This window comes from Mesorhizobium sp. M5C.F.Ca.ET.164.01.1.1, assembly GCF_004792125.1.
Lineage (GTDB): Bacteria > Pseudomonadota > Alphaproteobacteria > Rhizobiales > Rhizobiaceae > Mesorhizobium > Mesorhizobium wenxiniae.
Genome location: NZ_SRTG01000001.1, coordinates 1,128,645 through 1,184,515 on the forward strand (window position 1 = coordinate 1,128,645; position 55,871 = coordinate 1,184,515).

General features: G+C 63.4%; 57 protein-coding genes and 1 pseudogene (2 of these 58 cut by a window edge). 35 read left to right on the forward strand and 23 right to left on the reverse strand.

The window, feature by feature from the left end:
* On the reverse strand, window positions 1-1,358 hold the 5' portion of the coding sequence (locus EN807_RS05400) for a glycogen debranching N-terminal domain-containing protein (RefSeq protein WP_135934161.1). Its footprint begins 952 nt before the window's first position; only the first 1,358 of its 2,310 coding nucleotides appear in the window; its start codon is at window positions 1,356-1,358; its stop codon lies off the left edge, out of view.
* Window positions 1,359-1,464: 106 nt separating this feature from the next.
* Between EN807_RS05400 and EN807_RS05405 the strand changes: the two genes are divergently transcribed.
* The 4 genes and pseudogenes from EN807_RS05405 (at window position 1,465) to EN807_RS05420 (ending at window position 4,672) form a co-directional block, all read left to right on the forward strand.
* The gene (locus tag EN807_RS05405; protein ID WP_246684013.1) at window positions 1,465-2,043 is read left to right on the forward strand and encodes a hypothetical protein; all 579 of its coding nucleotides are present in this window, start codon (window positions 1,465-1,467) and stop codon (window positions 2,041-2,043) included.
* 2 nt (window positions 2,044-2,045) lie between these two features.
* Window positions 2,046-3,086 (forward strand): SDR family oxidoreductase, encoded by a 1,041-nt coding sequence (locus EN807_RS05410; RefSeq protein WP_246684014.1) that lies wholly within the window; start codon window positions 2,046-2,048, stop codon window positions 3,084-3,086.
* An 85-nt stretch (window positions 3,087-3,171) separates the two neighbouring features.
* Window positions 3,172-3,371: pseudogene (locus tag EN807_RS05415) on the forward strand (diguanylate cyclase); the annotation flags it as partial.
* A 77-nt stretch (window positions 3,372-3,448) separates the two neighbouring features.
* The gene (locus tag EN807_RS05420; RefSeq protein WP_135934162.1) at window positions 3,449-4,672 is read left to right on the forward strand and encodes a GGDEF domain-containing protein; all 1,224 of its coding nucleotides are present in this window, start codon (window positions 3,449-3,451) and stop codon (window positions 4,670-4,672) included.
* On the opposite strand, the gene EN807_RS05425 is transcribed toward EN807_RS05420, so the two are convergent.
* Entirely contained in the window at window positions 4,656-5,006 is a 351-nt protein-coding gene (locus tag EN807_RS05425) for a hypothetical protein (RefSeq protein ID WP_135934163.1), read from the reverse strand. The genes EN807_RS05420 and EN807_RS05425 overlap by 17 nt on opposite strands.
* Window positions 5,007-5,071: 65 nt before the next feature.
* Window positions 5,072-5,200: a hypothetical protein gene (locus EN807_RS37370; RefSeq protein WP_281405190.1), complete on the reverse strand. Its 129-nt coding sequence runs from the start codon at window positions 5,198-5,200 to the stop codon at window positions 5,072-5,074.
* A gap of 40 nt (window positions 5,201-5,240) precedes the next feature.
* Between EN807_RS37370 and EN807_RS05430 the strand changes: the two genes are divergently transcribed.
* The 6 genes from EN807_RS05430 to EN807_RS05455 all read left to right on the forward strand — a co-directional run bounded on the left by EN807_RS05430 (window position 5,241) and on the right by EN807_RS05455 (window position 10,153).
* The gene (locus tag EN807_RS05430) at window positions 5,241-5,576 is read left to right on the forward strand and encodes a hypothetical protein (RefSeq protein WP_135934164.1); all 336 of its coding nucleotides are present in this window, start codon (window positions 5,241-5,243) and stop codon (window positions 5,574-5,576) included.
* A 384-nt stretch (window positions 5,577-5,960) separates the two neighbouring features.
* Window positions 5,961-6,380, forward strand: coding sequence for a succinate dehydrogenase, cytochrome b556 subunit (gene sdhC / locus EN807_RS05435; protein ID WP_127319772.1), 420 nt, complete (start codon window positions 5,961-5,963; stop codon window positions 6,378-6,380).
* 2 nt (window positions 6,381-6,382) lie between these two features.
* A complete protein-coding gene (sdhD, locus tag EN807_RS05440) occupies window positions 6,383-6,778 on the forward strand; it encodes a succinate dehydrogenase, hydrophobic membrane anchor protein (protein WP_135934165.1) in 396 nt (131 codons plus the stop codon).
* A gap of 3 nt (window positions 6,779-6,781) precedes the next feature.
* Window positions 6,782-8,620, forward strand: a complete 1,839-nt coding sequence (gene sdhA / locus EN807_RS05445) for a succinate dehydrogenase flavoprotein subunit (protein ID WP_135934166.1) — start codon at window positions 6,782-6,784, stop codon at window positions 8,618-8,620.
* A 64-nt stretch (window positions 8,621-8,684) separates the two neighbouring features.
* Window positions 8,685-9,464, forward strand: coding sequence for a succinate dehydrogenase iron-sulfur subunit (locus EN807_RS05450; protein ID WP_135934167.1), 780 nt, complete (start codon window positions 8,685-8,687; stop codon window positions 9,462-9,464).
* Between the two features lie 47 nt (window positions 9,465-9,511).
* Window positions 9,512-10,153, forward strand: coding sequence for a DUF480 domain-containing protein (locus EN807_RS05455; RefSeq protein WP_135934168.1), 642 nt, complete (start codon window positions 9,512-9,514; stop codon window positions 10,151-10,153).
* 45 nt (window positions 10,154-10,198) lie between these two features.
* On the opposite strand, the gene EN807_RS05460 is transcribed toward EN807_RS05455, so the two are convergent.
* Window positions 10,199-10,624 carry an OsmC family protein gene (locus EN807_RS05460; RefSeq protein ID WP_135934169.1) on the reverse strand — a complete coding sequence of 142 codons (426 nt, stop codon included), beginning with the start codon at window positions 10,622-10,624 and terminating at the stop codon, window positions 10,199-10,201.
* Window positions 10,625-10,815: 191 nt separating this feature from the next.
* On the opposite strand from EN807_RS05460, the gene EN807_RS05465 reads away from it, so the two are divergent.
* The 3 genes from EN807_RS05465 (at window position 10,816) to EN807_RS05475 (ending at window position 12,026) form a co-directional block, all read left to right on the forward strand.
* The gene (locus EN807_RS05465; RefSeq protein ID WP_135934170.1) at window positions 10,816-11,025 is read left to right on the forward strand and encodes a hypothetical protein; all 210 of its coding nucleotides are present in this window, start codon (window positions 10,816-10,818) and stop codon (window positions 11,023-11,025) included.
* 3 nt (window positions 11,026-11,028) lie between these two features.
* Window positions 11,029-11,385, forward strand: coding sequence for a YciI family protein (locus EN807_RS05470; RefSeq protein ID WP_135934171.1), 357 nt, complete (start codon window positions 11,029-11,031; stop codon window positions 11,383-11,385).
* A 113-nt stretch (window positions 11,386-11,498) separates the two neighbouring features.
* Window positions 11,499-12,026, forward strand: coding sequence for a hypothetical protein (locus tag EN807_RS05475; RefSeq protein ID WP_135935792.1), 528 nt, complete (start codon window positions 11,499-11,501; stop codon window positions 12,024-12,026).
* Window positions 12,027-12,071: 45 nt separating this feature from the next.
* Here the strand turns inward: EN807_RS05475 and EN807_RS05480 are convergent, their stop codons facing one another.
* Window positions 12,072-13,334: a ubiquinone biosynthesis hydroxylase gene (locus EN807_RS05480; RefSeq protein WP_135934172.1), complete on the reverse strand. Its 1,263-nt coding sequence runs from the start codon at window positions 13,332-13,334 to the stop codon at window positions 12,072-12,074.
* A gap of 96 nt (window positions 13,335-13,430) precedes the next feature.
* On the opposite strand from EN807_RS05480, the gene tesB reads away from it, so the two are divergent.
* From tesB to EN807_RS05510, 6 genes are all read left to right on the forward strand, one after another.
* On the forward strand, window positions 13,431-14,306 hold the full coding sequence (gene tesB, locus EN807_RS05485) for an acyl-CoA thioesterase II (RefSeq protein ID WP_123148825.1): 876 nt from the start codon (window positions 13,431-13,433) through the stop codon (window positions 14,304-14,306).
* Between the two features lie 219 nt (window positions 14,307-14,525).
* Entirely contained in the window at window positions 14,526-14,864 is a 339-nt protein-coding gene (locus EN807_RS05490) for a P-II family nitrogen regulator (RefSeq protein WP_023800571.1), read from the forward strand.
* Between the two features lie 31 nt (window positions 14,865-14,895).
* Window positions 14,896-16,323: an ammonium transporter gene (locus EN807_RS05495; RefSeq protein ID WP_135934173.1), complete on the forward strand. Its 1,428-nt coding sequence runs from the start codon at window positions 14,896-14,898 to the stop codon at window positions 16,321-16,323.
* A 274-nt stretch (window positions 16,324-16,597) separates the two neighbouring features.
* Window positions 16,598-19,252 (forward strand): DNA translocase FtsK, encoded by a 2,655-nt coding sequence (locus EN807_RS05500; protein WP_135934174.1) that lies wholly within the window; start codon window positions 16,598-16,600, stop codon window positions 19,250-19,252.
* A 167-nt stretch (window positions 19,253-19,419) separates the two neighbouring features.
* Complete coding sequence (locus EN807_RS05505; protein WP_135934175.1) at window positions 19,420-20,103, forward strand: outer membrane lipoprotein carrier protein LolA; 684 nt, start codon at window positions 19,420-19,422, stop codon at window positions 20,101-20,103.
* A 376-nt stretch (window positions 20,104-20,479) separates the two neighbouring features.
* Window positions 20,480-21,286: an exodeoxyribonuclease III gene (locus tag EN807_RS05510; protein WP_135934176.1), complete on the forward strand. Its 807-nt coding sequence runs from the start codon at window positions 20,480-20,482 to the stop codon at window positions 21,284-21,286.
* A 311-nt stretch (window positions 21,287-21,597) separates the two neighbouring features.
* Here the strand turns inward: EN807_RS05510 and EN807_RS05515 are convergent, their stop codons facing one another.
* Window positions 21,598-22,053, reverse strand: a complete 456-nt coding sequence (locus tag EN807_RS05515; protein ID WP_135934177.1) for a cyclic nucleotide-binding domain-containing protein — start codon at window positions 22,051-22,053, stop codon at window positions 21,598-21,600.
* Between the two features lie 232 nt (window positions 22,054-22,285).
* Window positions 22,286-22,969 carry a response regulator transcription factor gene (locus EN807_RS05520; RefSeq protein WP_135934178.1) on the reverse strand — a complete coding sequence of 228 codons (684 nt, stop codon included), beginning with the start codon at window positions 22,967-22,969 and terminating at the stop codon, window positions 22,286-22,288.
* A gap of 84 nt (window positions 22,970-23,053) precedes the next feature.
* Between EN807_RS05520 and EN807_RS05525 the strand changes: the two genes are divergently transcribed.
* Entirely contained in the window at window positions 23,054-23,650 is a 597-nt protein-coding gene (locus tag EN807_RS05525; protein ID WP_135934179.1) for a L,D-transpeptidase, read from the forward strand.
* A 104-nt stretch (window positions 23,651-23,754) separates the two neighbouring features.
* Here EN807_RS05525 and EN807_RS05530 read toward each other — a convergent pair whose 3' ends face one another.
* The gene (locus EN807_RS05530; RefSeq protein WP_135934180.1) at window positions 23,755-23,991 is read right to left on the reverse strand and encodes a hypothetical protein; all 237 of its coding nucleotides are present in this window, start codon (window positions 23,989-23,991) and stop codon (window positions 23,755-23,757) included.
* Window positions 23,992-24,155: 164 nt separating this feature from the next.
* Between EN807_RS05530 and gcvA the strand changes: the two genes are divergently transcribed.
* Window positions 24,156-25,091 (forward strand): transcriptional regulator GcvA, encoded by a 936-nt coding sequence (gcvA, locus tag EN807_RS05535; protein ID WP_135934181.1) that lies wholly within the window; start codon window positions 24,156-24,158, stop codon window positions 25,089-25,091.
* A gap of 154 nt (window positions 25,092-25,245) precedes the next feature.
* On the opposite strand, the gene EN807_RS05540 is transcribed toward gcvA, so the two are convergent.
* The 6 genes from EN807_RS05540 to tsaD form a co-directional block, all read right to left on the reverse strand.
* The gene (locus tag EN807_RS05540) at window positions 25,246-25,665 is read right to left on the reverse strand and encodes a DUF1761 domain-containing protein (RefSeq protein WP_135934182.1); all 420 of its coding nucleotides are present in this window, start codon (window positions 25,663-25,665) and stop codon (window positions 25,246-25,248) included.
* Between the two features lie 106 nt (window positions 25,666-25,771).
* On the reverse strand, window positions 25,772-26,371 hold the full coding sequence (locus tag EN807_RS05545) for a methyltransferase (protein ID WP_240992822.1): 600 nt from the start codon (window positions 26,369-26,371) through the stop codon (window positions 25,772-25,774).
* A gap of 53 nt (window positions 26,372-26,424) precedes the next feature.
* A complete protein-coding gene (locus EN807_RS05550; RefSeq protein WP_135934184.1) occupies window positions 26,425-26,850 on the reverse strand; it encodes an EVE domain-containing protein in 426 nt (141 codons plus the stop codon).
* A 129-nt stretch (window positions 26,851-26,979) separates the two neighbouring features.
* Window positions 26,980-27,276, reverse strand: a complete 297-nt coding sequence (locus EN807_RS05555; protein WP_135934185.1) for a YciI-like protein — start codon at window positions 27,274-27,276, stop codon at window positions 26,980-26,982.
* Between the two features lie 23 nt (window positions 27,277-27,299).
* Window positions 27,300-28,310, reverse strand: coding sequence for an NAD(P)H-dependent glycerol-3-phosphate dehydrogenase (locus EN807_RS05560; protein WP_135934186.1), 1,011 nt, complete (start codon window positions 28,308-28,310; stop codon window positions 27,300-27,302).
* On the reverse strand, window positions 28,307-29,392 hold the full coding sequence (gene tsaD / locus EN807_RS05565) for a tRNA (adenosine(37)-N6)-threonylcarbamoyltransferase complex transferase subunit TsaD (protein WP_189522451.1): 1,086 nt from the start codon (window positions 29,390-29,392) through the stop codon (window positions 28,307-28,309). The genes EN807_RS05560 and tsaD overlap by 4 nt, the downstream gene beginning before the upstream one ends.
* A 103-nt stretch (window positions 29,393-29,495) precedes the next feature.
* Between tsaD and hemC the strand changes: the two genes are divergently transcribed.
* From hemC to EN807_RS05595, 6 genes are all read left to right on the forward strand, one after another.
* Window positions 29,496-30,422: a hydroxymethylbilane synthase gene (gene hemC, locus EN807_RS05570; RefSeq protein WP_127319487.1), complete on the forward strand. Its 927-nt coding sequence runs from the start codon at window positions 29,496-29,498 to the stop codon at window positions 30,420-30,422.
* 1 nt (window position 30,423) lies between these two features.
* On the forward strand, window positions 30,424-31,140 hold the full coding sequence (locus EN807_RS05575) for a uroporphyrinogen-III synthase (protein ID WP_135934188.1): 717 nt from the start codon (window positions 30,424-30,426) through the stop codon (window positions 31,138-31,140).
* Between the two features lie 315 nt (window positions 31,141-31,455).
* Entirely contained in the window at window positions 31,456-32,952 is a 1,497-nt protein-coding gene (locus EN807_RS05580; protein ID WP_135934189.1) for a COG4223 family protein, read from the forward strand.
* A gap of 10 nt (window positions 32,953-32,962) precedes the next feature.
* Window positions 32,963-34,564, forward strand: coding sequence for a heme biosynthesis protein HemY (locus EN807_RS05585; protein WP_135934190.1), 1,602 nt, complete (start codon window positions 32,963-32,965; stop codon window positions 34,562-34,564).
* 45 nt (window positions 34,565-34,609) lie between these two features.
* Window positions 34,610-35,089 (forward strand): TerB family tellurite resistance protein, encoded by a 480-nt coding sequence (locus EN807_RS05590; protein ID WP_135934191.1) that lies wholly within the window; start codon window positions 34,610-34,612, stop codon window positions 35,087-35,089.
* An 11-nt stretch (window positions 35,090-35,100) separates the two neighbouring features.
* Entirely contained in the window at window positions 35,101-35,817 is a 717-nt protein-coding gene (locus EN807_RS05595) for a glutamine amidotransferase (RefSeq protein ID WP_135934192.1), read from the forward strand.
* Between the two features lie 243 nt (window positions 35,818-36,060).
* Here EN807_RS05595 and EN807_RS05600 read toward each other — a convergent pair whose 3' ends face one another.
* Window positions 36,061-36,876, reverse strand: a complete 816-nt coding sequence (locus tag EN807_RS05600) for an oxidoreductase (RefSeq protein WP_135934193.1) — start codon at window positions 36,874-36,876, stop codon at window positions 36,061-36,063.
* Between the two features lie 92 nt (window positions 36,877-36,968).
* On the reverse strand, window positions 36,969-37,325 hold the full coding sequence (locus EN807_RS05605) for a hypothetical protein (protein WP_135934194.1): 357 nt from the start codon (window positions 37,323-37,325) through the stop codon (window positions 36,969-36,971).
* A 220-nt stretch (window positions 37,326-37,545) separates the two neighbouring features.
* On the opposite strand from EN807_RS05605, the gene EN807_RS05610 reads away from it, so the two are divergent.
* Window positions 37,546-38,148 (forward strand): TetR/AcrR family transcriptional regulator, encoded by a 603-nt coding sequence (locus EN807_RS05610; protein ID WP_127318381.1) that lies wholly within the window; start codon window positions 37,546-37,548, stop codon window positions 38,146-38,148.
* Window positions 38,149-38,190: 42 nt separating this feature from the next.
* Here EN807_RS05610 and EN807_RS05615 read toward each other — a convergent pair whose 3' ends face one another.
* From EN807_RS05615 to EN807_RS05640, 6 genes are all read right to left on the reverse strand, one after another.
* Window positions 38,191-39,429 (reverse strand): MFS transporter, encoded by a 1,239-nt coding sequence (locus EN807_RS05615; RefSeq protein WP_135934195.1) that lies wholly within the window; start codon window positions 39,427-39,429, stop codon window positions 38,191-38,193.
* Window positions 39,430-39,714: 285 nt separating this feature from the next.
* The gene (locus tag EN807_RS05620) at window positions 39,715-40,176 is read right to left on the reverse strand and encodes a MucR family transcriptional regulator (RefSeq protein WP_127318385.1); all 462 of its coding nucleotides are present in this window, start codon (window positions 40,174-40,176) and stop codon (window positions 39,715-39,717) included.
* A 146-nt stretch (window positions 40,177-40,322) separates the two neighbouring features.
* Window positions 40,323-41,027, reverse strand: a complete 705-nt coding sequence (locus tag EN807_RS05625; protein WP_135934196.1) for an ROK family protein — start codon at window positions 41,025-41,027, stop codon at window positions 40,323-40,325.
* A gap of 16 nt (window positions 41,028-41,043) precedes the next feature.
* A complete protein-coding gene (gene zwf / locus EN807_RS05630; RefSeq protein WP_135934197.1) occupies window positions 41,044-42,420 on the reverse strand; it encodes a glucose-6-phosphate dehydrogenase in 1,377 nt (458 codons plus the stop codon).
* Between the two features lie 16 nt (window positions 42,421-42,436).
* Window positions 42,437-43,453, reverse strand: a complete 1,017-nt coding sequence (gene gnd, locus EN807_RS05635; RefSeq protein ID WP_135934198.1) for a phosphogluconate dehydrogenase (NAD(+)-dependent, decarboxylating) — start codon at window positions 43,451-43,453, stop codon at window positions 42,437-42,439.
* A 41-nt stretch (window positions 43,454-43,494) separates the two neighbouring features.
* Complete coding sequence (locus EN807_RS05640; protein WP_135934199.1) at window positions 43,495-45,951, reverse strand: glucan 1,4-alpha-glucosidase; 2,457 nt, start codon at window positions 45,949-45,951, stop codon at window positions 43,495-43,497.
* Between the two features lie 200 nt (window positions 45,952-46,151).
* Here EN807_RS05640 and EN807_RS05645 point away from each other — a divergent pair, with 200 nt between their 5' ends.
* The 5 genes from EN807_RS05645 (at window position 46,152) to EN807_RS05665 (ending at window position 52,851) form a co-directional block, all read left to right on the forward strand.
* Entirely contained in the window at window positions 46,152-47,165 is a 1,014-nt protein-coding gene (locus EN807_RS05645) for a substrate-binding domain-containing protein (protein WP_135934200.1), read from the forward strand.
* 45 nt (window positions 47,166-47,210) lie between these two features.
* Window positions 47,211-48,731 (forward strand): sugar ABC transporter ATP-binding protein, encoded by a 1,521-nt coding sequence (locus EN807_RS05650; RefSeq protein WP_135934201.1) that lies wholly within the window; start codon window positions 47,211-47,213, stop codon window positions 48,729-48,731.
* Between the two features lies 1 nt (window position 48,732).
* Entirely contained in the window at window positions 48,733-49,713 is a 981-nt protein-coding gene (locus EN807_RS05655) for an ABC transporter permease (protein ID WP_135934202.1), read from the forward strand.
* Between the two features lie 3 nt (window positions 49,714-49,716).
* Entirely contained in the window at window positions 49,717-50,664 is a 948-nt protein-coding gene (locus tag EN807_RS05660; protein WP_135934203.1) for an ABC transporter permease, read from the forward strand.
* A 117-nt stretch (window positions 50,665-50,781) separates the two neighbouring features.
* Complete coding sequence (locus EN807_RS05665) at window positions 50,782-52,851, forward strand: 3-hydroxyacyl-CoA dehydrogenase NAD-binding domain-containing protein (RefSeq protein ID WP_135934204.1); 2,070 nt, start codon at window positions 50,782-50,784, stop codon at window positions 52,849-52,851.
* A 31-nt stretch (window positions 52,852-52,882) separates the two neighbouring features.
* Here the strand turns inward: EN807_RS05665 and EN807_RS05670 are convergent, their stop codons facing one another.
* The gene (locus tag EN807_RS05670; RefSeq protein WP_135934205.1) at window positions 52,883-53,695 is read right to left on the reverse strand and encodes a LuxR C-terminal-related transcriptional regulator; all 813 of its coding nucleotides are present in this window, start codon (window positions 53,693-53,695) and stop codon (window positions 52,883-52,885) included.
* A 113-nt stretch (window positions 53,696-53,808) separates the two neighbouring features.
* Here EN807_RS05670 and EN807_RS05675 point away from each other — a divergent pair, with 113 nt between their 5' ends.
* Together EN807_RS05675 and EN807_RS05680 are read left to right on the forward strand one after the other, a co-directional pair.
* Window positions 53,809-54,945 carry an ABC transporter ATP-binding protein gene (locus tag EN807_RS05675; protein WP_135934206.1) on the forward strand — a complete coding sequence of 379 codons (1,137 nt, stop codon included), beginning with the start codon at window positions 53,809-53,811 and terminating at the stop codon, window positions 54,943-54,945.
* On the forward strand, window positions 54,926-55,871 hold the 5' portion of the coding sequence (locus EN807_RS05680) for a spermidine/putrescine ABC transporter substrate-binding protein (RefSeq protein ID WP_135934207.1). The gene runs 218 nt beyond the window's last position; only the first 946 of its 1,164 coding nucleotides appear in the window; the start codon lies at window positions 54,926-54,928; its stop codon lies beyond the right edge, outside the window. The genes EN807_RS05675 and EN807_RS05680 overlap by 20 nt, the downstream gene beginning before the upstream one ends.

The following is a 55,871-nucleotide window of genomic DNA, read 5'->3' on the forward strand; positions in this document are numbered from 1 at the left end:
TGGTTCTCGAGCCCGAGTTCCGAACGCGTTTTGTATTCGCAGAAGCCATCCTTGTCGTGATCGCAGAACGCATCGAGCCATTTGAGAGCCGCAATCGCAGGGTCGACGTATGGGCGTACGAGATTCTTGTCGCCTGTCCAGTGCCATAGCTGCGCCGCCACGAAAGGATAGAAGCCGGAGGTCGTGATCGATCCGTAGTACCGTGCTTTGGGCGTGTAGTTGAGACTGGCGAGCGGGCCGGTATGGGCTTCATGCAGCATGCGGCCCGGCTGTTCGTCGCGCCAGTCGTTGATCTCTTTCCCCTGCAATCCGGCGAGCACGGGCAAGGTTCCGCGCATGATATCGGTCGTAACCGGCGCAGCCTCCCAGGCAACTGTGAGCGTATCGCGGCCGAACAGCGCAATATAGACCGGCAGCCCGGCTGCCGTCGTCCATGCTCGCTCCGCGCAATCGAGATCGTACAGGCGCAAAGCGTCCAAATCCCGCTTGGCCTGCTCGAGCGCTCCGATCACCACGTTCGCCAGTGTCCTGCTTTCGGGGCTGGAAAAACGCGGCGCATCGCTCAGAAAACGTTGCGTGCGGCGATCATAGTCATTGGCCTGCGGCGAAAAGGACCGGCACCGATAGCTCGAAAGGAGATCCCGACCTTCCATCACCGGAATGATGTCGATGCAGCAATGCCAGCGCTCATGAGGAGCAAGGCCGACATCGAAGGCGATGCGCCCGTTCCTGTATCGGGGTGGCATGCTGGCGTTCGAGAAGCGGATCCTGACACCTCGCCGGATTGACGCAGTTCCCTTCTCATTTTGATGATCATAGCCATGGTGCGCGTGATATTCGAAGGTCAGCTCGGAAAGCTCTTCACCTTCCATCCACTTGCAGGTCTGCCGGCCGCTCTGTCTGCGGTTACCGTGCGTTTCGTCCTGGTCGGCGAAATCGGTGTCCAGATCAAGCTCGAGCACGAACTGGACTTTTTCCTGCGTGAAATTCACCAGATCGACATCCTCGTGCAGGCCCTCGCCGACATAGCGCGACAGGCGCAGCTCGATGGACTCCTGCGCAGTCTCGGAAATGGTCGGGCGCCGCTTGGCGGCCTTCGGAACCGGAGCGATGTAGTAGCCAAGCCAGGAGTGCTGAGCCACGTTGGAAACCGAGACAGGGTACGGCGGACGGCCGTTGATCAGATAACGGTAGCGAGAAAGGAGCCGCGTCTGGTGGACAAACAGGCCTTGATCGGAACCGTTGTCGAAAAAACCGTCGCGTCCGGTCGCCAGCACCGTTCGGCCTTTGCTCACATAGATCGTTTCCGGCCGTACGCGCAGGCGGACCAGGCTGTGGTCGGGCGATTCAGCAGGCATACCGTTTGGCTCCGCACGCTCTGCATGTAGCGCCCGCTAGGCTTGAGAAACACCAACTTCGATCAAATCCCCGTGAATTGTACCGGACGCCCGGAACCGCCGACGCGTGCCCGGCATTGATTTTGCGGATGAGTCTGCGTCCAGAACAGGGAGCAGTGTTATGGCTTTCCGTGATTACATCCACACGCCGATGACGCCGCGCGACATCCGATGGGGTCTCCAGCAGGGGGCCGTTGCGGGCATTGTCGCAGGCCTCGTCTTTGCGGCGTTCGAAATGACGGCGAGTGCGTTCATGATGGGGGCGGAAGCGTTCTTCATGCCCCTGCGCATGATCGGCGCCATCGCGCTTGGACCGGAAGCTCTCGATCCCGCCTACCCGCTCCTGACGGCCAGCATCGCTGGCGTGATCGTGCATTTGATCCTGGCCATCGTCTATGGGATCGTGTTCGGGGAGATTGCCGCAATGCTGCGAGGGCGAGCAGCCTTCATTGGTCTCGGCAGCGTCTTTGGCCTCGCCTTGTGGCTCGTCAATTTCTATGTGATCGCGCCGATCGCATTCCCCTGGTTTCTGCAAGCAAGCCCGGTCGTGCAGTTCATTGCCCACACATTCTTCTTCGGTACCGTCCTCGGCTGGTACCTGTGGAAATCGCACGAGAGAAGCGGGCTCGAAGGACCAGCGGTTTAGCCTTGCCAATACCAACCTGGCGCCGTCAGATTGAATTTCGCGGAAAGACAGCGGTGGTCACCGGCGCTTCTGCCGGTGTCGGACGCGCTGTTGCCCTGCGCCTCGCACGAGAGGGCGCGAAGGTCGCTCTGATCGCGCGCGACAAACCTGCTCTCAGCCAATTGAAGGCGGAAATCGAAGGCAAGGGCGGCGAGGCACTCGCCATAGCCGCCGATGTTTCTGACGCGGCCAAAGTAGTTGCGGCGGCCGACGAGATCGAGTTAACACTGGGGCCGATCGAGCTTTGGATCAACAATGCGATGGCGACTGTTTTCTCACCTGTGGAGGAAATAAGTCCCAAAGAATTCCGCCGCGTAACCGAGGTGACCTATCTCGGTTCCGTCCATGGGACGATGGCGGCGCTGCGGCACATGAAACCGCGCAACCGCGGTACGATCCTGCAAATCGGATCCGCGCTAGCCTATCGCGGCATTCCGTTGCAGGCCGCGTATTGCGGCGCCAAGCATGCACTTCGTGGCTTCAGCGAATCTCTTCGCACCGAACTCATTCACGATCACAGCGATATACGGGTCACGATAGTCGAATTGCCAGCGGTCGATACGCCCCAATTCGATTGGGCGCGCACGCATACGGGCCGTGAACCTCGCCCCATGGCCCCCGTTTTCCAGCCGGAAATCGTGGCCGAGAATGTCATCCGCGCCGCGCGCGATCCCGCCCGCGAATACTGGTTGGGTTTCAGCACCCTTTTTTCCATCATCGGAAACATGTTTGCCCCAGGCTTGCTGGACCGCTATCTGGCTAGTGCGGCTTACAAGGGCCAGGTCCGGCGTACCAAGGCATCATCTGCACGCGATGACAATCTTTTCCACCCGGTCAAAGGGCTCCACAAGATGCATGGGTCCTTCACGACCGAGGCACGCGGCAGACTTGCAGGATTTTCAACGGCAAGGACCAGACTTGGCATTTTCACCGCGGCGACGGTTTTGCTCTTGATGATCGGCTATGGGTTTGGCAGTCGCAAAAGAACCGCGCGCGGCAATTGATTGACCGAAAAAGCAAAAAACGGGACGGTGATTGGACCGCGAGGGGGGCTCCGACGTGTTTGGCTGCTTCGGAAGCATTGGCAGCGTCGACGGGCTCCCGTCCGGCACAAGAGTGACCGCGAGCTTCGGCGTGGCGCCCCCACCGGCGAGGAAGGGCTGGAGCCGCTGATGCGCCGCGCCGACGAGGCGCTTTACAAAGCCAAGAGGAACGGCCGCGACAGCGTGCAGCTATCCCATGAACAGTCGGAAACGGTGCTCGTTGTGGAACCGCTCAAAGCCGGCTGATCATCCCGCTCGAGGCCCACGTTAACGTCTTTTTCGCCCGTTCATGATTTGCTGGCGCAGGGAGTGCGAAAAACCACATGGGCGGCGGCGCAGAGTTCATCCTTGCAATCAACCTGCTCGTCGCCGGCCTGCTGGCGGCTGCCTTCATGACCATCTCGTTCAACGATGTGGCGCGCGCGCCGGCGCGCTGGCTGGTCTTCGGTTATCTGCTCGGGATGGCCTATTTCGCCATCGAATTCAGCATTCCGATCTTCGACAATACGCGACCGGCAGTCGTCGCGGGTTTCGCCGTTTTCCTGGGCGCCACCATCGCCTTCAATGGCGGGCTTGCCCATAAATACGGCGTGGCGCCGCGCTGGGCGCCGATGCTCGTCTTCCTGTTTGCGGCCACCGTGGCCGTGTATTTCGTGCAGGACCTGCCGCGCCAGTCGCTTGCCCGCATGATGGCCTACCAGCTTCCCTATGCGGCCATGCAGTTCGTCGGCGTCGCCATCGTCTGGTCGTCCTGGCAAAGACGCGATTGGCTCGACCATGCGTTGATGGCCGTTCTGGCGGCCAGCGCCCTGCAATTCGTGAGCAAGCCGTTCATCGCCCACGCATTGGGCGGCTGGGGTGTCAATCCGCAGGCCTATCTGCAGAGCAACTACGCTCTGGTGTCGCAATCGCTTGGCACGGTGTTCGGCCTGACAATCGCGCTTCTCATTCTGGTCATCCTGGTCCGCGACGTGCTCGCCGAGGCGACGTCGAAGTCGGAGACGGACACACTATCGAGGTTGCTCAACCGCGGCGGCTTCGAACGTCATGCCGAGCTGGCGATGCGTGACGCCGTACGCAAGGGTGTTCCGGTCGCCCTGGTCATCGCCGACCTCGATCATTTCAAGAGCATCAACGACAGTTTCGGCCACGCGTCCGGCGACCGGGTCATCGAAGCCTTTGCCGGCTTCCTGCGTGATGCGGCCGCCGATCATCACGTCGCCGGTCGCATCGGTGGTGAGGAATTCGCCATCATCCTGCCGGGAACCAACCTCGCCGCCGCGCGGCTCTTCGCCGAAGGGACGCGCAGCGCTTTCGGAGCCTTGCCGATAGACTGTCTGCCGGCGCACCATCGTTGCACCGCCAGTTTCGGCGTTGCCGAGCTTCACCCGGCCGAAGGGTTTTCCGACCTGCTGCGGCGCGCCGACGAAGCGCTCTATCAGGCGAAGGGCAGCGGACGCGATTGCGTGCGCATCTCGATAGGGTCAATCGCCGCCCGGCAGACGGCTATTGCCAACGCCGGGCCGAAGATCAGCGGCAGGGGCTGAGTTCGGGCATCTCGCCGTCGGAAAGCCCGTACATGTAACTGCGGCCCTTCACGAAAACCGGCGGCCTGTAGCAGTCGCGGCTGCTGACGTCATCCGCGTCGTTTTCATAGATTCTGGGCTGGCCGGCGCCGGTGTAGTCCGACAGTTCCTTGGCTAGGCTGCCCTCGCCAACGAGGATGCGCTTGTAGCCGGCGGCGCTTTCGATGACGAGATTGCCGAAAGAATCGGCGTAGACGCGGTCGCGCGTCCCGGCGAGTGCCGGTGCTGCGAAGCCGATGGCCACCGCCACCAGGATGAGCGCCGTAAGGCGCGATCTGCCTGAATTCGAACGCATGGCGTCCCCCATTTGTCAGAGGCGAGTCTTCCTCGAATCATAAATTAACCTTTTATTAACCTTTGTTAAGAGGCCAGGCCTGCTGGCAACCAGATCTCGGCAAACATGGTTAATGCGGCGCCTTGGAAGGCTGCGGCCATCTTTCGGCCATGCTTGCCCGCACCATCGCGGCCGGCGCGGGTGATCTTGGCCAAGCATCGCGGCTGGATTGACGCAGGGAGGCAGCAGCAGCATATGGCGTTAAGCCGGACGTTTCGGGTGACGCTTGCCCATGTTCCATTGCTGATTATCGTTGCCTGCGTGTCGCAGACCAATGCGCCGGCCACCGCGACCGATTCACCACAGCCGCGCACCGCCACTTACACCTGCGCTGATGGCACAAGGATCACCATCGAAAACCTCGGCACTTCGGTGCGCGTGCTTGGCCCGGACGGCGCCAGCGAGGACCTGCCGGCCTCGCCCGCCAATCAAAGCAGCCGCTTCGGCGCCGCGCATGACGCAATCGTGATCGACGGACGTGACGCGCTGGTGATGAAGGGCGGGAAGACGCCGCTGACTTGCACCCGCTGACCGGGTGTGTCGATATTCAGGCGATGCCGGCCTGCAAATGGTGGATCCCTGCGCTTCCGGTGCACTTACCGAAATGTACGCTCCGCTCCGGTTCTCGGCATCACCATTTTCGGCGCGGCCTGACCTGAATCTCAACACCACCCTGGCTGTTCGGTCGGGCAGATATGCCGCACTGCAGCGAACATTGCGCCGGCTTGGGTTCGCGCCCTAATCGATTGAAGCGAAACACCGCCCTTTTGTCAGACTAAATTACGTTTTCGAAACGATTTTCCGGCTTTGACGCGGTGCAAAAAGCGCATTAGAAACCGGCTGTCCGAAGTCGCAACCGGAAGCGGTAACGCCGCATTTCCCCTGGGGCTCCAGAGACGCCGAACTGGGGAAGCCATGAGCAAATCACCAGCCACCCGCGAATTTGCCAGACGTGAACGGCCGCTTTCGCCGCATCTGACCGTCTATCGACCGCCGATCACTATGACGATGTCGATCATCCATCGCATCACCGGCGGGGCGCTTTATTTCGGCACGCTGCTGGTCGCGCTGTGGCTGATGGCGGCGGCGAGCTCGCAATCAACCTTCGATGCCGTCAACTGGGCCTTCGGCTCGTGGCTGGGGCGGCTGGTGCTGTTCTTCTATACCTGGGCGCTGATGCACCACATGCTGGGCGGCGTGCGCCATCTGATCTGGGATACCGGGGCAGGTCTTGAAAAGGACACGGCCTCCAGGATCGCCTGGGCGACGCTGGCCGGCTCGATCGTGCTGACGCTGCTGATCTGGGTCGCCGGCTACATGGCGCGGGGAGCCTGATCGTGAGCCACCGCAACACCGACATGCGCACGCCGCTGGCGAAGGTCCGCGGCCTCGGCTCCGCCCGCGACGGCACGGAGCATTTCTGGCGCCAGCGCCTGACGGCGATCGCCAACATCCCGCTGATCCTGTTCTTCGTCGGCTTCCTGATCGCGTTGAACGGCGCCGGCTATGCGGAAGTGCGCGCCGCACTTGCCAACCCGTTCGTGGCGCTGGTCCTGGCCCTGGTGCTCTTGTCCGGGCTCTACCATATGCGGCTCGGCATGCAGGCGATCATCGAGGACTATGTACATGGCGAGGGCATGAGGCTGGCGCTGCTCGCGCTCAACACATTCTTTCCCGTAGTGGTCGGCGTCGCCTCGATCTTCGCCCTGCTCAAACTGGCATTTGGAGGCTGAGTTTTGGCCAAGGACGCGAAAAACGCCAACACGGCGTCCGCCTATAGCTATGTCGACCACAAATTCGACGTGGTGGTCGTCGGAGCAGGCGGCGCCGGCCTGCGCGCCACGCTCGGCATGGCCGAACAGGGCCTGCGCACCGCCTGCATCACCAAGGTTTTCCCGACGCGGTCGCATACGGTCGCCGCTCAAGGCGGCATCGCCGCCTCGCTGTCCAATATGGGCCCCGATTCCTGGCAGTGGCACATGTACGACACCGTCAAGGGGTCGGACTGGCTCGGAGACGTCGACGCCATGGAATATCTGGTGCGCGAAGCACCTGCCGCCGTCTACGAGCTTGAGCATTACGGCGTGCCGTTCTCGCGCACCGAAGAGGGCAAGATCTACCAGCGGCCGTTTGGCGGACACATGATGAATTTCGGCGACGGCCCGCCGGTGCAGCGCACCTGTGCGGCGGCCGACCGCACCGGCCACGCCATCCTGCATACGCTCTACGGCCAGTCGCTGAAGAACAACGCGCAGTTCTTTATCGAGTATTTCGCGCTCGACCTGATCATGGAGCCGGACGGCACCTGCACCGGCGTCGTCGCCTGGAACCTCGACGACGGCACCATCCACCGCTTCTCGGCAAAAATGGTGGTGCTGGCGACAGGCGGTTATGGCCGCGCCTATTTCTCGGCGACCTCGGCGCACACCTGCACCGGCGACGGCGGCGGCATGGCAGCACGGGCCGGGCTGCCGCTGCAGGACATGGAGTTCGTGCAGTTCCATCCGACCGGCATCTATGGCGCCGGCTGCCTGATCACCGAGGGCGCGCGCGGCGAGGGCGGCTATCTCGTCAACTCCGAAGGCGAGCGCTTCATGGAGCGCTACGCGCCGTCGGCCAAGGACCTTGCCTCGCGCGACGTGGTCTCGCGCTGCATGACGCTGGAGATTCGCGAGGGACGCGGCGTCGGCAAGAACAAGGACCATATTTTTCTACATCTCGACCACCTCGATCCGGCCGTTTTGCACGAGAGACTTCCGGGGATTTCGGAATCGGCAAAAATCTTTGCCGGCGTCGACCTGACCAAGGAGCCGATCCCGGTGCTGCCGACGGTCCACTACAATATGGGCGGCGTGCCGACCAATTACTGGGGCGAGGTGCTCAACCCCACCGCCTTGAACCCGGACCAGGTATCGCCAGGGCTGATGGCGGTCGGCGAGGCCGGCTGCGCCTCGGTGCATGGCGCCAACCGGCTGGGCTCCAACTCGCTGATCGATCTGGTGGTGTTCGGCCGCGCTGCGGCGATCCGGGCAGGCCAGGTGATCGACCGCAACGCCGCGATCCCGTCGCCCAACGAAGCCTCGGTCGAGAAGACCATGGACCGCTTCGACCGGCTGCGTCACGCCAACGGCTCGACGCCGACGGCGGTTTTGCGTGAAAAGATGCAGAAGGCGATGCAGGACGATGCGGCGGTGTTCCGCACCCAGGAATCGCTGGAAAGCGGCTGCAAGCGCATTTCGCAGATCTGGGGCGAGCTCAAGGACGTAAAAGTGTTCGACCGCTCGATGATCTGGAATTCCGACCTGGTCGAGACGCTGGAGCTGGAAAATCTGATGGCCAATGCCATCACCACGGTCTATGGCGCCGAAGCGCGCAAGGAGAGCCGCGGCGCGCATGCGCGGGAAGATTTTTCGGCTCGTGACGATCTGGCCTGGCGTAAGCATACGCTGGCCCGGCTCAGCGAAGACGGCGAGGTGTCGCTCAGCTACCGGCCGGTGCACACCGAGCCGCTGCTTAGCGAAGCAGACGGCGGCATCAACCTGGCCAAGATCGCTCCCAAGGCGAGAGTGTATTGACGATGGCCGCCGTGAACGGGACTTGGTCCGGGCTGAAGCTCGTCATCCGAAAGGACCTGAGGTAATGGTCGAACTCACGCTTCCGAAAAACTCGAAAATCAAGGCCGGGAAAACCTGGCCGAAACCGGAGGGCGCGACCAATCTGCGCGAGTACCGCATCTACCGCTGGTCGCCGGACGATGACGAGAACCCGCGCATGGACACCTATTTCGTCGACATGGACGATTGCGGGCCGATGGTGCTCGACGCGCTGCTCTGGATCAAGAACAAGATCGACCCGACGCTGACGCTGCGCCGCTCCTGCCGCGAGGGCATCTGCGGCTCCTGCGCCATGAATATCGACGGCTCGAACACGCTCGCCTGCACCAAGGGCTGCGACGACATTTCCGGCGCGATCAAGGTCTATCCGCTGCCGCATATGCCGGTGGTCAAGGATCTGGTGCCCGATCTCACCAATTTCTACGCCCAGCACGCCTCGATCGAGCCATGGCTGAAGACGGTATCGCCCGAGCCGGCCGAGGAATGGCTGCAGAGCCATGAGGGGCGCGAAAAGCTCGACGGGCTTTATGAATGCATATTATGCGCCTGCTGCTCGACCTCTTGCCCGAGCTATTGGTGGAACGGCGACCGCTATCTTGGCCCGGCGACGCTGTTGCAGGCCTATCGCTGGCTGATCGATTCCCGGGACGAGGCCACGGGCGAACGGCTCGACAACCTCGAAGACCCTTTCCGGCTCTATCGCTGCCACACCATCATGAACTGCGCCCAGACCTGCCCCAAGGGGCTCAATCCGGCCAAGGCGATCGCCGAGATCAAGAAGATGATGGTGGAGAGAAGGGTGTAGCTTCGGCGGCGCATGTCGCGATCCAGCCTAAAAAGGATAGCCGACCTATGACCGACACCGAACTGCCCATCCTTTCTCCCGTCGAAGCGCGCGTGCTCGGTTGCCTGATCGAAAAGAAGGAACTGACGCCCGATATCTACCCGCTGACGCTCAATGCGGCACTTGCCGCCGCCAACCAGAAGACGGCGCGCGAGCCGGTGATGTCGGTCGAGCTTGTCGAGGTAAGACGAGCGCTTGGCCAGCTTGAGCACAAGGGCTTGGTCAGGCAGGTCTTTGCTTCGCGCGTCGAGCGCTACGAGCATGTCGTCGCGCAGCGCTTTTCGCTGACCTCAGCGCAGATTGCGCTGCTTGGGCTGCTGTTGCTGCGCGGTCCGCAGACCGCCTATGAATTGCTGGCGCGAGCTGAGCGCATGGCGCGGTTGCCCTCCATCGACGAGCTTCGCGGCAATCTCGACCTGTTGATCGGCCGCAAGCCGCCGCTCGTTCAGCAGATCGATCGTGGACCCGGCCAGCGTGAGGACCGCTATGCGCATCTCTTGAGCGGGCCGGTGCAGACGCCGGTGGTGGCTGCAACGCCCCTGCAATCACCTTCGCCGGCCTCGGATCTCGAAGCACGCGTGCAAGCTCTCGAGGAAGAGGTCCGACTGCTGCGCGCGCGCTTCAACGCGCTGACCGGCGAGGGACAGTAGCGCCCCGCCGGTCCATTGCGCTGCCGGTTCGCGAGGTTCGGCCGCTCAGCCGAGCTTGGCGTCGAGTGACACTTTTATCGCGCCGAGCGCCTTCGAGACCGGACACCCGGCCTTGGCCTGTTCAGCCAGCTCCTGGAATTTCGCGGCATCGATACCTGGCACCTTGCCGACCAGCGTGAGCGCGCTGCCGGTGATGCCGGTGCCCGGAACCAATGTCACCACGGCCTTGGCATCGAGTTCGGTGGCGGGGGTGCCGTTCTCGGCCAGGACATGCGAAAGCTGCATGGCAAAGCAACCGGCATGCGCCGCTGCGATCAGTTCCTCCGGATTGGTGCCGGATTTGCCGCTCTCGTCCTCGAAGCGCATCTTGAACGAGTAAGGCGTGCCTTTCAGAGTCCCGCTCTGCGTGTCGAGCGTACCCTTGCCCTCTTTCAGATTGCCTTTCCAGACGGCGTTTGCGGTGCGGTCCATGAATTCCTCCTTGATGCGGTGGCTGAGCCGTGATCGGCGTCTGATCGACTATAGCGCGCGCGGGCACGAAGGCCACCCGTGCTTTCGCGCCAATGGCCACGCAAAAAAATCCGCGTGCAAAAATGTCGACTTCCATCTGCCTCGGCCGTCCTGCGGGCGGCCACGGGTTTCGTGGCCGGATGGAGGATCACATGAATGATTTGTTTTCTGCCTACTGGAGAGACACCGGCCGAAAGGCGGCTGAACAAGAAGCCGACTGGTTGCATCGGTCACCTTCCGGTTTCGGTCGACTGCTTGCGGCGGTCGCCATCATCGGGATTGCAGTATCCCTTGTCGATCATGCGGCGGTCAAAAGCCCGGCTGGGACCTTGGCCAACGGTTCGTCCCAACAAGGAAGATGAGAGATGAAATATGTTTGCCTCGTCTACGGTGAGGAAAAGGACCTTTATGCAATGAGCCCGGAGAGGTTGGCCAAGCTCGACGCCGACTCGCTGGCCTATGACAAATCGGTGGAGCAAAGCGGCCGGCTGATCATCGCCCAGGCGCTGCAATCGGTGAAGACCGCGAAAAGCGTGCGCCGGCGCAAGGGCAGGCGGCTGGTCACCGACGGCCCTTTCGCCGAGACCAAGGAGCAATTGCTCGGCTTCGTCATGATCGAGGCCGGGAATATCGACGAGGCGCTGGAGATTGCCGGCGGCATCCCTCTGGCCGAAATCGGCACGATCGAGGTCAGGGCGATCTACAACGTGCCGGGGTCCTAGAGATTATTCTGTTTTGCGTCCAGCTGAATCAGTTTCTTCTGCGGGCGCAACTTTTGCGTGTTGAAGCGAGGCGGCACTTCTCCTATCGTCGCTGCGGTTTGGGGATCACGGGCATGCATATACTGATTGCTGCAATTGGGCTGTTGGGAGCTGCGGCGTTCTGGTGGTATCGGATGAAGGCCATGAACGATGCGGCGCGCGAGGTCGCGGACGTCGTCGGCCGTGTGCAAGGGAACATTCGCCGCAAGAGACTGCGCAAGCAGGCGGCGCTCTCACCGCTGACGGCGATCGACGATCCGGTCGTGGCGGCCGCGACGCTGATCACCGCCATGGTTTCCGAGAACGGCCCTGTCCTGCCGCAGCGTGAAGCCGCGATTCGGTCGATGATTTCGGAGATTGCGGACGACAAGAAGACCGATGAGGCCGTGGTCTACGCCAAATGGGCGGCGTCACAGATCGACGATGCCACGATCGTCATCGACAAGCTGGCGCCGTTCCTGCGCGAACGTCTGGATGTGACTGAGCGAAACGATTTGCTGCAGATGGTGAACCGCGCGGCGCAGGCTGGCGAGCAACCCCTGAAGATATCCGACCAGCGGATACTGCGGCTGCGGCAGAAGCTGGGCTTCGAGGTCAATTGAACGAAATTGCCTGGCGCTCTATATTGGTTTGCTGCCTTTCCGGGCTCAGATCGCCTCGCCCTTGAGCAGCTTCGGCGTGTCGCCGGACAGACCGGACGCTTGGCGGATGAAGAAATCCTTCAGCCGCGGCATGCGTTCGACGAGGCCGAGGCCGATGTCGCGGACGGCGCGCAGCGGGCTGATGTCGTTGGAGAACAGCCGGTTCAGGACATCGGTGGTGATGCCCATCTGCAGCGTGTCGAAGCGCCGCCACTGCTGGTAGCGTTCGAGCACGTCGAGCGCACCGATATCCTGGCCGAGCCGGTCGGCCTCGACCACCACTTCAGCCAGTGCCGCCACATCCTTGAAGCCGAGATTGAGGCCCTGGCCGGCGATCGGGTGGATGCCGTGGGCGGCGTCGCCGGCGAGCGCAATGCGCGGCGCGACGAAGGCGCGGGCAAGCGTCAGGCCGAGCGGCCAGGCGCGCGGCCTGTCGGCGACGCGGATTTCGCCGAGCTTCAGGCCAAACCGCTGTTCGAGCTCGTGCTCGAAGACGAGGTCGTCGCCGTCGACCAGTTTTTCGGCATCTTCCGACCGCTCGACCCAGACGATCGACGAGCGGTTGGTCCCGTCCTTGTCCGGCTTGAGCGGCAGCGTGGCAAAGGGGCCCGCTGGCAGAAAATGCTCTTCGGCGCGGCCATTGTGCGGCCGTTCATGCGCCACGGTGCAGACGATGCCGGACTGGCCGTACTCCCATTTCACCGTCTTGATGCCGGCCATATCGCGCAGCTTCGAGTTCACGCCGTCGGCGGCGACCAGCAGCTGCGCCTTCAGCGTCGCGCCGTCGACAAGATGCACGGTGATGCCGGCGCCGTTCACGTCGAAGGCACTCACGGCGACGCCTTCGATGATGTCGATGCCTAGTGTTTCCGCGCGCCGGCGCAAGGCGCCGTTCAAATCCCGGTTGGCGACCATATGCGCAAAGGCTTCGCCGGGCGCGACCTCGCCATCGAAGGTGAGAAACACCGGGCGCACCGGATCGGAAGCGCGCGAATCGGTGACGATCATTTCGGTGATGGCCTGCGCTTCGGGCGCGATTTCGGCCCAGACGCCGAGCTGGTCGAGCATGCGGCAAGCGGCAGCGGCGATGGCCGAGGCGCGGCCGTCCTTTTGCCAGGCACCGGCGGGCGCGGCGTCGACGACAGCGACCGCCAGGCTCGGCCGCGCCTGTTTCAGCGATACGGCGGCGGCAAGGCCGACATAGCCGGCGCCGGCGACCAGAATGTCGAGCGCGGTTCGGTTTTTTGCATCCTCCTTGCGATCCACCATGGCAAATTCCTTTCCGGCCAAATTCCCTTCCGGCCTTGACTGCCCGTCATTCCTGTCGGAAACCGCCATACCACTTTTGCAGAGAGGGCGCGAAACATGACGGCGGCCATGGACGAGCTTCTCGGCATTCTCGACCTCGAGCAGCTGGAACACAACCTGTACCGTGGTCGCAGCCCCAAACTCGACTGGCAGCGCGTCTTCGGCGGCCAGACCATTGCCCAGGCGCTGGTCGCCGCCCAGCGAACGGTGGAGCCCGAACGCCACGTACATTCGCTGCACGGCTATTTCATGCGGCCCGGCGACACCAAGGTGCCGATCATCTACCAGGTCGACCGCATCCGCGACGGCGGCTCCTTCACCACGCGCCGTGTCGTGGCTGTCCAGCACGGCCAAGCGATCTTTTCGCTGGAAGCCTCGTTCCAGCAGGAAGAGGTCGGGCTCGAGCATCAGGTGCCGATGCCGCAGGACGTGCCGGCGCCCGACACATTGCTGTCGCAGCGCGAATTGATTGGCAAGTTCGGCGAGGCCGTGCCCGACGGCATCAGGCGCTACTGGGAGCGTGACCGGCCGATCGAGATGAAACCGGTGATGCTTGAGCATTACACCAGCCGGGAAAAGCTGGAGCCGAAGCAGAACATCTGGATCCGCACGACTGGCCCGGTTCCGGCCGATCGCGCCACGCAGGCGGCAGTGCTTGCCTATCTCTCCGACATGACGCTGCTCGATACCTCGACCTTTGCGCATGGCCGCGCCATTTTCGATAGCGACATCCAGGCGGCGAGCCTCGATCACGCCATGTGGTTCCACCGCAGCCATCCGCTCGACGACTGGATGCTCTACACGCAGGACAGCCCGTCGACGCAAGGATCGCGGGGGTTCACTCGCGGGTCGCTGTTTGCCCGCGACGGCACGTTGATCGCCTCGGTTGCCCAGGAGGGCCTGATCAGGCTGAAGCGGCCGCCCGCCGAATAGGCATTTTTGAAAAATTGCCTATTTTTTAATCAGCTGCGTTGTCGCGACTATGCAAAGTCAGCCGACAAACCTTCCCCCATCCCTTATTTAACAACAGGTTAACACCCTGCTTCGGCAACTGGCACGGAGCTTGAATCCTAGCGGGCACTCTCCGGCTCTCATGGGGATCGGCGACGTCGTACAAACGCGGGGGACCGCAACAGCAAAGGGTGAAACCTTATGAAAATCGTGATGGCAATCATCAAGCCGTTCAAGCTCGACGAGGTGCGCGAAGCGCTCACCGCAGTCGGCATCCAGGGCCTGACCGTCACCGAAGTCAAAGGCTACGGGCGTCAGAAGGGACACACGGAAATCTATCGCGGGGCGGAATACGCGGTCAGCTTCCTGCCGAAGATCAAGATCGAAGTCGCAGTCGGCCTGGACATGGTCGACAAGGCCGTCGAAGCCATCACCGCGGCGGCCAAGACCGGTCAGATCGGCGACGGCAAGATCTTCGTTTTCGGCATCGACCAGGCGGTGCGCATTCGCACCGGCGAAACAGACACCGACGCGCTTTGAGCTGCGGACACGTATTCCAATGGAGAGTTCAATGAATATTCCTTCTACTTTGAAGTCGGCGGCGCGCACCGCGCTGCTGGGCTCGCTCGCGATCGCAGCACTGGGCACGGTCGCCGCATTCGCGCAGGAAGCGGCTCCGGCCGCACCGGCAGCGCCAGCGGCGCCGGCCTTCACCGTCGACAAGGGCGACACGACCTGGATGATGATTTCCACCATCCTGGTGCTGTTGATGACCATTCCCGGCCTTGCCCTTTTCTACGGCGGCCTGGTTCGCGCCAAAAATATGCTGTCGGTGCTGATGCAGGTCTTCACCATCACCAGCGTGGTCATGATCGTCTGGGTCTTCTACGGCTACAGCCTTGCCTTCACCCCCGGCAACGCCTTCGTCGGCGGCCTTTCCAAGATGTTTCTTGCCGGTGTCGACGTGACGACGGTGTCGGAAACCTTCACCAAGGGCGTCGCCATTCCTGAGCTGGTGTTCGTCATCTTCCAGATGAGCTTCGCCTGCATCACGCCCGCCCTGATCGTCGGCGCCTTCGCCGAACGCGTCAAGTTCTCCGCCGTGATCCTTTTCACCATCCTCTGGGTCACCTTCGTCTACTTCCCGATCGCGCATATGGTCTGGTTCTGGGGTGGCCCGAGCGCTTACAGCGACCCGTCGGGGCTCATCTTCGGCTTCGGCGCCATCGACTTCGCCGGCGGCACTGTCGTTCACATTAATGCGGGCATCGCCGGCCTTGTCGGCGCGCTGATGATCGGCAAGCGCATCGGCTACAACAAGGACGTCATGGCGCCGCACTCGATGACGCTGACCATGGTCGGTGCTTCGCTGCTGTGGGTCGGCTGGTTCGGCTTCAACGCCGGTTCGAACCTCGAAGCCAACGCCTACGCGGTGCTGGCCATGGTCAACACCTTCGTCGCCACGGCGGCGGCGGCAGTGACCTGGATCGTGCTCGAAACGCTGCTGCGCGGCAAAGCGTCGATGCTTGGCGCGGTTTCGGGCGCGGTTACCGGCCTTGTCGCCGTCACACCCGCTGCCGGCTTTGCCGGACCGATGGGCGTCATCGTGCTCGGCATCGTCGCTACCTGCGTCTGCTACTTCTTCGTCTCGGTCGTGAAGAACAAGTTCGGCTACGACGACAGCCTCGATGTCTTCGGCATCCACTGCGTCGGCGGCATTATCGGCGCGCTCGGCACCGGCATCCTGGTCAACCCCGCCCTCGGCGGCGCTGGCATCGTCGATTATTCGACAGCCGACTTCGCCGCCGGCTATGCCGGCACGGCGACCCAGCTGTGGTCGCAGTTCAAGGGTGTCCTGGTAACCGTCCTGTGGTCGGGCATCGGCAGCGCCATCCTCTACAAGATCGTCGATATGATCGTAGGCTTGCGTCCGACAGCCGATGCAGAGCGTGAAGGGCTCGACCTCACCGCGCATGGCGAAGCGGCCTATCACCCGTAAGCCTTGCCACCCGTAAGTTTTGTCTGGGCGGCCTCGGCCGCCCTGCACCTCCCATCCCGTCGTGACGCTCCTGCAAGGGCTCACGCATTGAGGCCCGGACCCGTTCCGGGCCTCTTTTTTGCGCGCAGATGGCCAAGCCAGATACCAGCCGCAAGATACTTCCCCCAACCCCTTATAGTTAATGCTGCCTTAACCTTCCCGCCGATAGTCTGGAGCCCGAATCTGCCGAGCTGCGCGCACGCTATCGGCCAGGCAACGACAGACGGGGAAGAGCATGCGTTCAGGGGCTTCAGCACCGCTCGCGCTGGCCGATACGGGGTACGGCATCCGGGCGTTCGCGCGGCGTCAGGTCGGCCGGCTGGTCGGTGCCGGCCTGTTTGCGCTGGTCGCCTTCGGTATCGCCAGCCTCGCCACCTGGAACGTCGCCGACCCAAGCTTCTCCCACGCCACCGATAATATCGTCAGCAACGCCATGGGCTATGTGGGCGCTGTCTTCTCCGACCTTGCCATGCAGTTCTTCGGCCTTGCTGCCGTCGCGGCGCTGGTACCGGCGGTGGTCTGGGGATTTCTGCTGTTTTCGGCGCGCGGCGTCGACAGGCTGCCGAAGCGCGGGCTCGCCTGGTTTGGCTACGCGGTGTTGGCCGCGGCCATCGCCGGCTGCGTGGTGCCCCCCAAGACCTGGCCGCTGCCGACCGGTCTCGGCGGCGTGTTCGGCGACATGGTGCTCAAGATTCCCGGCCTCGTCGTCGGCGGCTACCCGACCGGTCTCATCGCCAGCGTGCTCGCCGTGCTTCTCGCCACGCCGGCACTGTGGCTGTTTGCCTACGGCTCGGCGCTGATTGCACGCCAGAACGGTTTCGCGGTCCTGGAGCAACCGGCTGCGCCCGATCCCCGGGACCAGGACGACCTGCTTTTCGACAATGACGAGGACGAGGGCGACGAGGGCATTCTGGCGCTTGGCGCGATCACGCACTGGTGGCTGTCGTTGCGCGCCTATCTCCGCCGCCGTGCCGCGCGCCGCCGGGAGCACGATAACTTCGAACCGGAGATGGAACCGCGCGCCAGCGCCTGGCGGCGCGCTGCCGAGCGGGTCGAATCGGCCGAATTTGCCGAATCGCGGATGAGTGCCGATGGCCGGGCCCGCGTCGAGCCGGAATTCTTCGCCGCCATGGTCAACGACCGCAGCGCCTCGCTCGATCCCGACGACGCCGATGTTTTTGACGATGACGACGACATGGATTTTGCGCCGGAGCCCGTGGGCCAGCGCAGCACTGCGCCCAATGCGAAGGTGCAGCCGTTCCGCTCCGACGCGGCCACCCGCGTCGCGGCACCGGCGCCCCGGCCCGTTCCGGGCGCCCGTGTCCAGCGCGAAGCCCAGACGTCGCTGATCGGCTCCGAACAATTCGAAATGCCGTCACTGCATTTCCTGTCCGAGCCGAAGAACGTCGTGCGCGATGCGAGCCTGTCCAAGGACGCGCTGGAGCAGAATGCCCGCCTGCTCGAGGGCGTGCTGGAGGATTTCGGCGTCAAGGGCGAGATCATCCATGTCCGCCCGGGCCCCGTCGTCACGCTTTATGAGCTGGAGCCGGCGCCCGGCATCAAGTCGTCGCGGGTCATCGGCCTGTCCGACGACATCGCCCGCTCGATGAGCGCGATCGCCTGCCGCGTCGCCGTGGTGCCGGGCCGCAACGCCATCGGCATCGAGCTGCCGAACGCCAAGCGCGAGACCGTCTATCTCAGGGAAATCATGGCCAGCCGCGATTTCGAGACCACCAAGGCCAAGCTCGCGCTGGCGCTAGGCAAGACCATCAATGGCGAGGCGGTCATCGTCGACATCGCCAAGATGCCGCACGTGCTGGTCGCCGGCACCACCGGTTCGGGCAAGTCGGTCGCCATCAACACTATGATCCTGTCACTGCTCTACCGGCTGACGCCGCAGGACTGCCGGCTGATCATGATCGACCCGAAAATGCTGGAGCTCTCGGTCTATGACGGCATCCCGCATCTTTTGACGCCTGTCGTCACCGATCCGAAGAAGGCGGTGGTGGCGCTGAAATGGACCGTGCGCGAGATGGAGGACCGCTACCGCAAAATGTCCAAGGTCGGCGTCCGCAACATCGACGGTTTCAACGCGCGGGTGCAGCAGGCGGAGAAGAAAGGCGAGAAAATCTCGCGCACCGTGCAGACCGGCTTTGACCGCCAGACCGGCGAAGCGATCTACGAGACCGAAAACCTCGATCTCGAGCCGATGCCCTACATCGTCGTCATCATCGACGAGATGGCCGATTTGATGATGGTCGCCGGCAAGGACATCGAAGGCGCGGTGCAGCGCCTTGCGCAGATGGCGCGCGCCGCCGGCATCCACGTCATCATGGCGACGCAGCGGCCGTCGGTCGACGTCATCACCGGCACGATCAAGGCCAACTTCCCGACCCGCATCTCCTTCCAGGTGACGTCGAAGATCGACAGCCGCACCATACTGGGCGAGCAGGGCGCCGAACAGCTGCTTGGCATGGGCGACATGCTCTACATGGCCGGCGGCGGCCGCATCCAGCGCGTACACGGCCCCTTCGTTTCCGATGACGAGGTCGAGAAGATCGTCGCGCATCTGAAGCTGCAGGGCGTGCCGGAATATCTCGATGCCATTACCGAGGATGACGACGAGGACGGCGACGAGCCGTCGGGCAAAGGGGGGTCGGGCGGTGGCGGCGGCAATTTCGAGGATTCCGACGATCCCTACGACCAGGCGGTTGCGGTGGTGCTGCGCGACGGCAAGGCCTCGACCAGCTACATCCAGCGCCGGCTCGGCATCGGCTACAACCGCGCCGCCTCGATCATCGAGAAGATGGAGAAGGAAGGCATTGTCGGCCCGGCCAACCATGCCGGAAAACGCGAGATTCTGGTGCCGACGGAGGACGACAAGTTCTGATCCGACCGGCAAGAACCATGGGATTTGCCCGGCTGCAAGGTCGACGGCGGCAACTATGACCCTTCTGGCGCGTTTGCAACGACCAAGCGCTGTTAGGCCGCCAAATTTAAGCCCAACTGGGGGGCCAAACACTGCGACAACAGATAAACCAGACGAGAGTGACCGGCATGAAAAACTCTTCTTTCGCCACGATCAGCGATTTTGCCCCGACCCGCCGCCAGCTGCTTGGCCTCGGCCTGGTCCTGGCAGGTGCTGCGGCCATCAACGTCGTTCCCGGGGTCCAGTTGCTGGCGTCGGCGCAAGCGGCGGTGCCACCCACCGCGCAGAAGATCGCCGACCATTTTTCCTCGGTCAAATCGATGACCGGCGAATTCGTACAGTTCGGACCCAAGGGCGAGCAGACCGGCGGCAAGTTCTTTCTGGAACGGCCGGGCAAGATTCGCTTCAACTATGACGGGGCATCGAATTTCAAGGTGATTTCCGACGGCAAGTCGGTGGTCATCCTCAACAAACGGCTGAAAACGTCCGATCTCTACCCACTGTCGAAGACGCCACTCAAGCTGCTGCTCGACACCAAGATCGACCTCTCCGGCGGCCGCGTCAAAAGCGTCAAGGAAGAGAACGACGTCACCACAATTCAACTCGCCGACAAATCGGTGTTCGGCAGTTCGAAGATCACCATGATGTTCGATCCGAAAACCTACGAATTGCGCCAATGGACGATCACCGATGCGCAAGGCAAGGACACGACGGTGATGATCTTCAACGTCAGGGAAGGCGTGAGCTTCGCCCCCGACACCTTTGCCATCGACTATACGGCGAACCGCGAGCTGAACACCAAGTCGCGGTAGGGTCCGCTGTTATTCAGGTGAGGCCGGCCTGCGAATGGCGGTTTCCTGCGCTTACTACAGCGCCGCGCGCCTTCTTGGGCGCGCAAAGGACGCTGTAGAAATCTGATTTTGCGCATGACCTTTCCGAAATCAAATTCGATTTCGGAACCATGCGCGGGCTCACGTACTTTAAGTACGCTCCGCTCCGGTTCTCGGAATCCGCCATTCTCGACTCGGCCTGACCTGAATCTCAGCGAATCCTGGTGCCAGCCCAGGCCGCGCTTCGGCTTGTTTTTGGCGCGCGCGGCTGGCAGATTCCGGCCCGACTCTTTCATGCGCGCATGACTCGCCAGTGGCGTTCACCTCCGGCGGCCATACGCTGTCCCGGATCCCGTGCATGCCCTTTTCCATCGCCACCTGGAACATCAATTCCGTCCGCTTGCGCATGCCGATCGTCGAACGCCTGCTGGTCGAACAGGCACCGGACGTGCTCTGCCTGCAGGAAACCAAAGTTCCCGACGAACTGTTTCCCGAGAAGGCCTTTCGCAAGCTCGGCTACGAGCATATCGCCTTCCACGGCCAGAAGGGCTATCACGGCGTGGCGACGGTGGCGCGCCGGCCGATCGCGATTGTCGAAAAGCGCCGCTTCTGCGAGATCGAGGACTGCCGGCATCTGTCGGTCACCGTGCGGGCCGGCGGCAGGGCGATCCTGCTGCACAATTTCTACGTTCCGGCCGGCGGCGACGAGCCCGATCCGATCATCAGCCGCAAGTTCAAGCACAAGCTCGATTTCGTCGCCGAAATGAACGCCATCCGTGCCGAGCACGACGACGTGTCCGGCTCAGTCCTGGTCGGCGACCTCAACATCGCGCCGCTCGAGCACGATGTCTGGTCGCACAAGCAGCTCCTGAAGGTGGTCAGCCATACGCCGGTCGAGACGGAAAGTTTCGAGGCGATGCGGCTCGCCGGCGACTGGGTCGACCTGATGCGGCTCAACGTGCCTTATGAGCAGAAGCTCTACACCTGGTGGAGCTATCGCGCGCAGGATTGGGAAGCGTCGGATCGCGGCCGGCGGCTCGACCATGTCTGGTCGTCGCCAAACCTGGTGCCGAGCTTTGCCGGCTACGAGATCCTGCGGCCGGCGCGCGGCTGGGAACGGCCGTCGGATCATGTGCCGGTCATAGCGCGGTTCGACCTGGATTAGGTGTATCGATATTCAGATGAGGCCGGCCTGCGAATGGTGGTTTCCTGCGCTTACTACAGCGCCGCGCGCCTTCTTGGGCGCGCAAAGGACGCCGTAGAACTCTGATTTTGCGCATGACCTTTCCGAAATCAAATTCGATTTCGGAACCATGCGCGGCTCACGTACCCAAAAGTACGCCCCGCTCCGGTTCTCGGATCCCACCATTCTCGGCTCGGCCTGATCTGAATCTCGATACACCTCAGCCTTGCCGCCCTGGTTCGATAGCTTTCACGAGTCATGGGTTGCGAGAGCGAGTTGAAAAGCATCCGGGTTCAGTTGTCGAAACGCGGCGCCAACTCCTCGATGCGGCGGATCATTGCCAGAAACTCCTCGGAGATGCGCTGGTGCAGATGGACGGCGATATCGGGATATTCCTCCAGGATGCGGTGGAACATCTTGCGGCTGAGCCGCAGCACTTCCGAATCGATCTCGGCGGATGCGCTGGTCAGCCGGTTGGTGTCGGCGATCAGCGCCAGTTCGCTCAGCATCGTACCGGGGCCGGCCGTGCCTATCGGGACGCGGGGGCCATCCTGCTCGCGATACAGCACGATGCGCCCGCTGACGACGATATAGGCGCAATCGGCCTCGTCGTCCTCGCGGTAAAGCTTGTGGTCGGCCTGCAGCTTGGTGGTTTCCGCGCCAAAGGCGAGCAGACGCAACTGTTCCTCCGTGAAGCCCTCGAAGAGCCTCACGGCGGACAGGATGCGGATGTCGTCATCCAACGCCATCTAGCTGTGTCCCCGAACGCTCAGTCCAATCCCTCCCTTACAGCGCCGAGCCTCCCTTTGGACGCGCAAAGGACGCTCTAAACGCTTTGAAATCGACGCACCGTGCTTTCCAAAAAATCGATTCCGATTTTTGGTCCGATGCGTCAGCGAGTTCGATCCAGAACCACCTCCAGTCTCAGGATCGTACCCGAAAGCGGCCCCTGCCCCGACCGCTGATTGAATGATTAAATGTTTAAGGAACCAGCTTGTAGCCGCCGCTTTCTGTCACAAGAATTTCTGCGTTAGAAGGATCGCGCTCGATCTTCTGGCGCAGCCGATAGACATGGGTTTCCAGCGTGTGCGTGGTGACGCCGGAATTGTAGCCCCAGACTTCCTCGAGCAGCACGTCCCGCGTCACCACCTTCTGGTCGGCGCGGTAGAGATACTTGATGATCGAGGCTTCCTTTTCGGTCAGCCGCACCTTGGCGCCGCGCTGGTCGATCAGAAGCTTCTGGCTGGGCTTGAAAGTGTAGGGGCCGACCGAAAAGGTGGCGTCTTCGCTCTGCTCATGCTGGCGAAGCTGGGCACGGATGCGGGCCAGGAGAACCGCGAAGCGGAACGGCTTGACCACATAGTCGTTGGCGCCGGCTTCGAGGCCGAGAATGGTGTCGGTATCGGTGTCGTGTCCCGTCAGCATGATGATGGGCGACTTATAGCCGCCCTTGCGCAGTATCTTCACTGCCTCGCGGCCATCCATATCGGGGAGGCCGACATCCATGATGAGCAGATCGATGAGGCCGCCGCGGGCCGTGGCGACACCTTTGGCGGCAGTTGATTCCTGCAGGACGTCGAATTCCTCATAGAGAGACAATTGCTCGACGAGCGTGCCGCGCAGGTCGTCATCGTCATCGACGATCAGAATGGTGCGTGAAGTCATGGATCAATCCGTTGTTTTGAAAAGAAAATTCAGTTGACCGCTGCCTGTTTATGCGGAAGCTGACCGACACAACAGCCGATCACAATGATTTGTTCCGTGGCACGATCATACAAGAAAAAACGCGCGTGCAATGAGGCGAGCGCATTTTTGCGAAAAGGGCTTCGTGTTCTCACGGTGCGCGCCAGGCCCGGCCACGCCAGCCAGGGGCTTCTGCAGGCTGGCAATCTGGTGTTTTCATGTTCGCTGGGACGCGGCGGCATATCGGCCGGCAAACGCGAAGGCGATGGCGCCACGCCGCTTGGGTCGATGCGGGTCCTGTCGGGATATTTCCGTAACGATCATTTTACCGGCGGCCGCAAAACCCGGCTGGCGATGACGCCGATCGGTCGCGATCTCGGCTGGTGCGAAGTGCCTGAGGACCGCAACTACAACCGTCCGGTCAAGATTCCCTATGGCGCCAGCCACGAGCGGATGCTGCGCACCGACCGGCTCTATGATGCCTGCCTGGTGCTCGACTGGAACATTTCGCCGCGTCGCCGCGGGCGCGGCAGCGCCATCTTCTTTCATCTGGCGCGCCCCGGCTTCACGCCGACGCAAGGCTGCGTCGCCGTGACGGCACGCACGATGGCGCGGCTGCTGCCGCTGCTGTCGGACCGCACGGTGATGAGGGTGGTGAGGTAGGGGAATAGGGGAATAGGGGAATAGGGGAATAGGGGAATAGGGGAAAAAGAAAGTGTCAGTAGAGTTGCGCAGGCGCGCCGCCTACCTTTAGCTCCCCTACTCCCCTAGGTCCGCGGCCTCTGCCAGCCGATGTCGAGCAGCCCCAATCGGCCGAGTTCCCGGTCCATCGCGCGCGCGACATCCTTGCGTTCGGCGCCGATGTCGCGCAATTGGCGGTCCGAAAGATCCTCGACTTTCTCATGCGGGAGGTTGACCGCAATCTTGGCGTGGCGGAGCCATTCGAGCACTGGACGCAGCCAGATCGGCTTGGCGGCTGCAGGCCTCAAAACGATGTAGGACATGACACGGTCCCTTTCATCCGGGCTTCAAATCCGGTTTGATGTTGTTTCGATGGTCACATCATGACGGATTGAAATCAAAGTGGGAAACGAGTAGTTTTTTCCCAATCATCAAATTTCATTTGAGGATCAAGTACGATGGTTCGCGCCAGCTTCACGCCACTCTGATGGCTCGCCTGCTGCCGGGAACCCGTGCACTGAGGACGCTGGAGGCGGCGGCCCGGCACCTCAATTTCACCCGCGCCGCAGATGAGCTCGGCCTGACGCCGGCTGCGGTCAGCCACCAGATCAAGGAAATCGAGGATCAGCTCGGCATCGTGCTGTTCACGCGCACCAGCCGCACGATCCGGCTGACGGAGGCGGGCGCGGTGCTGTTCGAAGCGTCGACCGACGCGCTCGACCTGCTTGGCCGGGCCGTCTCACGGGCGCACAAGATGGCGCGTGGAACGGCGCTGCTGAAAGTGACCCTCGACGCCCAGTTCGCGACAAAATGGCTAATGCGGCGCGTCGACGATTTTCGCAAGCAGCGGCCGGGCATCGAGCTCCGCTTCGACATTGCCTCCGAATTGCGCGATTTCGACCTGGACGACGTCGATGTCGGCATCCGATTCGGCGCGGGAAAATATCCGGGCCTTTGCACCCACCGGCTGTTCGACAACATCATCATCCCTGTGTGCAGCCCCAGCCTGCTGGCCTCGGGCCCGCCGCTGCGCGAGCCGCGCGATCTCTTCCATCACACGCTCGCTCATATCGAGTGGGCGCGACAAGGCGTGACTTGGCCGAATTGGCGCATGTGGATGGCGGCGGCCGGCGTCGACGATTTTGACGACAGGCGGACGATCGTGTTCGGCACCTCGACCGACGCCGTTCAGGCCGCGCTCGACGGCAATGCCGTCGCGCTCGCCGATTTTGCCATGGTGGCAAACGATCTTTCCGAGGGCCGGCTGATCCGGCCCTTCGAACTTGGCATCAGGGTTCCGCCCGACTTCGCCTATCATCTGGTCTATCCCATCGGATCGGCCAACGACGCCAGGATCGAGGCGTTCAGGGATTGGCTCCTGAACGAAGTTCACAACCCGCAGCCGGACCCGACGCCTGGATGAGCTTCGCTCTGCGTGATCAGCCGGCGGTCGTCGACCTAGAGCGGTTCATCGTTTCACGGAAACGCCGAACCGCTCTATCTCTTTGTTTTTGCGCAATTCCGGACGGAAAACCGTTCACACTTTTCCTGGAATTGCTCTATTCGTGGCGGCAGGGTCAGCCCGCGACGTCTGCTCCGAACCAGCCGATCACCGCGCCGATGATGAGCAGCACGCCGAGCCAGTGGCCGCAGTCTATGATGGTCAGGTCCCAGCCGAACCCTTCGTAGCGATGATTGACGGATAACGTCGTGGCGACGAATCCGAGCCAGAGAACGAAGCCGAAGACGAGCCCGGCAACGAGGCTCGGTTCGCCACCGGTCATCGCTCCGATGAGCAGGGACATGACGAACGCCATGACAAGTTCCGCGACGAAGCTGATGACGAAGGGCAACGGCGATTTACTCATGGTCGCCGGATCAAGCTTGGCGGCCTTGAGCCACGGCTTGCTCAGGCCCATGTACCATGCAGCGCCGAACAACCACGCCACCACGGCGGCGACGATCACCGCCAGCCAGTTCACTGCTGAAAAATCCATGATTCCCTCCCGAAAGCATGTCGCCCAAAAGTGCCCAGCGGTTTTGGGACAACCACTGCGTACTCTCAAAATCGATGCGTGATGGAACCCCCGTTCGGCGATGCCGTCAAGCAAACCGCCAGACGGTCGTGCGCTTGACCAGGGCATCTTCCAGCGCCCGGGTTACCGCCACCTCATAGACGGCAAGCGGCTCCAGTCCTGCTTGCGGCATATAGGAACGGCCGGGATCGCCGACGATAATGTCGGCGCCGCGCGCCTTCAGCGTCGCGAACCATGGCATCAGCCGGTCGGCGAAGGATTTGTCGTAGAAGACGTCGCCGGCCAGAACCACATCCCAGCCCGCATCGGCTCCGATGCAGTCCGAGCCGAGGAACTTTATCCCGACATCATTGGCCTCGGCGTTGAGGCGGATCGCGGTCGCGCAGAACGGGTCGATGTCGGCGGCAATCACCTCTGCCGCGCCGGCCTTGGCCGCGGCAATGGCGACAAGGCCGGAACCGGAGGCAAAGTCGAGCACGCGCTTGCCCTGCACATCAGACGGATTGTTGAGGATATAGCGGGCAAGGCCTTGGCCGCCGGCCCAGGCGAAAGCCCAGAAGGGCGGCGGCAGGCCGATTTCGGCCAGTTCGTCCTCGGTCCGCTGCCACAGATCATGCGCTTCGTCGGCCAGATGCAGCAGGATCTCCGGCACATGCGGCGGCGCCATCAGCGCCGTGTTGTCGAGGATGAAGTTTTTCGCGCTGTTTGGCGTCAGCGCTGTCACGGAGCCGGCGTCAGGCCGCCCATGCGGCAGACCTCTTTCCATTCGGCCGGCGTCACCGGCTGCACGGAAAGCCGTCCGAGCCGGACCAGTGCCATCTCGGCAAGCTTGGGATTGGCCTTGACCTGTTCCAGCGTCACCGGTTTCGGCATATCCTTGACGGCGCGGATATCGACGCATTCCCAGCGCGGATCGTCGGTAGTCGTGTCCTGATGCGCCAGCGCGCAGACCTCGGCGATGCCGACCACATCGAGCCCGTCATTGGAGTGGTAGAAGAAGCCGAGGTCGCCGATCTGCATCGCCTTCATGTTGTTGCGCGCCGCATAGTTGCGCACGCCGTCCCATTGCGTGCCGGCCTTGCCCTTCGCCTTCAGCGCTTCGAAGGAGAAGACCGACGGCTCCGATTTGAACAGCCAATAGCTCATTGTTTTTGCTCCTCCTGGCGGCTGGAGATCAGCTACAGCGCCGCGCGTCTTTCAGACGCGCAAAGGACGCTGTAGCGCACTTTAATTTTGCGCATGATCCTTTCCGAAAATCGATTCCGATTTTCGGGGTCATGCGCTCGCCGGCTTGTTGAAGGTCCAATTCCATTGCCGGATTTCGACGCTTTCGAACAACCCGGCTTTGGCGTAGGGGTCTGCCGCCGACAGCGCTTGTGCTGCGGCCAGATCGGGCGCCTCGACCACGACGAGGCTGCCGTTCGGCTTGCCGTCGGCGTCGAGGAACGGACCGGCGAAAGCCAGCTTCTTCTCGCCGTGCAATCCTTCCAGGAAGGCAACATGCTCTGGCCGCGTATCGAGCCGCACCTGCAGGTTTCCAGGCTTGTCCTTGCAAATCAACGCAAACAGCATCTTCCATCTCCGGATCGTTCGAATTACACGTCGGTTTCGGTCTTCAGCGGCCTTGTCATCAGCGCCGACACAGCCTGGCGGATGGTGATCGTGCCGTCCAGTATGGCGGCGACGGCGGTGATGATCGGCGCGTCGATCTTGCGCTCGGCGGCAATGCGGGCGGCGATCGCCGCCGTCGGCACGCCTTCGGCCAATGACAGGCCGGCAAGTGGCTTGCCTTGTCCCAGCGCCAGCCCGTAGGCGAAATTACGCGACTGGGCGGACGAGCAGGTGAGCAGCAGGTCGCCGAGGCCGGAAAGTCCCATCAGCGTTTCCGGCCTGGCGCCGAAGACAGCACCGATGCGGCGCAATTCGACGAAGCCGCGCGTCACCATGGCGGCCTGAGCGCTGGCGCCGAGCCCGGCGCCGGTGACGGCGCCGGCGGCAATGGCGAAGACGTTCTTCAGCGCGCCGCCGATCTCGACGCCGATGAGATCGTCGCTCGAATAGCAGCGCAGGTTTTGCGCCGAGAAGCGGGCGGCCAGGTCGGCCGCCAGATCCTCGCCGCGGGCGGCGACCACCACGGCCGTCGGCAGGCCTCTGGCGACGTCGGTGGCGAAGCTTGGGCCGGACAGGGCGGCGACCGGATTTTCAGGCAGGATCTCTCTAGCGATGGCCGACAGCAGCGCGCCGGTGTCGCGCTCGATGCCCTTGGCGCAGAGAACCAGCGGGGCGCCTTTCGGCATATGGGTTTTCGCGGTGGCCAGCATGGCGCGAAGCGACTGCGCCGGCGCCACCGCCAGAACGCAGTCGGCGCCGTCGAGCGCGGCCTCGATGTCGCTCGTTGCCACGATGCCGGGCTGGAGCGCGATGCCCGGCAGATAGCGCGGATTTTCGCCACGGTCGATCGCGGCGACGGTCTCCGGGTCGCGCGCATAGAGGCGGACGAAATGACCGGCTCGCAGCATGGCCAGCGCCAGCGCCGTGCCCCAGGCACCGCCGCCGAGCACGGCAATGCGCCAACCGCTTGGCGCCTTGTGCCCGCTACCGGTCATGCCTTGGCTCCGCGCCGGCCCGAGCCGACCATCGGGGTTGAGATACTGTCCAGCGGCCAGCGCGAGCGCGGCACGAAATCGGCGGCGTTCTCACCCGCGATGCCGACGCGCAGCCGTTCGATGCCGGCCCAGGCGATCATCGCCGCATTGTCGGTGCAGAGTTTGAGCGGCGGTGCGACGAAAGCAAAGCCGGCTTTCTCGCATAGGGCTTCGAGTGTCGCCTTGATCGTCCGGTTGGCAGCGACGCCGCCGGCGACGACGAGCGCAGGCTCCATCTCGCGTGGAAACTCCTGACGGAATCGGTTCAGCGCCCTCGAAACACGATCGTCCAGCGCATCAGCCACCGCCGCCTGGAACGAGGCGCAGATGTCGGCGACGTCCTGGTCGCTCAACGGGGCAATGGCCGTTGCTGCCTGGCGCACGGCGGTCTTCAGCCCGGAAAAGGAGAAATCGGGCTGCGCCGATCCCTTCATCGGCCGCGGGAAGGCGAAGCGTGCGGCGTCGCCGGTCGCCGCCGCCTTCTCGACATTCGGCCCGCCGGGGTAGGGCAGGCCGAGCATCTTGGCCGTCTTGTCGAAGGCTTCGCCGAGCGCATCGTCGATGGTTGTCGCCCAGCGCTGATAGTCGCCAACGCCACGCACCGCGACGATCTGCGTGTGGCCGCCGGACACCAGCAGCAACAGGTAGGGAAAATCGAGCCCGTCGGTCAGCCGCGCGGTCAGCGCGTGGCCTTCGAGATGGTTGACGGCGATCAGCGGCTTGTTCGCCGCGGCGGCGATTGCCTTGGCCGTCATCAGCCCGACGATCAGCCCGCCGACCAGGCCGGGGCCGGCAGTCGCGGCAATCGCGTCGATGTCGGCGAGTTCGACGCCTGAATCGGCGAGCGCTGCCTGGATGATGCCGTCCAGCGCCTCGACATGCGCGCGCGCGGCGATTTCCGGCACGACGCCGCCGAAGGCGGCATGCTCCTCGATCTGGCTAAGCACGATATCGGACAGGATTTTCGGCGCGCCGCCGCCGTCCAGCGCCACCACGCTCGCGGCGGTCTCGTCGCAACTCGTCTCAATGCCCAGAACGCGGATCAATTCGTCGCTATCCCCAGAGATTGTGCAACCAGTCTTTCCCCGTTAGGAGGAAGCCGGAAAACGGCCTCAATCTGCCGGGGGTTATCACGGACGGCGCGCCATGCAAACAACCTTGAAAATCGGAACACGCGGCAGCCCGCTGGCGCTAGCGCAGGCGCATGAAACGCAGGCGCGACTGATGGCCGCGCACGGCATGCCGGTTGAGGCATTTGAAGTGGTCGTCATCTCGACCAGCGGCGACCGCATCCAGGACCGGCCGCTGTCGGAAGCCGGCGGCAAGGGCCTGTTCACCAAGGAGATCGAGGAAGCGCTGCTGGCGCGCCGTATCGACATCGCCGTGCATTCGTCGAAGGACATGCCGACGGTGTTGCCCGACGGGCTGGAACTGTCCGCCTTCCTGCCACGCGAGGACGCCCGCGACGCTTTCGTCGGCAAGGCGGCGAAAACGATCGCCGGATTGCCGCACGGCGCAAAGGTCGGTTCGTCGTCGCTGCGGCGCCAGGCGCTGATCCGGCGGATGCGGCCGGACCTCGATGTGGTGATGTTCCGCGGCAATGTGCAGACGCGGCTGCGCAAGCTCGACGAGGGCGTTGCCGACGGCACCATCCTTGCCTATGCCGGGCTGAAGCGGCTCGGGCTCGAAAATGTCATCACCGACCTGATGCCGCTCGACACCTTTCCGCCGGCGCCGGGGCAGGGCGCGATCTGCATCGAAAGTCGCATCGGCGACCTTGATGTGGAAAAGATGCTGACGGCGATCCATGACGTGCCGACCGGACAGGCGCTGGCCTGCGAACGCGCTTTCCTGGCAGCGCTCGACGGGTCGTGCCGCACGCCGATCGCCGGCCATGCGACGATATCAGGCGGAACGGTTTTCTTTGCCGGCCTGATAATCTCGCCGGACGGTACGCAGTCCCATGAGGTCAAGGCGGAAGGCCCGGTGCAGGATGCCGCCCAGATCGGCGAGGATGCCGCCAGGACCGTACGGGCCAAGGCCGGCGAAAAATTCTTCGACGGCTGGGCCTGACATGGTTCGTGTCCTGGTGACGAGGCCGGAACCGGGCGCCTCGCGCACGGCGCAGCGGCTTTTGGACCAGGGTTTTCAGCCGATCCTGCTGCCATTGACCGAAACGGTCGCTCTGCCGGTCGATGCGGACGGGGTCGCAAACAATGCCGTGGCCGTTGCCGTCACCAGCGCCAATGCCGTGCGCCACGCGCCGAAAGAAATCATCGCAGCGCTCGCCGGCTTGCCCTGCCATGCCGTCGGGAAAAGGACCGCGGAAGCGGCCCACACTGCGGGATTCTTCTCCGTCGGCGAAGGCCCCGGCGATGCCCAGGCGCTGGCGGATGCGCTTGCCGGCGGCTACGCCGGACAGACCATCGTCTATCTGTGCGGGCGCGTGCGGTTATCGGGTTTCGAGCAGCGGCTGCAGGCGGCAGGCGTTCACGTCCGCACCGTCGAGACTTATGATACCGTCGCGCTGGACTGTTCCGACGAAGCCGTTCTTGCGCGCTTGTCCGGCCTGCCGGTCGAGGCGGTGCTGCTCTATTCGGCCAACGCGGCCACAGCGATGCAGGCACTGGCCGGCCGGCCGGCGCTGCTTGGCGTTTTTGAGAGGACAATTTTTTTCGCCTTGTCGGCGCGCATTGCCGCGGCGTTGGACGATGTCGCCGGCGACAGGATCCGGATAGCGCCTGAGCCCAGCGAAGATGCGCTGCTGGGCCTTTTGCAGGCGCGGCGCTGAACCGGCGCCTGCCGCTGCTGCCTGCCCGTCCCGGGCGTCAGCGCTGGGGCGACTGCCTGGATCGGCATGTTTGTTCTTGCTTTGTGCTGGCAGCTGTGCTAAGAAAATGCCTGTCGTGCCCATTCGCGACGACGACCCGCCGCCAAGGCGGGTTTTTTGTTTCTGATCTCCCTGAAGCGCAGATACGGCCCCTGCGGCGTTTTGCCAAAACTGACCTCGAAGCCACGGGCGTCATCACGCCGCCCCTTTTCACCGCTCGGTGATGTGCTAGACCCTTTCTGAACCATCCCGAAGCGAAATTTGCGGAGCCCAAGCATGGTCAAGACGCCGAAGATGCGGCATTCGAAAAGCCGTCGTGAGCCGGTGACCATCGAGCTAGAACCCGGCGCCGTCTCGCGCGTTGCCGACGAGGATGCCGCCAACGGTCGGACCGACGAGGCGAAGGCGGAGGAAGCGGCAAACGCGTCGCAGCCGGAAGCGCCTGATGAACCCGTGCATGCCGATCAGACCGATATCGAGCCGTGGGAACATGCCGACGCGGCCCCGCCGGCCGGCTCGGAAGAGCCGGCAGAGGGCGGCGCCAAAGGTGCCGAAGGACCCAAACCGACTTATCCGGCCGGTTCGGAGGCGTCGGCGAACCGGGCCTTCGACTACAGTTTCGACGACGCATCCGCCAAAGCCAGCGGGACGGGGACCAGCAGCGGGACCGATGAAGCGCCGAAAGAAACCCAGACAGGGAATGAATACATGGCGCAGCCGAAGCGTGGCGGCATCAACGGCATCGCTGCCGGCATTATCGGCGGCGTCATCGCGCTCGCCGCCGCCGGAGGGCTGCAGTTTGCCGGCTTGCTCGGCGCGCCAGGGGCTGGCGATGTCTCCTCGGGCGGCGTATCGCTCGATGGCATCAATGGCGAAATCGCTTCGCTAAAGAGCGAGATCGCCGGGCTCAAGGATACAGCCGGCAACAATGATGCATCGGCCAAGGTGGACGGGCTGTCGTCGGCCCTGGATCAGGTCAAGACGGACGTCGCTGCGCTGAAATCGGCGGTCGAGCAGGGCGGAGCAGGCGACACTGCCGGGCTTGCGGCACTTGGCGACAAGGTCAGGCAGATCGAGACGGCGGTCGCTGCCCTTGGCCAGGCCGGCAACACGGCGCCGGTCGATCTCGGCCCGCTCAACGAAAAGGTGGCCGGGCTCGACGCACTGGTGAAATCCGCCGGCGAGACGGCGACGGCACAGGACGGCCGGCTTGCGGCGCTGGAACAGTCGGTGTCGCAGCTTTCCGGCAAGGTCGAGGCACAGGCGGCGCAACCGAAGATCGCGCTCGCCATTGCCGCATCGGCGCTGAAGGCAGCACTCGACCGCGGTGCGCCATTCGCTGCCGAACTCGAAACCTTTGCGGCGATTTCACCCGACGCGCCGGAGCTCGCGACCTTGCGTAGCTACGCCGAGAAGGGCGTTCCGACCCGGGCTGAGATCGCCGCCGAAATGCCCGCCGCGGCCAATGCCATGGTCGCCGCCTCCGAGCCCGTCGACCAGAATGCCGGCTTCCTGCAAAACCTGCTGTCGAGCGCCGAATCGCTGGTCAAGGTCCGGCCGATCGGTGTCGTCGAAGGCGTCGGGGCACCGGAAACCGTCGCCCGCATGGAAGTGGCGGTCAACCAGGGCGACTACGCCAAGGCGCTCAGCGAATACGATACGCTGCCCGAGGCGGTGAAGGCCGCCGGCGCCGAATTTGCCGGCAAACTGAAGGCGCGGACCGAAGTCGAGACGCAGATCGAGGCGCTGATCGCCAGTGCGATGAAGGCGTGAGGAAAACCCGATGATTCGCATTCTGCTTTTCCTCGCCGTCGTTTTCGCGCTCGCGGCGGGTTTCGCCTGGCTGGCCGACCGGCCGGGCGAGATGGTCGTCACCTTCAGCGGCTATCAATACCAGGTCAGCCTGATGGTGGCGGCGGTGGCGGTCGTCGCGGTGGTTGCCGCGGTGATGATCGTCTGGTGGCTGCTCAAGGCGCTGTGGAACAGCCCCTACACCATATCGCGCTATTTCCGCGTGCGCCGTCGTGACCGTGGCTATCAGGCGCTGTCGACCGGCATGATCGCCGCCGGGGCCGGTGACGGAGCGCTCGCCCGCAAGAAGACCAAGGAAGCGGCAAAGCTGATCCGCTCCGACCAGGAGCCGCTGATCCACCTGCTCGAGGCGCAAGCCTCGCTGCTCGAAGGCGACCATGAGGGTGCCCGCGAAAAGTTCGAGACCATGCTCGACGATCCCGAAATGCGGCTGCTCGGCCTGCGCGGGCTCTACCTCGAGGCCGAGCGCCTCGGCGATCGCAACGCGGCGCGGCACTATGCCGGCCGCGCCGCCGCGATGGCGCCGCAGCTGGCCTGGGCCGCCGAATCGACGCTGGAAGATCTGACCGGGCGCGGCGACTGGGACGGCGCGCTGAAACTGGTCGAGGCGCAGAAATCGACGCGCCAGATCGAACGCGACGCCGCCAACCGGCGTCGCGCCGTGCTGCTCACTGCCAAGGCGCAGGCGCTGATCGACAGCGATCCCAATGCCGCCAAAACCGCTGCTCTCGAGGCCAACCGGCTGCGGCCGGATTTCGCGCCGGCGGCGGTGATCGCAGCCAAACTGCTGTTCAGACAGAATGATGTGCGCAAGGGCGCGAAGATACTGGAAGCGGCGTGGAAAGCCGAGCCGCATCCGGAGATCGCGGAGCTTTACACCCACGCCCGGCCGGGCGATGCCGTGCTCGATCGCCTGAACCGGGCGAAGAAGCTGCAGGAGATGAAGAAGAACCACGCCGAATCGTCGCTGGCGGTGGCGCGCGCCGCACTCGACGCGCAGGACTTTTCAACCGCCCGCAAAGAGGCCGAGGCGGCCATTCGCATGGATCGCCGCGAAGGCGCCTATCTGCTTCTGGCCGACATTGAGGAGGCCGAGACCAACGATCAGGGCAAGGTGCGGCAGCTTTTGTCCAAGGCAGTGCGTGCACCGCGCGATCCGGCCTGGGTTGCCGACGGCGTCGTCTCCGAACGCTGGGCGCCGGTGTCGCCGATCACCGGCAAGCTCGACGCCTTCGAGTGGCGGGCGCCGATGGAGCGGCTCGGCCAGCTCATCGACAGTGATGAGGACGCGCCGGACGCCGCAGTGCCGACGATTGCGGCGCCCATCGAGCCGGCAAAAGAAAATGTGATTGAGCTGAACCCCGCTGGTTCGGCCGAAAGACCGACCACCGCGGAGGCCTCGGAAAGTGGCGAAGACGATGTTGCGCCGGTCAACGCCACGGCGTTTGCCGCGGTGCCGCCGGATGCCGAAGCTGTCGAACCGGCGGAGGAACTGGCCCGGCTGCCCGACGATCCCGGCGTCGATCCGGACGACGAAAACCAAAAATCACCACGCAAGTTTCGATTGTTTTGATTCGGCTGAGCTTGATAGTTTTGGCCGATGGGAAGTAGGAATCACATGTTCGAACGCGTTCTGTCGTTTCTGAAGGATCTGCCGGCAGCTGGCAGCGCCCGCAACAACGCCGATGATCCGCGCGTTGCCGCTTCTGCCCTTCTCTACCATGTGATGAGTGCCGACGGCGTGCGTCAGGATGCCGAATGGGAGCGGTTCAAGGCGGTGCTGGCGCAAAGCTATTCGATCAGCGGCGACGAGCTCGACGCGCTTGCCGCTGCCGGAGAGCGGGCCGACAACGAGGCGATCGACCTCTACGCCTTCACCAGTGTTTTGAAGCGTCAGCTCGATCCGGACGCGCGAAAAGCCTTCATCGGCCTGATGTGGGAGATCGTCTATGCCGATGGCGAATTGCACGAACTCGAGGACAATATCGTCTGGCGGGTCGCCGAGCTGATGGATGTCGAACGCCACGACCGCGTCGAGGCACGCAGAAAGGCGGCGGCACAAGCGCCGGGCGCCATTGGAACGTCGAGCGACGAATAGACAGGATACCCATGCCATCCACGCCGAGGCCGAGACCAAAAATCCTGATCGTGCTGCATCAGGAGAGTTCGAGCCCCGGGCGCGTCGGCCACATGCTTATCGAAGAAGGCTTCGACCTCGATCTCCGCTGCCCGCCGCTCGGCGACGCCTTGCCGGAAACACTGGACGGTCATGCCGGAACCGTGGTGTTCGGCGGACCGATGAGCGCCAATGACCAGGACGACTTCGTCCGCCGCGAGACCGACTGGCTGAAAGTTCCGCTCAGGGAGAATCGGCCGTTGCTCGGCATCTGCCTGGGTGCGCAGATGCTGGTCAACCATCTTGGCGGCAAGGTCGAGGGTCATGGCGAGGGACTGGTCGAGATCGGCTGGTATCCGCTGAAAGCGACCGAGGACGGCAAGAAACTGATGCACTGGCCGGAGATGGTCTACCAGTTTCACCGCGAGGGCTTTTCGCTGCCGAAGGACGCGACGCTGCTGGCGACGGCCGAAACCTATCCCAACCAGGCCTTTCGTTATGGCGACAATGCCTGGGGCATCCAGTTCCATGGCGAATTGACCAGGGCGATGATGCAGCGCTGGGTCGTGCGCGGCGCGCACCGCTTCGAATTGCCCGGCGCGCAGCCCGGCCGCGACCATCTCGGCGGCCGGCTGATCTGGGACATGCATCTGAAGCGTTGGCTCGGGGAATTCCTGCAGACGATCTTCGGCAAGCCGGCGCTGTCCTGATCATAAACGCAAACTATTGATCTAATTTTGTATCGCCGTTTTTGGGGGACGAGGCGCTGTGGCTTCAGGTGTCCGGATTCGTGCCACCGAATCCAAGTCCCGCCACCGCCGGAGCCGACAATGCGCCAAGAGTTTCGTCAGCCCACCGGGCGGCAAGGTCTGCCTGCCGAAGCGGTGAACCGAGCGACAGCAGCCTGCCGTGGCATGCCGGTTCGACCGAAGCAGCAGTCGTTGATCTCGACGTCAGAGCGGCAGCCCGAGCTGCTTTCGCAGGCTCTTGTCGAATGCGGATGCGGGGACGAAACGGCGCAGGAACCTGACCTGGCGCGCCATTTTTCCCGCCGCATAGCGCCTCTTTGGAGCGGGATCTGTCGCAGCCGCCAATACGGTCTTGGCTACCACTTCGGGCGCATCGCCTTTTTCCATCGCCTTCCGCACGGCTACATTCATGCCAGCGCGCGCAGAATCATAGATACCAAGCAACTGGTCCGGCCTGGTGAGATTTTCTTCAAATGACGTACGGGTATAGGCGGGCTCGACCAGCACGACGCGAACTCCGAACGGGCGCAGTTCGTGGTCAAGCGATTCGGAATAGCCTTCAACGGCATGTTTGGTCGATGCATAAAGCGCGAAATAGGGAGCTGGGATGAACCCCTGCACCGAGCTCAAATTGACGATCCTGCCGTTTCCTTGGCGGCGCATTGTGGGCAACACCGCGTTGGTCACGCGGAAAACGCCGAAGACGTTCACGTCGAACAACGACTGAGCCTGGGCCATCGAGGACTCCTCCGCGCCGCCAAGCAGACCAATGCCGGCATTGTTGACGAGCAGATCAATACGCCCGGCCTCGGCCAGAACGTCATCGACCAGTTTCGCCACGGACGCGTCATCGGTCACGTCGCAGGTCAGCATGGTAATGCCGTCGGATCGTTCGGCGACCGCGCGACGGCTGGTTCCGAACACGCGAAAGCCGGCATTCTGCAGGGCTTTGGCCGTTGCGTGGCCGATGCCGGTGGATGCGCCCGTCACCAGGGCGACGCCAAGATTGGTCTTGTTCATGGAAATCACTTCTTTCTTTGTGCTGGATTACCGGCTGCAGGCGTGCGCACAAATGGAAATGTGGCGCACGCCCCGGCGATCCGATGAGGGCATTACTCGGCGATGGCCCCAGTTGTCGGGTTAGAGATCGACCCCACCTCGGTGACGGTAAGCTTGTCGCCGGAGCGCGACATCTCGAGGCTTTGGTCAGGTTCGCCCAATTTTCCCGGCACCGATATCGTGGCCGACTGCCCTTCGGCGAGGGTGGCCGAGAAGCGCACCGGAGCCCCGGCCTCACCATCCGCCATCGTTGCGATCACCCGATAGCCGTCATTGTCGTTGGTGTAGTAGAGGACGCCATGAAGGCCACCGATACGGATACTCTCCCCCGCCATGGCCGACAGCTCACCGGCATGCAGCGGAGACGCGGCCAGGCCAAATGCCACCACACCCCCGATTAGGTTGATCATCGCGAGGCTCCGTTTGGAGTGTGCCGCTCTCGGCCGGTCCGGGAGGGCAGGATGCGCCGATTGCGCGCGCTGATGCGTAAGGGCGAGAGGGGTTCCGACTTCATTTGCAACGGTGTTCATAGCGGGCTCCAATGTTGACAGCATTAACTTGCAGGCATTGACATAAGCTCGAAAGTAGGCAATGTCAACAAAGTTTCTGATGATAACTTTGTGAGCCAACATGCAAGAAGCCACCGATCGTCCCTACCACCACGGAAATCTGAGGCACGCGATCATCGAGACCGCCATGGCCATGCTGCACGAGGAAAAGGGCTGGCAGTTCACTCTGAGGGAAGTGGCGCGCCGTGCCGGCGTCAGCCATGCCGCTCCCTACAAGCACTTTCCGGATAAGGCCGCCCTGCTTGCCGAAATGGCGCTGCTGGGATTCGACAGGCTGCATGAGGCGATGTCGACGGCAAAGCCAAGAGGGGCAAATTCCTGGCGGGACGAATTTCTCGCCGTCGGCCGGGCCTATGTTCGGTTTGGAACGTCAAATCCGGGCCTCTACCGGCTCATGTTCAGCGCGGAGGCAGGCAAGGCAGCGGACGTGCATCTGAGCGAGAGGGCGCTCGCACCGCTTGGCGTGGTGATCGCATTGCTGGAGCGGGGCGAGGCCGAGGGCGTGCTGCGCAAGCGCGACGTGCGGGGTCGCGCGGCAGCCTGTTGGTCGCAAGTCCATGGCATCACCATGTTGATTATGGAAGGTTTGTTCCTGCCCGAAAAAGTCGGCCCAAATCCGCTGGACGCCGCCCTCCTCACGCTGCTCGAAGGGTTGGAGAACTGACTGGATTCCGGCGGGCCCGCGCCTGGATCAGTATGCCCTGGATCAGTTTCGACCGTTTAGTTGGCGCACCTTGCGCAGCTGCGGGAACAGCACCGCCCACAGCCCGGCGACAACGACTGCGCCGACGCCGCCGATCACCACCGCGGGCACGGTGCCGATCAATGCCGCCATGGTGCCGGCGCGGAATTCGCCGAGCTCGTTTGAGGCGCCGACGAAAACCTGATTGACCGCGTTGACGCGGCCGCGCAGCTTGTCCGGCGTCCACAGCTGGATCAGCGTCTCGCGGATATAGACGCTGAACATATCGGTGGCGCCGAGCAAGGCGAGCGCTGCGATCGACAGCCAGGTGATAGTGGAGAGGCCGAACAGCACGGTAAAGGCGCCGAACAGCGCGACGAAGCCGAGCATGACAACGCCGGCATGATTGCGGATCGGATGTCCGGCCAGCCAGATGGCAACGCAGATGGCGCCGATCCCCGGCGCCGAACGCAACATTCCCAAGCCCCATGGGCCGAGTTCGAGGATGTCGCGCGCATAGACCGGCAGCAGTGCCGTGGCGCCGGACAAAAGCACGGCGAACAGATCGAGCGAAATGGCGCCGAGCACGATCTTTTCGCTCCAGATATAGCCGAAGCCGGCAAACAGGGTCTGCATCGTCGGCCTGTCGGTCTCGCTGCGCTGGGCAGGCTTCGGGATGCTGAAGACCAGCACTGCGGCGACAAACATCAGAACGGCTGCGGTGCCGTATGCCGCTTGCGCCGAAAGCCCGTAGAGCAGGCCGCCGGCGACCGGTCCGACGATGGTCGCCGTCTGCCAGGCTGACGAATTCCAGGCGATCGCGTTGCCGAAATCCTCTGGCGGCACGAGGTTGGCGAACAGCGACGCTGCGGCCGGTCCGAAGAAGGCACGCGCGATGCCGAACATGGCGAGCACGCCGAAGATCAATCCCGGTCCGCTAAGGCCGCGCAGCGTCAGCAGCAGCAGCGCCAACGCGCAGATCGCCTCCAGCAGCACCATCAGCGCCATGATCAGCCGGCGGCCGAAACGGTCGGCGACCACCCCGGTGACCAGCACCAGCAGCAGCGAAGGCAGGAACTGGACGATGCCGACAAGGCCGAGGTCGAACGGATCGCGGGTCAGGTCGTACACCTGCCAGCCGACGGCGACGGATACGATCTGCGTGGCGAATGTGGCGAGGAAGCGCGCCGCCCAATAGCTCAGGAAGGGTTTGTGCCGGAAGGCGGCATAGCGCCGGTCGGGCGGTGTCTGTTCGGCTGTCATTTGTGAATGGCCCCGGCGAGAATGTGTATCGGCCGGCGGGGCTCTTCCACGAAGGGCGCTGGTCCGACCACAGCGCTTTTAGCGCAGTTCGGTGCGAGGCGCGCGCGAAAATCGGCTCTGGATCAAGGATTTTCGGGGCTACCATGCTAATTGCACAGCTCGGCGGAGGTGGAGAGGTTAATAGGCGCGCAGGTTGAGTTCCCCCGCGCGCCCCTCTGTCCCGCCGGACAGAGGGGGCGCTGTCCCGCCAATCTTCGAGGCTTCCGTTTGCCGGCTTCGAACGCGTCAGACCGTGGCCTTGGGCTTCCTGGTCTTCTTGACCGGCGCCGGCGGGGCGGCCTTGCGGCCAAGGCCGATCGCCTTCGCCAACTCCGAGCGCGAGGCCGCATAGGTTGGGGCGACCATCGGATAGTCGGCCGCCAAGCCCCATTTGGCGCGATAGGCATCCGGCGTCAGCCCGAAATGAACGCCGATATGGCGCTTCAGGGATTTGAACTTCTTGCCGTCTTCGAGGCAGATGATGTAATCCGGCGTCACCGATTTCTTGGGATTGACCGCGGGGACCAGCGGCGCTGCCACCGGAGCGGCGGGTTGTCCGAGCCCACCTATCGACGCGCTGACGCTGGCGATGAGATCGCCAAGGCCGGAAGCGGGCAAGCGGTTCTTCTCGACGTAAGCGGACACGATGTGAGCGGTCAGCTCGAGAAGGTCGATGTCCTTGCGGGCTTTGTTGCTGTCGTCGGTCAATCTATTCTCTCCGTTAGTGGGGTCGCAGAATTCCTAGTCGGCAAATCTGCGTAACGCAATGACGCCGCACCACGCCACACATTATTTGAATAACAATACTAACGGCCGCGCCAGATCAACAGGTCTGGCCCTAAACCCCCATAATATCAGACAATCAGGGATTTGTCGCGCCACAGTCGAAATCCACCTTCGAAGGCGCGTGTGTTGTCGCCGCGCCTGCAACCGGCAGGCAATTCGTCCAGTTTGTCGACATTGCCGCCGCCGATGACCACATAGTCAGGCTGCATGGCGGCGCGCAGCCGCTCGACTACGTCGAACACGTGTTTGCGCCATTTCTTCTTGCCGCGCTTTTCAAGGCCGCGTTCGCCGACATAATCCTCGAAACTGCCGCCCTTCTTGTAGGGAAGATGCGCGAGTTCCATCGGCTGGGCGACATTGTCGACAATCATCGCAGCGCCGAGCCCCGTCCCGAGGCCGAGGAACAGCATGCGCCCGCCCTCGTAGCTGCCGATGGCCTGCATCAGCGCGTCGTTGACCACCTTCACCGGCTTGCCGAACTGCGTTGCGAAGTCGCATCCGACCCAGCCCTTGCCGAGATTGGCAGGGTCGGTCAGCGGCTTGTTGTGGTGCACCGGGCCGGGATAACCCATCGAGATGACATCATAGGGCCAGCCATCGGCGAGCGTCTGCACGGCCGCGATCATCTGCTGCGGCGTCAGGCCGGGTCCGGAATCCGTTCTGCGCTCCTCGCCGCCGGCGCTGGTCAGGATCTTGACATGGGAGCCGCCGATATCGATCGCAAGCACGATCTTTTCGCTGTCCGGTGCCGGCTTCTTCGCTGCTTTGGCCATGGCGTCCCTCTCGAGTTCATTTCGCCGGATTGATCCAGCCGTTCGGCGGTCCAAATCCGGCCAAGGCATCGGCAGGGCCCCATGTCCCCGGCTCATAGAGCTGAGGCGGTGTGGTGTCGCCAAGCACCGGGCCAACGATCCGCCAGGCGAGCTCGCTGGCATCCTGGCGGGTGAACAACTGGCCGTTGCCGTTCATGGCATCGCCGATCAGCCGCTCATAGGGCGGCATGTCGCCCTTGCTGTCGTCGAGCGCGGTGAGTTCGACCTGCTCGCCGATCATGTCGTCACCGGCGGCCTTGCGCTGGGCGGCGATCGAGATCGCCACATGCGGGTCGATGCGGAAGCGCACGTAGTTGGCGTCGTCGGGCTTGATCGAGTCGAAGACATTAAGCGGCGGCCGCTTCAGCCGGACGATGACCTCGGTGGCGTGCACCGGCATTGATTTGCCGGCGCGGATGAAGAAGGGCACGTCCTGCCAGCGCCAGGTGTCGACGAAAAACCGCACCGCCGCAAAGGTCTCGACCGGCGAATTCGGCGCGACGCCCGGCTCGCGGAGATAGCCCTTGAATTGGCCGCGCACGACATCGTCCTTGGTCAGCGTCCGGATCGCCCGCAGCACCTGCACCTTCTCGTCGATCAGATCGTCGGCCGAGCGGCCAACGGGCGGCTCCATGGCAAGCAGCAGCAGGATGTTGAGCAGATGGTTCTCGATGACGTCGCGGATGCAGCCGACCTCGTCATAGAAGCGGCCGCGGCCTTCGACGCCGAAATCCTCGGCCATGGTGATCTGCACGCTCTCGACGAAATTGCGGTTCCAGATCGGCTCGAGAAAAGAATTGGCGAAGCGAAAATAGAGCAGGTTCTGGATCGCCTCCTTGCCGAGATAATGGTCGATGCGAAAGATCGACTGCTCTTCGAATACCAGGTGCAGGACCCGGTTCAGCCAGCGCGCCGACTGCAGATCGTGGCCGAAAGGCTTTTCCACCATCAGGCGCGCGCCCTGGGCCGCGCTCGACTGTTCCAGCCCCTGGATGACCGTCTCGAACATGGTCGGCGGCACCGCCAGATAATGCAGCGGGTGCTGTGCGGTTCCCAGCGCGCTTTTCAGCTTCTCGAAGGTCGCGGCGCTACGATAGTCGCCGCTGACATAACGAAGCAGCGACGCAAGTTTCGCGAAGATCTTTTCGTCGACCTTGCCGATGGCCTTGACGATGCCGTCGCGGGCGCGCGCCTGCAACTGCTTCACGTCCCAGGCGTCGAAAGCGACGCCGATCACCGGCTCGGTCAACGTTCCTTTGGCGACCATGGTGTAAAGTGCCGGGAATATCTTCTTGTGGGCGAGATCGCCGGTCGCCCCGAAAAGCACCAGCGTGTCGGACCGTTCCTGGTTCATGAGCGTGCCTTCCCTGTCACGAGCCGGTCTTCGGCTTTTCGACATGGCCGCCAAAGGCATAGCGTATGGCGGACAGCAGCTTGTCGGCGAACTCGGATTCGCCTTGCGAGGAGAAGCGGTCGAACAGGGCCGAGGACAGAACCGGCGCCGGCACGCCGGTGTCGATCGCCGCCTTCAAGGTCCAGCGGCCTTCGCCTGAATCCGAGACTCGTCCGCCGAACTGCGTCAGGTCCGAGTCGGCCTTCAACGCGCCGGCAGTGAGGTCGAGCAGCCAGGAGCCGATGACGCTGCCATGCCGCCAGACCTCGGCCACCTCTGCGATATCGATGTCGAACTGGTAGTATTGCGGGTTTTCCAATGGACTGGTTTCAGCGTCGGCCGTCCGCTGTCTCTTGCCCGCATTTGCCGACTTCAGGATGTTCATGCCCTCGGCATAGGCGGCCATGACGCCGTACTCGATGCCGTTGTGGACCATCTTGACGAAATGGCCGGCGCCGCTCGGTCCGCAGTGGAGATAGCCGAAGGGGGCCGTTCCTGCATCCTTGCCGGGGGCGGGCCCTCCGGCGTCGGCGCCCGGCGCCAGCGTGGCGAAGACCGGGTCGAGATGCTGGACCGCGCTGTCGGGGCCGCCGATCATCAGGCAATAGCCGCGTTCGAGGCCCCAGACGCCGCCGCTGGTGCCGACATCGACGTAGTTCAAGCCTTTCAATGCCAGGCGCGCTGCGTGGTCGACAGCCTCGTGATAATAGGAATTGCCGCCGTCGATGATGATGTCGCCCTGCTCCATCAGGTCGGCCACCTGGTCGACGATCCGGCTGGTGATCGCCGCCGGCAGCATCAGCCAGGCGCTACGCGGCTTGGTCAGCTTGCCGACGAACTCCTCCATCGAAGCCGCTCCGATCGCGCCAGCTGTCACAAGGGCGGCGACGCTGGCCGGGTTGATGTCATAGACCACGCATTCGTGGCCAGCGCGCAGCAGGCGCCGCACCATGTTGGCGCCCATCCTGCCCAGTCCCATCATTCCGATCTGCATGTTTCTCGTCCTGGTTCTTGAGGGATAGAAGATCTACTGGCTCATATTTGAACATGATCTTTTCCGAAAACCGGTTCCCACTTTTCGGGATCATGTTCGTCCAGCTTGTCGATACCGATGGAAAAGTCGACCTTCTCCCAACAGCCGGCATCGGACCAGAAAAAAGTAAAGACGATCGTATTGCCCGACGGTACATCGGCAACGGGCAGGTCCGTGAGATGGATGCCGAAGGCATTCTCGGTCGTCTCGGCGTCATGGACGGTCGCCCAATTGTCGCTGCTCCAATGCACCACCGCCCGGGCCAGCAGTTCGACGCGCAGCAGCTTGCCGGCGGGCATAGTGCGGACCTTGTGGTTGAAGCGCCATGTCCGTCGCGGCGCCACGGTCCTGTCCTCAATGTAGCGCTTCACGCCTTGCGGCGGTATGTCGAAGACCGCGCCGTCGCTGAGCGAACGCAGCAGCTTGATGTGCTCCGAATGCGCCCAGACCAGCGGCATGGCGCTGCCCGATGGTCCGCCGTGCCGCAGTTCGCGTTCCGGCATGTCGGGACCATCCCAGACCTGCTCCGGCAGCAGGCCGCCAGCCCCGGCCGAGCCTTCAAACGTCTTCAGCAGGCTCGCCGCCTTGTCCTTGCGGCCGGCCGCCAGTTCGTAATGGGCGCGCTCGCCGACCAGCAGCGGCCAGGGTCGGCCCTGGCCGGTCCCGTCGAACGGCGCGCCGTCGGCATGTTCGCCATAGCCGTCGCCGATATAGCGATACCAGACGGGCCCCTGCGGCAGGTCGCAGCGCAGCCGTGCATCGATGACCTTGACGGTGTCGACGATGCGCGGATCGCCGGCGGCCCTGAGGCCGAAGCGGACTAGGGCCAGCGCATCCGGGCTGACGATCGCCTCGGCCGGCCGGTCGGTATCGCCGGGCGGCCGGTTCTTGATCGGCACATAGCCGTCTTTCGGCGACGCCGCACCGGCGGTGTCGGGCGGCGCGATGCGAACGTAGTAGCCCGCGACGCCGACCTCTTCCCCGAGTGGAGTGCCGGTGACATAGGTCCAGCGCTCGATCTGGTCGTTCCAGACGTCGGCGGTTTCACGCAAATAGTTTGCCGGCTCTTCTTTGCCGCAAACGTCGAACATGTCCGCCGCGGCGAGCAGTGCTGCGATCTCGACGGCGAGCGTGAACGGACTGTAGCCGGCATCCTCTTCCCAGCGGTCTTCGCCGGTGACGGGACCGTTGCGCACGACATAGGAAGCGGCGCGCTCGATCATCGGCATGAAGGAGAGCAACGCGGCGTCTGCCAGGTGCCTTGCGCGGCGGAGCGCGTCGGCGAGCAGCAATGGAAAGGCGCATTCGTCCATCTGGATGCCGGGCCAATAGGCTGATCCGTCGAGCCAGGCGTTCTGCGGCCAATGCCCATCCGGCTGCTGGATAGAGCGGAGATAGGCGAGGATCGCAAGCGCTTGCGCCGGATCGCCGGCGGCCAGGAAGCCGCCCGCGGTTTCGACCAGATCGCGCGGCCAGACCAGATGATAGCCGCCGAGATCGTCGTCGCCCATGCTGAAGCCCCATGGGATCGACAGGCTGGCGACGGCTGCTCCGTCGGATGACCGGTGCGTCGCCAGAACCGCTGTGCTGACGCGATAGGTGTTGATCCCTGCTACATGCCGGTCCAGCGGCAGCAAGCTAGCCTGCCAATCCCGCCATTTCTTGACATAGGATTTGGCTGCGGGCTCAAAACCCCGCTTCAGGCTGGCCGAGGCATTTTCCGCCGCCTCTTGCGGCGTCGTTCCGAAACCCAGGGCCAGCAAGGCCTTTGGGTTCACAGCCGAAAAGCCGATCTCTCCGGTCAGCGCGACATTGCCGCCTTCGGCCCTGCGGCAGGCCGGGTCGAGCCGGCCGTCACGACGCAGTTGCTGCCAGCCGTCGGAGACACCGACATAGCCGGCCGAGCATGCTCCCCAGGGCAGCGACGAGGCGAGCGCCAGGCAGACGCGACGCCCGGTCGCAAAAGGGACGGGCTTTCCCTCGTAGTCGCCGACCCAGGCGGTGTTGCCCATGCCGGCGTTGACGAGGTGCGGTGCCAGCAGTGCGTAGACGCGGTGGTCGGCAACCGGGCCTCTCAGCAGCGTGAAGCTGATTTCCTGCAGCAAAACGGGACGTTCCGTATCCGTGATGATACGCTTTTCGATCCGGTAGGTGCCGTCGGCGGCGGTGTTGACCAGCCTGTAGGCGGGCGCTCCATCCTCGAACGGCTCGACGCTGTGCACGGCATCGCGCTTTTCTTCCGAGAAATAGCCGCCGGGGCCGGTGACGACCAGTCCCATGTCGCGGGTGCAGGCGCTGTCGAGGCTGGGATAATAGACCTCGTTGAGAATGCCGTGGCTGATCGTGAACCAGATAGGGCAGGCCGGAGAAAGCGCGGTTCCGACGCCGCTCTTGGCGCTTGACGTCCAGCGCGCCGGAATTCCGGGTGCGCCCAGCGCATCAGTCGGCGTCGCTGCCATCTCGATTTCGATCTCCTGCCCCACCCCTAGACCAGGAGCCGAAGCCTATTCAATCATTGCACCGCAAGTTGATCGTCAAACCGTCACCGATCGCTGTTGACAAGTGCGCCCATCTAAATTTGTCTGACAAAATTGAACGAGGGTCGTCATAACAGCCACCAGCAGCCAACAACGATCAGCAATCCATGGGAGGATAACACATGAAGAAGATACTCGTCTTGAGTGCCCTTGCGGCGATGCTCGCGTCAGGCAACGCGCTTGCCGACACCAGCGACAAGAAGATCGCCTTTTCCAACAATTATGCCGGTAATTCGTGGCGACAGGCGATGCTCAACAGCTATGCTATCGTCACCAAGAAGGCGGTCGCCGACGGGGTGGTGGCAGCCGCGGACATCTTCACGACGGCCGACAAGGAAGTGCCGACCCAGGCGGCCCAGGTGCAGAACCTGATCCTGCAAGGCTATGACGCCATCGTCATCAACGCCGCCTCGCCGGACGCGCTCAACGGCGCCATCAAGCAGGCCTGCGATGCCGGCATCGTCGTCGTCTCCTTTGACGGCATCGTTACCGAGCCCTGCGCTTATCGCGTGGTCGTCGACTTCAAGGACATGGGCAGGCAGGAAGTCGAGCAGATGGCCAAGTTCCATCCTGAGGGCGGCAATCTGCTGGAAATCCGCGGCCTTGCCGGCACGTCGATCGACGACGCCATCCATGCCGGGATTCTGGAAGGCGTCGCCGCTCATCCCAAGTTCAAGATCGTCGGTTCGGTGACCGGCGACTGGGATCAGACCACAGCACAGAAGGCTGTCGCGACAATCCTGCCGTCGCTGCCGGAAATCGTCGGCGTCGTCGATCAGGGCGGCGACGGCTATGGCGCGGCACAAGCCTTTGCCGCCGCCGGCAAACCGCGCCCGACCATCATCATGGGCAATCGGCAGGATGAGCTGCAATGGTGGAAGGAACAGAAGGACAAGGACGGCTACCAGACCTGGTCGGCATCCATTGCGCCAGGCGTATCGTCGCTGGCCTTCTGGGTGGCGCAGCAGGTGCTCGACGGCCGCACGGATGTGCCACATGATCTCTTGGTGCCATACCTCGCCTTCACCCAGGATACTTTCGAGGCGGAGTTGCCGAACATCCCCAAGGGTGGTGTCGCCAGTCACGAATACACGCAGGAGGACGCCATCGCGGCCATCAAAGCCAACATCAAGTGAGCGTGGCACGTTGCCAGCTGCATCGCCAACCGGATGTCGCTAGGGATGCCTAGAGGTAACGCAGACATCGTCAGCCTGGACGGCGCCGAAAAACATTTCGGCGCCGCCAATATCGACATCATCAGACTGGACGGCACCGAAAAACGTTTCGGCGCCGTCAGAGCGCTCGCCGGCGTCGATTTCCACGTTGGCGCCGGCGAGTGCGTCGGCCTCGTCGGCCATAATGGCGCTGGAAAGTCGACGCTCATGCATATGGTGGCGGGCACGCTCGTGCCCGACAGCGGGCGGATCGCGGTGCGCGGCCATGTCGAGGACAATTATTCGGTGCCGCGCGCGCAACAGCTCGGCATACGCTGCGTGTTCCAGGAGCTGTCGCTGTGCCCGAATCTCAGCGTCGCCGAGAACACGCGCATTAACCACACGACGCTGCGCGGGCTCGGTTGGCGGCGCAAGGCGGCCGATCTGATCGCAGCCAAGCTCGACGAGATATTCCCGGGCCACAGCATCTCCGCCTCCGACATCGCCAGCGACCTTTCCATCGGCAGGCGGCAGATGGTCGAGGTGGCGCGTGCCTTCACGGTGACGCAGGATCCGCTCGAGCTGGTCATCCTCGACGAGCCGACGTCCTCGCTCGACGCGCATACGGCCGGCCAGTTGCTGGCCTTCGTCCGGCGCTTTGTCGCCGCGGGTAAGAGCTGCATCCTGATCTCGCATGTTCTGGGCGAGGTGCTCGGGAACGCCGACCGCATCGTGGTAATGCGCGACGGCAAGGTCGTTGCGTCGGATGCGGCGAAAGCTTTCGATCGCGACAGGCTGGTGACGACCATGGGTGGAGCGGAAGCGCGTGAGAAGATCGCCGCCAAAATCGCGACCCAGAAGCCGGAGACCGGCCCGTTGCGGGTCCGAGCCCGCCCGGCGCGGCAAGAGGACGGCAACGAACTTGTGGCGCATGCGGGCGAGATTATTGGCCTTGCCGGGCTTGCCGGCCATGGACAAACCGACCTGCTGCTGGCGATCTTCGCCGCCGCGGCGCGCGCCAAAACCGGCATCGAGGTCACCGCGCCGGTGGCGCTGGTGGCCGGCGACCGCCAGTCTGACGGGATTTTTCCGCAATGGTCGATCGCGCAAAACATCGGCATCCGCTCGCTGGCGCGATTGCGCAATGGTCTGCTGATCTCGCCGCAACGCGAAGCCGAGCTCGCCGACTTCTGGCGCGGGAAAATCGGCATCCGCACGCCCGACATGAACAACAACATCTTCTCGCTGTCCGGCGGCAACCAGCAGAAGGCCCTGTTTGCCCGGGCGCTCGGTTCCGATGCGAAGATCGTGCTGATGGACGACCCGATGCGCGGCGTCGATATCGGCACCAAGCTCGAAGTCTACGACCTCGTGCGCGAAGAGGCTGGCCGCGGCCGCACCTTCCTCTGGTACACCACGGAAACCGAAGAGCTCGACAATTGCCACAACGTCTATGTCTTCAAGAACGGCCGGATCGTCGCTAATCTTACGCGCGACGAGCTGACGGAGGAAAAGATCATACAGTCCTCGTTCGGCGACGCGGCCTGAGATGACGGCAGCACCCGTCGAGACCGGCCTCAAAGGTTCCTCCGAGCGCGGCAGGCTGGCGCGGGCGCGCTTGTTGCGCGGGCTGCTGCCGGCATTGTCGCTCGTGCTGGTGCTGCTGGCGATCGCCTGGCTCAATCCGCGCGCCATCAGCTATTTCGGCTTCAGCCTGATGCTCAATTTGGCGATCCCGATCGCCTTGGCGACGATCGCGCAGATGTTCGTCATTGCCGGCAACGAGCTGGACCTGTCGATCGGCACCTTCGTCGGTTTCGTCGGCTGCGTCACGGCGACTTGGCTGAAGGACGCGCCGCTGGTCGGCGTCTTGATCCTGCTCGGATCAATCGGCGTCTATGCACTGCTCGGCGCGCTGATCTATCTGCGCAATTTGCCTTCAATCGTCGTGACGCTCGGCATGAGCTTTGTCTGGCAGGGTCTGGCCATCCTCATCCTGCCGAAGCCCGGCGGCAAAGCGCCGGACTGGCTGCTGTCGCTCATGGCCTTCAAGCCGCCTCTCATCCCCTTTCCGATCATTGCGGCGCTGCTGATCGCGGCGGTCGTCCATTTCGGGCTGATGCGCACCTCCTATGGCGTGATCCTGCGCGGATCGGGCGGCAATGCCGCCGCACTCGAACGCGCCGGCTGGTCGCTGCTCAAGACCAAGGTCGTGCTGTTCGCACTGGCTGGCCTGTTCGGGGTGCTGTCCGGCATGGCCCTGATCGGCATCACCACCTCGGCCGACGCCAATATCGGCAATGGCTACACGCTGCTTGCGATCGCCGGCGTCATCCTCGGCGGCGGCGAATTCGTCGGCGGCCGAGTGTCGCCGATCGGTGCGGTGATTGGCGCGCTGACGCTGGCACTCGCCGCCTCGCCGCTGCTGACCTTCATGCACATCCCGCCCGATTGGCAGGTTGCCGCCAATGGCGCCATCCTCATCATCGTGCTGGCGGCCCGGGTGCTGATCAGCCGCAGGGAGAGATGAGCGATGGCATCGTTGCGATTGCTGCTCGCCAAACCCTGGATCTGGTCCTTCGTCGGCGCGCTGCTGGTGTGGTTGGCGACGATCACATTCACCGGCGGATATGGCGGCGGCGGCATGATCACGGCGGCACTTTCTCTGGCCGTCTTCACCGTCATCGTCGGTGTCGGCCAGATGTTCGTCATCACGCTCGGACCAGGCAATGTCGACCTGTCGCTGCCGGCCAATATCGGCCTCGCCAGCGCCGTCGCCATGAAGGTGATGGACGGGAATGATGCGATGATCGCTGTCGGGCTGCTGGCGGCGGTAGCCTGCGGCATGGCCGTCGGCGCCGCCAATTATCTCTTGATCTGGGCGCTGCGCATTCCGCCGATCATCGCCACATTGTCGGCGAGCTTCATCATCCAGTCGATCGACATCAGCTATGGCCGCGGTTTGCAGATCAAGCCGCCGCCGGGCTTTGCCAATTTCACCAACTGGCAGATTCTTGGCATTCCGGTGCTGGCGATTCTCACCGTGCTGTTCACCATCGGCGCTGCGATCGCGCTGCAGCGCATGATCTATGGCCGTTCTGTGCTGGCGATCGGCCAGAACATCCGCGCCGCATGGCTGGCCGGCGTCAATGTCGGCCGCATCCGCTTCCTCACCTACACGCTGTCGGGCGCGCTCGGCGGCCTCGACGGCGCGTTGCTCGCCGGCTATTTCCGCGGCGCCAATGTCGATATCGGCAACGAGTACCTGCTGGCCTCGATCGCCGTCGTCGTCATCGGCGGCACGTCGGTGGCGGGTGGCAAGGCCAACGTGCCGGGTGTCTGGGGCGCGGCCCTGTTCCTGGTGCTGCTCTTGACCATGCTCAACACGTTCGGCGTTAGCGCCGGCGTCCGTCTGCTGCTGACCGGACTGATCATCGTCGGCGTCATAGCCGCCGCCGGCGGCCAGAAGGCGCTGCGCTGAAGTAGCGTCAGTGTCAGCCGGTCCTGAGAGCCTGCCGGAAAACGTCGGGTTCCCTTCCGGGCATCGGCCCTGTAAATCCCGTCGCGTTGTCGGTCGACATCATTGCGAGAGGTTTGCGTGTCCAATTTCGTGAGCGTTACAAGGGACGGCGGCGTCGCCGTCGTGACCATCGACAATCCGCCGGTCAACGCGCTGAGCTTCCATGTTCGCGAGCCGCTGATGCAGGCGCTTGTCTCTTTGCGCGACGGGCCTGATGTCGCGGCCATCGTTATCGCCTGCGCCGGGCGGACCTTCGTCGCCGGCGCCGACATCACCGAGTTCGGCAAGCCGGTGCAGCAGCCGGATCTGCGCGCCATCATTGCCGAGCTGGAAGCCATCGCCAAGCCGACGGTCGCCGCCATCCACGGCACGGCGCTCGGCGGCGGACTGGAACTGGCGCTCGGCTGCCATTTCCGCATTGCCGACGCTGGGGCCAGGCTGGGCCTGCCGGAAGTCAAGCTCGGTCTGCTGCCGGGAGGCGGCGGCACGGTTCGGCTGCCATGCCTCGTCGGGCCGCTCAAGGCGCTCAGCATGATCGTTTCGGGAACGCCGATCGGCGCGGCCGAGGCGCTTGCCGCCGGCCTGATCGACGCCGTCTTCGACGGCGCCCTGACCGCGCAGGCGGTTCGTTTCGCTAGCGAAATGGCTGGCAAGGGTGGACCGTTCACGCCGGTGCGCGAACGGGATGGCCGTCTCGACCGGGCCGAATTGCCTGCATTCGACAGGCAAGCGGCGGAACTCGCCCAAAAGGCGCGCGGCCTCGAAGCACCGATCGCCTGCACTCAGTCGGTTCGCAACGCCATCGCCCTGCCGTTCGAAGAAGCGCTGGCGGCGGAACGCGAACTGTTCGTCAAGCTCGTTGCAGGCGACCAGTCGCGCGCCCAGCGTCATCTGTTCTTCGCCGAGCGGGAGGCGGCGAAGGTAGCCGGCAAGGATATCGTCAGGCGCAAGATCGCGCGGGTCGGCGTCATCGGCGCCGGCACCATGGGCGGCGGCATTGCCATGACGTTCGCCAATGGCGGTTTCTCCGTCACCGTGCTGGAGGCGACGCAGGAAGCGCTGCAACGCGGGCTGGCGATGATCGACAAGAACTACGCCGTGTCGGTCAGCCGCGGCTCGCTCAGCGAAGAGGTCAAACAGCAGCGGCTCGCCCTGTTCAAGGGTTCTATCGACTATGCCGACCTCGTCGATTGCGACCTGATCGTCGAGGCGGTGTTCGAGGAGATGGCGATCAAGAAGGATGTGTTCGGCAGGCTCGACGCGGTGGCCAAACCAGGCGCGATCCTGGCCACCAACACCTCCTATCTCGACGTCAACGAAATCGCAGCCTCGACCTCGCGCCCGCAGGATGTCGTCGGCATGCATTTCTTTTCGCCGGCCAACGTCATGAAGCTGTTGGAAATCGTGCGCGCCGAGAAGACCGCGCCCGATGTGCTGGCGACAATCGTCGAACTGGCGCGACGGATCGGCAAGGTGCCGGTCGTGGTCGGCGTCTGTCATGGCTTCGTCGGCAACCGCATGTTGGCCGCGCGGGGCACGGAATCCGAGGCGCTTTTGCTGGAAGGTGCAACGCCACAGCAGATCGACCGGGTGTTCACCGATTTCGGCTGGCCGATGGGGCCGTTCCAGATGGGTGATCTCGCCGGCCTCGACATAGGCTGGCGCAACCGCAAGGCACGCGGCCAGACGGCAATGATCGCCGACACGCTGTGCGGACAGGGGCATTTCGGCCAAAAAACCGGCAGAGGCTTTTATCTCTACGAGAACGGCTCGCGTACGCCGGCTCCCAATCCCGAGGTCGAAGCGCTAATCCGCGACAAGGCTGCCGAGAAGGGCATCGCGCCGCGCGCGATCAGCGCTGACGAGATCATCGAGCGGACGCTCTATCCGATGATCAATGAGGGGGCGAAGATCCTCGAGGAAGGGATAGCTGCCCGCGCCTCCGATATCGATGTCGTCTGGGTAAACGGCTACGGCTTTCCGGTGGGCAAGGGCGGGCCGATGTTCTGGGCGGGCCTCGAAGGACTCGACAAGATCATCGGACGGCTGGACCACTGGCACGAGCGGACCGGCAAGGATTTTTTTAAGCCGGCGCCGCTGCTCAGACAGATGGCTGAAACCGGCGCCTGGGAAGGCGTCGCCAGCTAAACTGAGCGAGGCCATTTTAGAAAATCGTGGACTACCGAATCCGGGCGTCCATGATCTCGACAAAACGCGCGAAAAGACCAGCCTGCGATTTGATCTTGAGCTTGCGATAGATGTTGCGGCGGTGGACCTTTACGGTTCCCGGTACGATGCGCATCGCCCTGGCTATCGATTCCGTCGAATGCCCCTGAAGCACCAGATCGACGACATGCTTTTCGCGCGGTGTGAGCGAAAGGCTCTTCCAGATATGAGCACGTTCGAACTCGTTGACCGGCGCAATCGCCTCGTCCTGCTTCGTCTCTGCCGGTTCGTCGGCCGGAAGGGCCGGCCAGCGCAGCCTTGCGAAACCGATCACCGCCGGAGCCATGTCGCGCAGCAATCTGGCATCGGCGGTTCCGAAGGGTCCCGAAGCATGCAGTCGCATCAGCGAGACCACCAGCGCGTCCTTTCCCGGCAGCGGCACGAAGAAGCCGACCTCTTCGGCCAGCTTGGTCTGGCTATAGTAGGAGCGGTAATATTCGCTGGCATAGAAGCGGTCCGGCGCCAGCTCGCGCATGCGCCAAAAACCTTCCTTGCGCTCGACCGCCGCGTGGTGGAACGGGTCGAGCAGATAAGGCCCCTCCTGATAGAGCGCGACGAAGACGTGGCTTTCGGCTGGCGAGAACGTCTCGAACAGCAGCGGCGGGCGCGAGGCGCCGCGATACCCGAAGACCACACAGTGATCGAAGCTGACATGCTGCCGGAGCCAGGTGACCATCGCCTTGCCGAAAAGCTCGCCGCTCGTCTCCCGTGTCGCAGCGATGAGCGCAGCGAGCTGATTGTATTCGTCGCCGCGCGATCCGCTCAATTTATACCCCTTTAAACGAGAAAATAGACCGAATATACCACCTGCGAGGTATATACTAGTCACCGTTGGCTCTGATAGCGTCGTGAAAATCGCCTTCGCTGGAGCCCGCAGCTTTGACCGCAGTGCCAGATATCGAATTTCGCGGGGTCACCAAACGCTACGGCAGCGTGACTGCGGTCAGCGGCATCGATCTTGCCATCCCGCCGTCTGCCTTTGTCGCTCTGCTCGGGCCGTCCGGCTGCGGCAAGACAACGTGCCTGCGCATGATCGGCGGCTTCGAACAGCCAAGCGAAGGTGCAGTCTTCATCCGTGGCAGCAACATGGCCGGCACGCCGCCGTACCGGCGGCCGGTCAACATGGTGTTCCAGCAATATGCGCTGTTCCCGCATCTGGATGTCGAGGACAACATCGCCTACGGGCTGCGCCAGGCAAGGCCGCGGCTGTCGTCGCGGGAGATCGGCCTGAGGGCAGGCGAGGCGCTCGCCATGGTGCGGCTTGCCGGCTACGGCCGCCGCAAGATCCACGAGCTTTCCGGCGGCCAGCAGCAGCGTGTCGCCCTGGCGCGCGCGCTGGTCAACAAGCCGGCGGTGCTGCTACTCGACGAGCCCCTGGCGGCGCTCGACAAGAAGCTGCGCACCGACATGCAGATAGAGTTGCAGAACCTGCAGCGCGAGATCGGCATCACCTTCGTCCTTGTCACGCACGACCAGGAAGAAGCCCTGTCGATGAGCGATTTCGTCTGCGTCATGAATGGCGGGCGCATCGTCCAGCTCGGACAGCCCAGCGAAATCTATGACGAGCCCGCCGACCTGTTTGTCGCCGACTTCGTCGGCAAGACCAATCTCTTGAGCGGCAAGGTCGCCGGGCATTCGGGCAACCTCGTCGAGGTGGCGCTTGCCGACGGCACTGTCATTGCCGCGCGCAAGCGGACTTCGCTGCGGCAGGACGAAGCCGTTGCGGTCAGCCTGCGTCCCGAATCTCTAAGCCTCGGCGCGCCGGGAAGCGGCCGGCTGAACGGCATTGTCCGCAACCGGATCTTTCTGGGCTCGACCGCGGAATATGCAATCGAGGTCGGGGGTATCGGAACGCTGCTCGCCAAGGCCGATCACCTGATCGGCAGTAAAAATCTCTTCAAGCCGGGTGAACCCGTCGCCATCGGCTTTACAGCCGGAACGCCGCTCGCGTTTCCGGACCCCAAGAACAACGGGACCAACCAGAGGGAAAACAAACATGCCGAAATCATATCGTGACGGACTGCCGATAAGCCCTGAAAAATTCGTCGATCAGTTGATGCGCCTCAAGCGCGGTTCCATCGGCCGCCGCGACTTCCTTGGCCTCACCGGTCTTGGCATCGCAACGGCGGTGATGGCCCGCGAGCTCGGCATTATGCCCTCGCCGGCTTTCGCCCAGGAGGGTCTCGGCGACCGCATGTCGATCGCCACCTGGCCCAATTACCACGACCCGGCGACGTTCGAGAATTTCAAGGCCGATACGGGCGTCGCCGTCGAGGTCAATGTGTTCGGGTCAAACGAGGAGATGCTGGCCAAGCTCCAGGCCGGCGCTTCTGGCTGGAGCCTTTTCGTGCCGACCAACTACACGATCTCCACCTATAAGAAGCTCGACATCATCGAAGCGCTCGACATGGCCAAGCTCGCCAATTTCGACGGCTCGCAACAAGACCCGCGCTTCACCGGGGAAGGCACGATCGACGGCGTTACCTACGCTGTGCCGAAGAACTGGGGCACCACCGGCTTTGCAGTCAACACCAAGAAGCTGACCAAGCCGATGACGAGCTGGAAGGAATTCTGGGACACGGCGATGGCGGAGGGTGACGGCCGGACCATGGTTCATGATTACCAGCTCACCACGATCGGCAATGCGCTGAAATATTTCGGGTTCTCGTTCAACTCGCTGAAGCAGGACGAACTCGCCAAGGCGGAGGAATTGCTGCTGAAGGTTAAGCCGCATCTGTTCGCGGTTTCCAGCGATTATCAGCCGTCGATGCGTGCCGGCGACGCCTGGATGACGATGTGCTGGACCAATGACGGGGCGCAGCTTCACCGCGACATTCCCGAGATCGCCTATGTGCTTGGCAAGGAGGGCGGCGAGATCTGGACCGACTTCTACGCCATTCCGAAAGATGCGCCCAACAAGCCCGCCGGCTATGCCCTGCTCA

Bases quoted from the DNA above. Each gene is read 5' to 3' on its own strand.
- EN807_RS05420 (WP_135934162.1), top strand. From the start codon at position 3,449: ATGGGCGGCGGCGCAGAGTTCATCCTTGCAATCAACCTGCTCGTCGCC.
- EN807_RS05425 (WP_135934163.1), bottom strand. From the start codon at position 5,006: ATGCGTTCGAATTCAGGCAGATCGCGCCTTACGGCGCTCATCCTGGTG.
- EN807_RS05430 (WP_135934164.1), top strand. From the start codon at position 5,241: ATGGCGTTAAGCCGGACGTTTCGGGTGACGCTTGCCCATGTTCCATTG.
- sdhC (WP_127319772.1), top strand. From the start codon at position 5,961: ATGAGCAAATCACCAGCCACCCGCGAATTTGCCAGACGTGAACGGCCG.
- EN807_RS05450 (WP_135934167.1), top strand. From the start codon at position 8,685: ATGGTCGAACTCACGCTTCCGAAAAACTCGAAAATCAAGGCCGGGAAA.
- EN807_RS05455 (WP_135934168.1), top strand. From the start codon at position 9,512: ATGACCGACACCGAACTGCCCATCCTTTCTCCCGTCGAAGCGCGCGTG.
- EN807_RS05460 (WP_135934169.1), bottom strand. From the start codon at position 10,624: ATGGACCGCACCGCAAACGCCGTCTGGAAAGGCAATCTGAAAGAGGGC.
- EN807_RS05465 (WP_135934170.1), top strand. From the start codon at position 10,816: ATGAATGATTTGTTTTCTGCCTACTGGAGAGACACCGGCCGAAAGGCG.
- EN807_RS05470 (WP_135934171.1), top strand. From the start codon at position 11,029: ATGAAATATGTTTGCCTCGTCTACGGTGAGGAAAAGGACCTTTATGCA.
- EN807_RS05475 (WP_135935792.1), top strand. From the start codon at position 11,499: ATGCATATACTGATTGCTGCAATTGGGCTGTTGGGAGCTGCGGCGTTC.
- EN807_RS05480 (WP_135934172.1), bottom strand. From the start codon at position 13,334: ATGGTGGATCGCAAGGAGGATGCAAAAAACCGAACCGCGCTCGACATT.
- tesB (WP_123148825.1), top strand. From the start codon at position 13,431: ATGACGGCGGCCATGGACGAGCTTCTCGGCATTCTCGACCTCGAGCAG.
- EN807_RS05490 (WP_023800571.1), top strand. From the start codon at position 14,526: ATGAAAATCGTGATGGCAATCATCAAGCCGTTCAAGCTCGACGAGGTG.
- EN807_RS05495 (WP_135934173.1), top strand. From the start codon at position 14,896: ATGAATATTCCTTCTACTTTGAAGTCGGCGGCGCGCACCGCGCTGCTG.
- EN807_RS05500 (WP_135934174.1), top strand. From the start codon at position 16,598: ATGCGTTCAGGGGCTTCAGCACCGCTCGCGCTGGCCGATACGGGGTAC.
- EN807_RS05505 (WP_135934175.1), top strand. From the start codon at position 19,420: ATGAAAAACTCTTCTTTCGCCACGATCAGCGATTTTGCCCCGACCCGC.
- EN807_RS05510 (WP_135934176.1), top strand. From the start codon at position 20,480: ATGCCCTTTTCCATCGCCACCTGGAACATCAATTCCGTCCGCTTGCGC.
- EN807_RS05515 (WP_135934177.1), bottom strand. From the start codon at position 22,053: ATGGCGTTGGATGACGACATCCGCATCCTGTCCGCCGTGAGGCTCTTC.
- EN807_RS05520 (WP_135934178.1), bottom strand. From the start codon at position 22,969: ATGACTTCACGCACCATTCTGATCGTCGATGACGATGACGACCTGCGC.
- EN807_RS05525 (WP_135934179.1), top strand. From the start codon at position 23,054: ATGATTTGTTCCGTGGCACGATCATACAAGAAAAAACGCGCGTGCAAT.
- EN807_RS05530 (WP_135934180.1), bottom strand. From the start codon at position 23,991: ATGTCCTACATCGTTTTGAGGCCTGCAGCCGCCAAGCCGATCTGGCTG.
- gcvA (WP_135934181.1), top strand. From the start codon at position 24,156: ATGGCTCGCCTGCTGCCGGGAACCCGTGCACTGAGGACGCTGGAGGCG.
- EN807_RS05540 (WP_135934182.1), bottom strand. From the start codon at position 25,665: ATGGATTTTTCAGCAGTGAACTGGCTGGCGGTGATCGTCGCCGCCGTG.
- EN807_RS05545 (WP_240992822.1), bottom strand. From the start codon at position 26,371: ATGGCGCCGCCGCATGTGCCGGAGATCCTGCTGCATCTGGCCGACGAA.
- EN807_RS05550 (WP_135934184.1), bottom strand. From the start codon at position 26,850: ATGAGCTATTGGCTGTTCAAATCGGAGCCGTCGGTCTTCTCCTTCGAA.
- EN807_RS05555 (WP_135934185.1), bottom strand. From the start codon at position 27,276: ATGCTGTTTGCGTTGATTTGCAAGGACAAGCCTGGAAACCTGCAGGTG.
- EN807_RS05560 (WP_135934186.1), bottom strand. From the start codon at position 28,310: ATGACCGGTAGCGGGCACAAGGCGCCAAGCGGTTGGCGCATTGCCGTG.
- hemC (WP_127319487.1), top strand. From the start codon at position 29,496: ATGCAAACAACCTTGAAAATCGGAACACGCGGCAGCCCGCTGGCGCTA.
- EN807_RS05575 (WP_135934188.1), top strand. From the start codon at position 30,424: ATGGTTCGTGTCCTGGTGACGAGGCCGGAACCGGGCGCCTCGCGCACG.
- EN807_RS05580 (WP_135934189.1), top strand. From the start codon at position 31,456: ATGGTCAAGACGCCGAAGATGCGGCATTCGAAAAGCCGTCGTGAGCCG.
- EN807_RS05585 (WP_135934190.1), top strand. From the start codon at position 32,963: ATGATTCGCATTCTGCTTTTCCTCGCCGTCGTTTTCGCGCTCGCGGCG.
- EN807_RS05590 (WP_135934191.1), top strand. From the start codon at position 34,610: ATGTTCGAACGCGTTCTGTCGTTTCTGAAGGATCTGCCGGCAGCTGGC.
- EN807_RS05595 (WP_135934192.1), top strand. From the start codon at position 35,101: ATGCCATCCACGCCGAGGCCGAGACCAAAAATCCTGATCGTGCTGCAT.
- EN807_RS05600 (WP_135934193.1), bottom strand. From the start codon at position 36,876: ATGAACAAGACCAATCTTGGCGTCGCCCTGGTGACGGGCGCATCCACC.
- EN807_RS05605 (WP_135934194.1), bottom strand. From the start codon at position 37,325: ATGATCAACCTAATCGGGGGTGTGGTGGCATTTGGCCTGGCCGCGTCT.
- EN807_RS05610 (WP_127318381.1), top strand. From the start codon at position 37,546: ATGCAAGAAGCCACCGATCGTCCCTACCACCACGGAAATCTGAGGCAC.
- EN807_RS05615 (WP_135934195.1), bottom strand. From the start codon at position 39,429: ATGACAGCCGAACAGACACCGCCCGACCGGCGCTATGCCGCCTTCCGG.
- EN807_RS05625 (WP_135934196.1), bottom strand. From the start codon at position 41,027: ATGGCCAAAGCAGCGAAGAAGCCGGCACCGGACAGCGAAAAGATCGTG.
- zwf (WP_135934197.1), bottom strand. From the start codon at position 42,420: ATGAACCAGGAACGGTCCGACACGCTGGTGCTTTTCGGGGCGACCGGC.
- gnd (WP_135934198.1), bottom strand. From the start codon at position 43,453: ATGCAGATCGGAATGATGGGACTGGGCAGGATGGGCGCCAACATGGTG.
- EN807_RS05640 (WP_135934199.1), bottom strand. From the start codon at position 45,951: ATGGCAGCGACGCCGACTGATGCGCTGGGCGCACCCGGAATTCCGGCG.
- EN807_RS05645 (WP_135934200.1), top strand. From the start codon at position 46,152: ATGAAGAAGATACTCGTCTTGAGTGCCCTTGCGGCGATGCTCGCGTCA.
- EN807_RS05650 (WP_135934201.1), top strand. From the start codon at position 47,211: ATGCCTAGAGGTAACGCAGACATCGTCAGCCTGGACGGCGCCGAAAAA.
- EN807_RS05655 (WP_135934202.1), top strand. From the start codon at position 48,733: ATGACGGCAGCACCCGTCGAGACCGGCCTCAAAGGTTCCTCCGAGCGC.
- EN807_RS05660 (WP_135934203.1), top strand. From the start codon at position 49,717: ATGGCATCGTTGCGATTGCTGCTCGCCAAACCCTGGATCTGGTCCTTC.